Genomic DNA, 57,671 nt, shown 5'->3' on the forward strand with positions numbered 1-57,671 from the left:
ACATTTAGATTATTAAAATAAGTTCTTCCATAATCTAATCTAATTTCGTTTAAACCTCCCGAACCTTCAATATTTGTTACAAACTCGTCGCTACTTCCTTCAACATTACTTTGCAGACCAATTAGTGAATATCCTACACTTGTAGATGGTTTTAAAGTAAATGCTAAACCATATTTACCATCACTATTAAACCCAACAGAAACATTCGTAAAATTATAAGTCGATTGATAATCATCAGTATCACTACCTGAAAAACTAACAAGTTCAGCAGAACCGCCAACGTCTAAAAAAAACTCGTCTGGACGCAATGTTGCAACTGAAGATGGATTGTAAAGATTAAGCCCATAAGTTGCATCTAAAGAAATACCTGTTTTTCCGAGGCCACTATTACGGCCTGTTCCAGAATTACTTTCTACACCTAGACCAAACAATGAATAAGGAGAACTCGTTAAATTATTGGTTTGAGAATAGCCAAATAATCCTAATGTCATTGCACAAATAATTGTGTATTTTAATTTATTCATAGATCGCATAGGTTAAGACTAGTTTAGTTTTGAATTCAGACTTTTCACTGTCGTTAAATATTATTTTGTTTATAGAAGAATTGTAATCACTCGGAATTAGAATAAGAGCATCTTCCGTTTCTGGACTTTCACTTAATTTTTGATCTATAAAATCTATAACCGGTATTGTGTATAAAATTTCATTAAACTCTGAATTATCTGTTGTAAGGCTTGCACTAACCACATCTGCACTGTTAGAAATTTGACTTGCCAAATCGTTATTTTGATCTATAGTATAAAGTAATAATGCATCGCTTAATGGTTGAATATCAGAGTGCGACGTTGTATTTGGCTGAATATATAAGGTAGCTTCTAAGATAGTACCAGATTCTCCTACATCATAAATATCCTTTAATGTTGGAAATTCAATTTTAGTCACATAACCTGTACCAGACTGATTATAACTAATGCCATTACTATCTGAGGATGATAAATTATATTCTTGATCAGTTATTAATTCTAAGGGTAAGCCTGATACATCAGACTCAATATGATTGTAAAATTCATTTATAGATAAATCATAAGTGTATTCATCAGTATCTAATTCATCTGGAATTTTATAATAAAATCTCAAATATGTATCTTCACTAGATACGGAATAACCTATTATTGAACCATCGTCATTTGCTCCAGGTCTTATAGTAATTCCCTTTAGTTTTTGATAAAGAGATTCATTGTCTGTAATATTATTATCTCTAATATCATTAAATAATTCCTCGCCAAAGTCATAAGGTAACGTTACAAAAAGTGAATCTTTGCTTGGTGTAGGTATAAAGGTTCTGCTTACTAATGGTGTTGCTTCATAAGACGTTTCTGTAGTATTATAATAATATGAATCTTCACTACTCATTTTTTCAGTTAGTCTATGGATGTTTAGTGTAGAAACCTGAGTAGTATCATTATAATAATACGTATCATAGCCAAGAACTAAACCAACACTATCTAGAATTGCATCGTTATCTATATAGTAAGATGCCGTATTAAGTTGGAAGTTTGATGATGCTGTTACAACACCCATATCATCATCTATATACTTACCAATTAGTAAACTACTACTCTCAGAAGTAATTATTGAATCGAATTTCATAGTAGAAAATGCCACGGAAAAAGTATCAATAGATAATACCCTAATATGTGTATTTGTAAAATCTTCGCCAGCATTTATTCCTTCTACCTCTGTGTCTGTAGAACAAGAGGTTACAATTAATGCTAATGCAATAACCGTTGCTATTTTATTATAATATTTAATCATTCGGTTTGTATTGTTTATACAAATCAACTAATCAATAGAGGTAATAAAAAGTAAAATATACTGATAAGAATTATTTATCTACAAAGACGAGATTTTATACTATAAAAACATAGTGCCGGTTTTGTAGATTAAAATTATGGTTTAGTCTACAAAAAAAGTATGTCAGTCTATTTTATAATTATAGTACAAGTTGGGCTTAGTAAGTTAGCACTCTAAAATAGAGAATCTCTTTACTAGACAATCAAATAAGTTTAAACATAAATTAAAAATGAAAATGAAAACATTCAACCACAGAGCAGGTTTAAGATTACTTTTTTTATCTGCAATACTTACACTTTTTTACAACTGTAGCACAGATGATGACAGCGATGATACTTTAGGGAATTGGGTAAAAAAATCTAGTTTTAATGAAGAAGCTCGAAGCAGTTCATCCGCTTTTACAATAGGAAATATGGGTTATATGGGAACTGGTTATGATGGCGATGATTATTATAATGATTTTTGGAGTTATAATATGGATACAAATTCTTGGCAACAATTATCTGATTTCCCTGGAGAAGAAAGAAGCTCTGCTGTTTCATTTGTAATAAATAATGAAGGTTACATGGGAACTGGTTATAATGGAGATACTAATGAAGAGTTAGCTGATTTCTATAAATATAACCCTTCAACAAATAGTTGGACACAAATTGCGGATTTTGGAGGTTCTGCTAGATATGGAACTGTTGGTTTTGGATCAGATCAATATGGCTATGTTGGTACAGGTTACGACGGAAGTGATAAAAAAGATTTCTGGAAATACAATCCAATAAGTGATTCTTGGGAAGAAATTTATGGATTTGGTGGCGATAAAAGAAGAGACGGAATGACTTTTACTATAGGTAATGATGTTTATTTAGGAACTGGGATTAGTAATGGTGTTTACGAAACAGATTTTTGGAAATTTAATTTAGATACAGAAGTATGGACAGAACTCGAAGATATTGATGAAGATGATGATGATTATGTTTATAGATCTAATGCTGTAGCATTTACATTAGATGGTAAAGGATATGTGGCTTGTGGAGAATATGGCGGAAGTATTAGTACCGTTTATGAGTATACACCATCTTCAGAAGTTTGGGAAGAAAAAACAGATTTTGAACTTTATGCAAGAAGAGATGCCATTTCTTTTAGCAATGGAGAACGCGCTTTTGTTACACTAGGAAGAAACGGCACATTGTATTTAGATGATAACATGGAGTTTTTTCCTAACGAAGAACAAGATGACGATGATAATTAATAGTATTGTTTAGATTGATTGATAGGCTATTAACTTTAAGACACTGGTTAATAGCCAACCTAGAGTCAGGATAATGTTGGATATCCTTCAGAACTTCTGGCTCTTTTTTAATAGTAATACAATGAAAAAAAATTATACATACCTTTCTATCTTTATAGTGATTTCAATCTTTACGCTATTATTTATGTACTTTATAAATGCAGGAGATGAAAACCAAAACCTAGAAGCAAATCCTTATACTTTACAAGTCTTAGAAAAAGAAAGCTCGTGGATTTACGAAATATATAATCACGAAAACTTATTTATAAGACAAGAATACATTCCGTCAGTTAAAGGTAAACAATCCTTTAAAAGTAAGACAGATGCTGAGAAAATAGGAAAATTGGTGGTTAACAGATTGTCAAAAAATGCTTTTCCCAATATCAGTAAAAGAGATCTTAATGATAATAACATTAATTTTGAAGATATTAACTAGCATCTAAATTATTTAATAGTGTTGAAAACCATCTCACATAAAGAATTAATAGTACATATCCTGGTTTGGATATGTATTAGTATTTTCCCATTATTTTCTGCTTACATAGATTTGGGTAAAATTCCTTCGGAAATGTATCTGAGACTTTCTTTACGTCCAATTTTATTTTATGCTAATTATTTAGTTTTTGTTCCTTACCTACTACTCAACAGAAAGTTACTGCTTTACATTTTTGTTTCAATTGCATTTTTAATTCTATACAATTATGTTTCAGAAGAACTAATTACTAATACAATTACCAGAGAGTTTAGAGACTTCCCTAAACCACCAAATATGCCAGCAGGTCCTTTTGGTATAAGACATGCTATTCCTGTGGTATTTTCATTATCTATTTTTCTATTAGGTGGTATTTTTAGTTTAGTGGTTGATTTTTATAAAAGAGATAGAGAATCTAAAGAACTAGAAAACGAGCAGAAAGAAATTAAACTTCAGTTTTTAAGAAATCAACTTAATCCTCATTTTCTATTTAATTCTCTAAATAGTATTTATGCACTTGTAAGAAGTAAGTCAGATAATGCACCAGAAGCCGTAATTACTTTATCAGAATTAATGCGTTACATGCTTTACGAAGCTGGTGATGAGCAAGTTTCTTTAGAAAAGGAAATAAATTACATTAAAAACTATATTGCTTTGCAGCGTCTGCGTCTTAAAAACACTGAAGCTGTTAAACTTAACATAAAAGGTGAAACAAGACACCTAAAAGTCTATCCATTGTTATTAATTTCATTTATTGAAAATGCTTTTAAGTACGGAACTGATTATAAAGGAAACACGCAAATTGATATAAAAATTATTGTAGATAACAATAAGTTGCATTTATATGTTGAAAATATTATCGGCCTTTATAAACGTGATGATAAAAACTCTGGTGTTGGCTTAGAGAATATTAAAAACCAACTGAATCACTTATATAACAATAATCATCAATTAACAATTAATGAGAGTAAAACTCATTTTAAAGTGGAATTAACAATTAATTTGAAGGAAAATGAAATGTATAATAATTGATGACGAACCTTTAGCAATTGATGTTATTGAATCTTATTGCCAAGCTTTAAGTTCTGTAGAGGTTATTAGCACATTTACTAGTGCCATTGAAGCCTTAGATTTTATTAATAATAACAGTATTGACTTGGTGTTTTCTGATATAGAAATGCCTAACATTTCTGGTATAGAACTCATAAAATCTATAGAAGGAAAAGTCCCGTATTTTATTTTTACAACAGCTTATCCGGAATATGCTTTAGAAGGTTTTGATTTAAACGCGGTAGATTATTTGGTTAAACCTATTCCGTTTCCTCGTTTTTTAAAAGCCGTAAATAGAGTTAAAGAAATGATTAAACTTAATGACGTGAGCTCGTCCTTTAATGTATCTTCTGCAGGTGGCGAAACAACTTCTATTTTAGAGGATGATTTCATTTTTGTTAAGTCTGAATACGAAAACCTGAAAATAGACATCAAAGCCATTAATCTTATTCAAGGACTTAAAGATTATTTAAAAATTCATTCCGAAGCTTCAAAACCTATATTAACGCTAATGAGTTTTAAAGAAATTCAAGATAAATTACCAGAGAATACTTTTATAAGAGTGCATCGTTCCTTTATTGTAAATGTGAATAAAATTACATCAGTTCAAAAGAATAGAATCGTTATTAAAGACGAAAGAATTCCTATTGGAGAAAGCTACAAATCGATGGTTTATAGCCGATTAAATATTTAGTTTTTTTGAATAAAATAATATTTCAAGAAATAAAAAACAGCGCATAATAGCGCTGTTTTCTTTTATAATATTAATAGAGTAAAAAATTAAGTAAGCATTCCTCCATCTACGTTTAAAGTCTGTCCCGTAACATAGGCACTTAAGTCGCTAGCTAAAAAGACACATGCATTAGCAATATCTTCTGGTGTTCCACCTCTTTTTAATGGAATACCTGCTCTCCAACCTTTAACAGTTTCTTCATCTAATTTTGCAGTCATTTCAGTCTCAATAAAACCTGGCGCAATGACGTTGCTTCTAATATTTCTAGAACCTAATTCTAATGCAACAGACTTAGAAAAACCAATAATTCCAGCTTTAGAAGCCGCGTAATTTGTTTGGCCTGCATTACCTTTTACACCAACAACAGAACTCATATTAATAATAGAGCCTTTGCGTTGTTTCAACATGGTACGTTGTACCGCTTTAGTCATGTTAAAAACAGATTTAAGGTTAACTTCAATCACTTTGTCAAAGTCTTCCTCTCCCATTCTCATTAATAGATTATCTTTTGTAATACCTGCATTATTAATAAGGATATCAATAGTTCCAAATTCCTCTAAAACATCTGCTACTAATTTCTGAGCATCGTCATAATTTGCAGCATTACTTTGATAGCCTTTAGCTTTGATGCCTTTAGAGTTTAATTCCTTTTCTAACGCATTAGCTGCTTCAACTGAAGAACTATATGTAAATGCTACATTGGCACCATGATCAGCAAATACTTCTGCTATGCCTTTACCAATTCCTCTACTAGCTCCAGTAATTATAGCCGTTTTTCCTTCTAAAAGTTTCATACTATATATTTAGTTTATATGTGTTTAATCTAAAATGAAAAATAATACGCCTTCTAATTATATAACATACTTTTCACTTCAATTCAAATATACCAATAACTAGTTGTGCGACATAAAAAAAACCTCATATTTTTATATCAATATGAGGTTTAGTTTAAGCTTACTTATAAGCTTATTGCTTCAGCTCTTCGGATTGATTATAATTAAATAAATAATCAATATCTAATTCTTTAATTGTTCCTAATTTACTCAAGGCATCAAAATCCATGTCTTTCTTGTTACCTATAACCATTACATTATATTCTGCACCTTTTATATTCTCATTAAAGAAAGTTTTCAGGTCATCCATGGTCATGTTTTTTATAGCATTATAGATCTCTTCTCTGTTATCATTATCAATACCTCTTTTTTGCAATCTTTCATAAGTCCAAAAAATATTTGATTTTGTTATACGTTGCGCTGCAATTTTCTTTAATGTGCCTTCCTTTGCTTGATTAAATTGATCTTCGGCTTCTGGCATATCAGTCATTAATTCCATCATAGCACTAACCGCTTGTTCTAATTTATTTGCTTGTGTACCAACATACGCTGTAGTATAATCTGGTTGACCTGCTTCACTTGCCATTCGGTAGCTAGAAAACGCAGAATATGCCAATGATTTAGATTCTCTAATTTCTTGAAAGACAATTGAAGATAATCCACTTCCAAAATACGTATTAAACAATTGTGAAGCTGCCATTTTCTTAGGATCAAATTCTTCACCTTTGGCTACCAATAATATTTCACTCTGAACCATATCATAATCTACGAAATAAACATTACCACCAGTTTCTAAGTTTACATATTCAACTTTTTCTGGATAATCTAATAAAGTTTCTGGTATTTTATGATGTATGTTTAAAGCCGTTTTAGCCTCGTCTACAGCATTTCCGTAGTAGAATATACGTTGTTTGTAGGCACGCATTTCTTTTATTTTATTTACGAGTTCTGTAGGGCTTATAGCTTTTAATTCCATTTGAGAATAAATATTTCTTAGTCTAGAATTTTCGCCATATTGTCCGTAACTCATTAAACCATTCCAGAAAATATTCCCTTTTTGAGTTTTCCCATCTTCTCTACCTTTTAAGATACTTTCAACATATTTATCGTAAGTTTCTTGATTTGGTTCTGCATTGTTCCACAAATGTTCTAATAGTTTTAAACCTGCATCTAAGTTTTCTTTTAAACCAGAAATACCAACATAAGTTTTGTCATTAGAAGAAAATACATTGTAACTCACTCCTATTTTGTAGAATTCTTGTTTTAGCTGTTCTGGAGTATAAGTGTTTGTTCCTAAATAATCTAAATAACCAGCAGCAAGAGAAACCATTCTATCGTTATCTTGTCCCATATCAAAAATGATATTTAAATTAAAGATATCGTTGTTTGGGTTTTCTACATAAGATAATTTAAGTCCGTTATCTGTTGTAAGCTCTTTAATTTCAGATTTATAATCTACAAATTTCGGCTTTAAATCTGGAGAAGTCATAGCATTTATTGATGCTAAAAAATCAGATTCCACGCCTTTATTTAATTCAATTGGTGTAATGCCTGGATTTTCAACCTTAACAATTGATGTATCTTCTCCTTTAAGTTTATGTACTTCTACATAATTATTTCCATAAAATGAATTTGCAAAATCAACAACTTCTTGCTTAGTAATTTTCTTCATTTCATCTAACATCTTTAGACGACTTTCCCAATTTTGCTCTCCAATAAAAGCATCTAGATAAGCGTAAGCTGTAGCAGATCCGTTTTCATATTCTCTGATTTGAGATAAACGCATATCATTAATAACGGCATCTAATAACCAATCTTCAAATTCTCCTTTTTTAATTTTTTCAACTTGATCTAAAAGTAAATCTCTAACTTCATCTAAAGATTGATTTGCTTTTGGAGAACCATAAAGTAAATGGAAACCATAATCATTATCAAAATTTGTAAATGATGACGCTCTTTGTACCATCTGCTTTTGATTAAGATTTAAATCTATTAATCCTGCTTGAGAATTAGCTAACATGTAATCCACGAGGTTTAGAATAACTTCATGATCTGATCCTTTTCCTTTAGACCTAAAAGCAACATAAATAGATTCTGCTGTTGGACCTAAAACTTCTTTTTTAACTGGCGCAGCAATTGGTTCTAACTCAGGGAACGTTGGGTGCTCAACTTCTTTTCTCTCATAACTTCCAAAAGCATCATTCACTTTTTTAATAGTTGTATCAAAATCTAGGTCACCAACCATTATTACAGCCATGTTGTTTGGCACATAATATTTATCAAAGTAAGCGTTAATAGCTTCCATTGAAGGGTTTTTTAAATGCTCAGAAATACCTATTGTAGATTGCGTACCATAAGGATGTGTTGGAAACAAACCTTCAAGCGTTGCAAAATATTGCTTACGTCCATCGCTATCTTGTCCTCTGTTAAATTCCTCATAAACAGCTTCTAATTCTGTGTGAAATAAACGTAGAACTAATTTACTAAAACGCTCGCTTTCAATTTTTAACCATTTATCAATTTCATTAGACGGGATTTTATTTACATAAACAGTTTGCTCGTTTGATGTAAATGCATTTGTACCTTCGGCACCTAATGAAGTTGACATTTTATCATATTCATTAGCGATAGAAAGTTTTGATGCTTCTAGTGAGATTTCATCTATTTTCTTGTAAATTTCTGTTTTCTTCTCAGGGTCTTTTTCTGCTTTATGTTCTTCGTATAAATCAGAAATCTGTTTAATTAACTTAGATTCTTCCTCGTAATTTGTAGTGCCAAACTTATCCGTACCTTTAAATACCATATGTTCTAAGTAGTGTGCCAAACCTGTGTTATCTGCAGGATCATAGGTAGAACCAGCTCTAACCGCAACGAGTGTTTGAATTTTAGGTTCTTCGTCATTTTTACCTAAATAAACTTTTAGTCCGTTGTCTAAGGTGTAGAGTCTTAAACCTGTTGGGTCGTTGCTAACTGTTTCATAATTAAAACCATTACTGTCTTCATGATTTTCAATTGTGTAACCTTGTTTCTTTGAATCAGTTTCGGTTTTACAACCAAAAATGATAGAAACCAATAGCAACAGCATTAGTGTCTTAGTGATTTTCATTTTTTTGATTAATTAATTGATTAGTAATTGTGAATTGATGGCATAAAAAAATCCATCAGCTATAAATATAGCTAATGGATTAATAACGTGAAGTTTTTAAAAATATTTTAACAGAAGTTTAGCCTAAAACTTCAGCAACTTTTTTACCTATTTCAGCCGGAGAATCTACAACGTGAATTCCACATTCTCTCATGATGGCCTTTTTTGCTTGAGCAGTATCATCACTACCACCAACAATAGCACCAGCATGTCCCATTGTACGACCAGCAGGAGCAGTTTCACCAGCAATAAAACCAATAACTGGTTTTTTACTTCCACTCTTTTTATACCAATTTGCAGCATCAGCTTCTAACTGTCCTCCTATTTCACCTATCATCACAACAGCTTCAGTTTCTGGATCGTTAATTAATAACTCAACAGCTTCTTTTGTCGTTGTACCAATGATTGGATCACCACCAATACCAATAGCAGTTGTAATTCCTAAACCTTGTTTTACTACTTGGTCAGCTGCTTCATAAGTTAAAGTTCCTGATTTAGAAACAATACCTACATTTCCTGATTTAAATACAAAACCTGGCATAATACCAACTTTCGCTTCTCCTGGTGTAATTACTCCTGGGCAGTTAGGACCAATTAAACGACATTCTTTATTTTTAATATAATTTGAAGCTTTAATCATATCTGCAACAGGAATACCTTCAGTAATTGTGATGATTACTTTAATACCTGCATCTGCAGCTTCCATAATTGCATCTGCAGCAAATGCTGGTGGTACAAAGATAATTGTGGTATCAGCAGCTACTTTTTCTACAGCTTCTGCAACTGTATTAAAAACAGGTTTGTCTAAATGTGTTTTACCACCTTTCCCTGGAGTTACACCTCCTACAACGTTTGTACCATATTCAATCATTTGTTCAGCATGAAAAGTACCTTCACTACCTGTAAAACCTTGAACAATTATGTTAGAATTCTTGTTTACTAAAACACTCATTGGTTATATCTATTTTTAGTTTTATAATTACTGTAACAAAAATAAGAGATTTAAAACGCAAATGCGACCTCTTTTATAATTTTATTTCTTTATATGAAGCCATACTTGTCATATCATTTTCATTAGCTTGATGACTGATTTCGTAACCTCTAAATAATTTGCCTTCTTTCACTTCCCAAATTGCTGTAAAATGAGCAATAATAGATTCAATTTCAGGTTCTTCAATTGTAAATCCAAACAATGTATGACGTGTTGTTACAAAGTTATTGGCCTCAATAAAATGCGTGAATTCAAAACGAACGCTTTCAAAAGATTGCCTCGTGCCTTTAAAAAAAAGTTCTAATTCTTTATTGCCTAGTAAATCAAACCCTTGACTACTCGTCCAGTGTAACTCACATTCTTTATGAAAATATTTTGAAACAATATCTACATCATTAGCGATATCAGATTCATAGAATGCTTTAACAATATCCTTTGCTGACATTATAGATTTTTTATTTTTTGAAGAATTTCAGGTATTTTTTTAATATAAGCACGTTCTTTAAAAAATGCTCTTGCATCAATTGCAGGTGAACCAAAATATGTTTTGCCTTCATCTGTAGAGTGCCCTAAACCAGATTGCGCAAATAAAACCGTTCCTTTTGCAATTGTAATTCCGCTTTTAACACCAACCTGTCCCCAAATTGTGACATTGTCTTCTACAACAACACAGCCTGCAATAGCTGTATGTGAAGCTATTAAACATTTTTTTCCCAAAACGGTATCATGACCAATTTGAATATGATTATCTAATTTTGATCCTTCACCAATAGTAGTGTCTCCTGTAACGCCTCTATCTATAGTACAAAGTGCACCAATATCTACATGATCTTCAATAATGACACGTCCTCCAGACAGTAATTGGTCATAGCCTTCTGGTCTGTTTTTGTAATAAAACGCACTTGCTCCTAAAACGCTTCCTGCATGTATGGTAACATTATCACCTATAACGCTATCATCATAAATACTAACATTAGCATGTATTATGCAATTCTTTCCTATAGAAACATTGTTTCCTATAAAACAGTTAGGTTGAATAATAGTTCCTTCATCAATTTTAGCATCTTCCGCAATTGTTGAATTTGCCTTTTTAAATGGCTTAAAATGTGCTGTAATTTTATTAAAATCTCTAAAAGGATCGTCTGAAATTAAAAGCGCTTTACCTTCCGGACATTCAACATCCTTGTTAATAAGCACAATTGTGGCTGCAGATTCTAATGCTTTGTCATAATATTTTGGATGATCTACAAAAACAATATCACCTGGTTCTACCACATGAATTTCATTAATGCCTAATATTTCAAAATCTTCTGAACCTTTAAATTCGCAATTAATTAAAGTTGCTATTTGTTTCAAGGTATGTGGAAAAGGAAACTTCAATGGCTAAATGTTTTATAAATTAGATGGATACAAGAACAGATAAGACCTATTCTTTAATACGTTCTTTATAAGTACCTTTTGCAGTTTCTACTTTAATTTTATCGCCTTCATTGATAAACAAAGGAACGTTTACAATTGCACCAGACTCTACAGTTGCTGGTTTTGTAGCATTAGTGGCAGTATTACCTTTTACGCCAGGTTCTGTAGCCGTAATTTCTAATACAACAGAAGCCGGTAATTCTACCGAAAGTGGCATATTGTCTTCTGTGTTGATTTGAATGGTAACAACTTCACCTTCTTTCATTAAATCTGGTCTGTCTAAAGCCGATTCTAATAATCTAATTTGAGTGTAATCTGCTTCATTCATAAAATGGTAAAATTCACCATCATTATAGAGGTATTGAAACTTATGAGTTTCTACTCGAATATCTTCTATTTTATGACCTGCAGAAAATGTATTATCTAATACCTTACCTGTAGTTACACTCTTCATTTTAGTTCTTACAAATGCTGGTCCTTTACCAGGTTTTACATGTAAAAATTCTATAATTTTATAAATGTCATTATTGTATTTAAGACAAAGTCCGTTTCTTATATCTGAAGTAGTAGCCATTATTTTATTTATTTAATCTTTAATTATTAGTTTATTGATGATGCGTATTAATTGGATTTAAAATACCCTTTCATAATTCCACGATGAGAATTCTTAATAAATTGTAGTATTTCATCACGCTCTGGAGTTGCTTCCATTTCTGCTTCAATTAAATCTGACGCTTGTGTATTATTATAATTTTTTTGATAGAGCATTCTGTATATATTCTGAATTTCTCTAATTTTTTCTGTACTATAACCTCTTCGTCTTAATCCTACAGAATTTATTCCAACATAAGATAAAGGTTCACGAGCTGCCTTAACATAAGGAGGAACATCTTTACGTACTAATGATCCACCTGTTACAAAAGCATGATTACCTATTGAACAAAATTGATGTACAGCTGTCATACCAGCCAAAATAACATAATCACCAACAGTAATATGTCCTGCAAGTGTGCTATTATTAGAAAAAATACAATTATTACCAACTATACAATCATGAGCAATGTGACAATACGCCATAATTAAACAATTATCACCAATAACAGTTTTCATTCGGTCTGTTGTTCCTCTATTTATAGTAACACATTCTCTAATAGTAACATTATTACCAATTTCTACTGTGGTATCCTCGTCATTATATTTTAAATCTTGAGGAACTGCAGAGATTACTGCTCCCGGAAAAATATTACAATTTTTTCCTATACGAGCACCTTCCATAATGGTTACATTACTTCCAATCCAAGTACCTTCACCAATCTTAACATTGTTATGTATTGTAGTAAAAGGTTCTATAACGACATTCTTTGCGATTTTTGCACCAGGATGCACGTATGCTAACGGTTGGTTCATTTGTTTTCTTTTTATTTTAATAAGGCAATTAAAATGCAATAGCCTTTAAAATTATTTTAATACTAATTAATAAAGTAATGTTTTATTTAACTTTTGATATTTGTGCCATTAGCTCTGCTTCTGCACATAATTTACCATTTGCGTATGCATAACCTTGCATATGGCAAATTCCTCTTCTAATTGGCGTTATTAACGAACACTTAAATATTAAAGTATCACCAGGCACTACTTTTTGTTTAAACTTTACGTTATCCATTTTCATGAAAAATGTTAGATAATTTTCAGGATCAGGAACCGTGCTTAGTACTAAAATCCCACCTGTTTGTGCCATCGCTTCTACGATTAAAACACCTGGCATTACTGGTGCTCCTGGAAAATGACCTCTAAAGAACTCTTCGTTCATAGTTACATTTTTCATACCAATGACATGGTTGTCAGATAACTCATATACTTTATCTAACAATAAAAACGGTTGTCTATGAGGTAACATATCCATTATTTGATTCACATCCATCAAGGGTTGAGAATTCAAATCTACTTGTGGTACATTATTACGTCTTTCGTTTTTAATGAGCTTAGACATCTTTTTAGCAAATTGGGTATTTACAAAATGTCCGGGTTTATTTGCTATAACTTTACCCCTTATACGAGTGCCAATTAAAGCTAAATCGCCTAAAACATCTAATAGTTTATGACGAGCAGCTTCGTTAGGATGATGAAGTGTTAGATTATCTAAAATTCCGTTTGGTTTAACAGCTATATTGTCTTTATTAAATGCTACTCTTAATTTTTCCATGGTTTCTGGAGATAATTCTTTATCTACATAAACAATAGCATTGTTTAAATCACCACCTTTTATTAATCCATGTTCTAAGAGCATTTCAATTTCATGCAGAAAACTAAAGGTTCTAGCATCTGCAATTTCAGTTTTAAAATCTGAAACTTTGTTCAACGTTGCATTTTGAGTTCCTAAAACTTTGGTCCCAAAATCTACCATTGTAGTAATTTGATATGCACTAGATGGCATTAAAATAATCTCACTACCTGTTTCTTCATCTGTATAAGAGACTACTTGTGTTACTTCATAAACTTCTCTAAAAGCATCTTGTTCTGCAATACCTGCTTCTTCAATAGCTTCAACAAAAAACTTTGAAGATCCATCCATAATTGGTGGCTCTGAAGCATCTAATTCAATTATAGCATTATCAATATCTAACCCAACTAATGCCGCTAAAACATGCTCGCAAGTTTGAATTGTAACACCATTTCTTTCTAAACAAGTTCCGCGTTGTGTACTTGTTACATAATTAGCATCTGCCTGCATTTTTGGACTTCCTTCTAAATCCACACGCACAAATACAAAACCCGAGTTTTCTGCTCCAGGTTTAAATACTAATTTAACATCAGCACCAGTATGAAGACCTACACCTTGTAGTGTTACTTCTTTTTCAATGGTTTTTTGTTTTATATCTGTTTTAATTATTGCCATCTACTTTTTTTTCTAATTCATTAATAGTTTTTGCAAGCTTAGGTAAATTTTTAAAATACACGTAAGATTTATTCCAATCAGAATAGCCAAATGAAGGCGATCCTTGTAATATTTCGTTATCCTTTACATTTCTACCAATACCAGATTGAGCCTGTACTTTTACATTATTACCAATTACTAAATGGCCAGCAATACCTACTTGACCTCCAATTTGGCAATTCTCTCCGATTTTTGAAGAACCAGCAACACCTGTTTGCGCTGCAATTACGGTATTTTTTCCAACTTCAACGTTATGCGCAATCTGAATTTGATTATCTAGTTTTACACCAGCTCTTATAATTGTAGAACCCATTGTTGCTCTATCTATAGTGGTACCAGCTCCTACATCTACATAATCTTCTAAAATAACGTTACCTATTTGAGGAATTTTGGCATAACCACCATCCTTTGTAGGCGCAAAACCAAAACCATCTGCTCCTATAATAGCACCAGAATTAATAACGCAGTTACTTCCAATAATACAATCTGAATAAACTTTTCCTCCTGAAAAAACAATTGAGTTTTCTCCTAATACCACATTGTCACCAATATAAGCATTTGGGAAAATCTTCACATTATCTCCTAATTGTACATTATTACCAATATACGCAAAAGCACCAACATAAATATTATTACCTCGACTCACTGAATCAGAAATAAAACTAGGCTGTTCTATACCTGTTTTATTAAGTTTAATTTGATTATAGTACTCTAATAATTTTGAAAAACCTTCATAAGCGTCTTCCACTTTTATTAAAGTAGTAGAAATTGGTTTATCAGGTTTAAAATCTGTATTTACAATTGTAATAGAGGCTTCAGTTGTATATATATAAGGTGTGTATTTTAAATTAGATAAAAAGGTAAGTGACCCCTCAGTTCCTTCTTCTATCTTAGATAGTTTAGAAACCTCTATATTAGGATTACCAACAACAGTACCTTCTAAAATACCTGCGATTTGTTCTGCTGTAAATTTCAATTATTTATTTTTATAGTCTTGATTGATTTTCACAAAAATAGAAAAAAAGGATTACATTTTCTTTTTAGGATAGCACATATAATATTTAGTTATCGGTTTACTTAGTGCTTTTAAGTTTAATTGGTCTGATGCTTTAACGATATCCTTTATCTTTCCTGATTTAAATAGGATGTTAATTTTTTGAAACTTATTCTGATAAGCTTGATTTGTAAGCTCTCCGTGAAAAACGAAGTAATTAGCTTCTTGCTCAGTAATATTATGTTTTTGCATTAAAGCTTCTGTATGGCTTGCTAATTCCGAAGATTTAATGGCTTTATTTTTCAACTTTACCTTCAGTAAATTTCTCTCTAATATCATTTGACAAAGATTACTCAACACAAAATCTTTGTGGTTTTGCCATTCTTTTAAAGCCGCAACGATATCATAATCGTCTAGTTTTGAAAAAACTTGTAATGTTTCATTTGTAAAACTATCTGCATTTATCTCCGAAAACAGAAAATAAAACAGCGCATCACTACAGTTTAGTTTTTCGCCTTGCTGCACCAATTCTTTAGCACGTTTTAAAACACTCATTAACAATTGCTCTGCAACAACACCAGTTTTGTGCATATAAACTTGCCAATACATAAAACGTCTCGCAATTAAGAACTTTTCTACACTTAAAATACCTTTTTCCTCAACGACTAATTGATCATTAACTACATTAAGCATCGTTATTAATCGTTCACTATTTATATTCCCTTCTGCAACACCAGTGTAAAAGCTATCACGTTTTAAATAATCTGCTCTATCCATATCCAATTGACTAGAAATAAGCTCGCACATAAATTGACGTGGATATTCTCCTTTAAAAATAGAAATGGCTAACGTTAAACTTCCGTTAAACTCTGTATTAAGTTTTTCCATAAATCGCAACGAAATTTCCTCGTGAGAGACATCATTTACAATACTATGTTCCATGGCATGAGAAAATGGTCCATGACCAATATCATGTAAGAGAATTGCTACTAGCAAACCATTTTCTTCTTCACCAGAAATTATAACTCCTTTAAAACGAAGCACATTGATAGCTTTTTGCATTAAATGCATGCAGCCCAAAGCATGGTGAAAACGTGTATGATGAGCACCTGGATATACCAAATATGATAAACCCATTTGACTGATTCTTCTTAATCGTTGAAAATATTTATGCTGAATAATATCAAAGATTAACGAATTAGGAATAGTAATAAATCCGTAAATTGGGTCGTTAAAGATTTTAAGCTTATTTTTTGTAGGCAAAATTATAGTTTTTATTGCTAGTCGTTTGTTGCTAGATTTTTGCTTTGTCGTTCTGAATATATATCAGAATCACATATTTAAAAATTGATAATTACATTGTTAGATCCTGAAACGAGTTCAGGCTGACAAAAACATGTATTCAGCAAGCAAATAATTAAATCATTATTAATAATAAACAAATATACCATAACATGATAAATATTCTCTGGGTTGACGATGAAATCGATTTATTAAAGCCACATATTATTTTTTTAGAACAGAAAGGTTACGTAGTGACTAAATGCCAAAGTGGAACTGAAGCTTTAGAAATAATAAATGATACTAATTTCGATATTGTCTTTTTAGATGAGAATATGCCAGGACTTACTGGATTAGAAACTTTAAACGAAATTAAAGAAAGACGTGCCAATTTACCAATTGTAATGATTACCAAAAGCGAGGAGGAATATATTATGGAAGAAGCTATTGGAAATAAAATAGCTGATTATTTAATAAAACCTGTTAACCCTAATCAAATTTTATTGAGTTTAAAAAAGAATTTAGACCACTCGCGTTTAGTTTCTGAAAAGACAACATCTAATTACCAGCAAGAATTTAGAAAGATTGCTATGGATTTGTCAATGGTTAATTCTTATGAAGAATGGGTGGATTTATATCAAAAACTGATTTACTGGGAATTACAACTGGAAGGAATTGAAGATGTTGGAATGACTGATATTTTAGAATCTCAAAAAACAGAGGCGAACAATCAGTTTGGAAAATTTATCGAAAAAAATTACGAAGATTGGTTTCTGCCCAATACTGATGCACCTGTAATGTCTCATACCTTATTTAAAGATAAAGTAGTCCCAGAACTCAGTGATAAACAACCAACAGTTTTGGTAGTAATTGATAATTTACGTTACGATCAATGGAAAGCATTTGAACCAATAGTTAATAATTATTACAAAAAAGCATCAGAATTAGCATTTTATAGCATTCTGCCGACAGCTACACAATATGCAAGAAATGCCATTTTTTCAGGCTTAATGCCTGCGGATATGGAAAGCTTATTTCCTCAATATTGGAAAAACGATACTGATGAAGGTGGTAAAAACATGCACGAAGGCGATTTTCTAAGAGAACAATTAAAACGTCTCGGTCTTGGGAATTTAAAGCATACATATCATAAAATCACAAATCTAAAAGCTGGAAAAAAATTAGTTGAAAATTTTAGATCCTTAAAAGATAATGATCTTAATGTAATTGTATACAATTTTGTAGATATGCTGTCGCATTCTAAAACAGAAATGGAAGTTGTTAAAGAATTGGCATCAAATGATAAAGCTTATCGATCACTTACGGTTAGTTGGTTTAAAAATTCGCCTTTATTAGAAATGATTCAGCTATCTCAGCAGCTAGGTTTTAAATTAATCTTAACTACAGATCACGGAACAATAAATGTAAAAGCACCTTCAAAAGTTATTGGTGATAGAGATACCAGTTTAAACCTACGTTACAAAACGGGTAGAAGTTTAACCTACCAAGATAAGGATGTATTAGCCGTTAAAAATCCAAAATCCGTTCACTTGCCTTCATTAACTATGAGTAGCTCATTTATATTTGCAAAAGGAGATATGTTTTTAGCTTATCCTAATAACTTTAATCATTACGTAAGTTATTACAGGAACACTTATCAACATGGAGGTGTTTCTTTAGAAGAGATGGTTATTCCTTTTGTTGTTATGGAGCCTAAATAGAAAAATTATTCTTTAAATGATTAAGTAAATTAAAGACATTGTCTTGAATAATTCTTTAAAACACTGAAAGAATAATCCTTAAAATGCAAAATTAATCGATGAAATACGCTTTTTTTTAGGTTATCCAAAATATTTTTCTTACCCTTGTATCGTTAAATTATTTTAAAATTTAGTGGAAACAATAAAGTTCACATATTATTTAAAGGATATCGACGCAATTGCTGCTAGTATATTAGAGCATTTAGATTCTAAGATAATACTATTTAGTGGTAGTATGGGAGCTGGTAAAACAACATTTATTAATGCACTGCTTAAAGCGATGCAAAGTGATGATGTTGCCACGAGCCCAACCTTCTCTATTGTAAATGAATACACTATACCTGACGATAAAATTTACCATTTTGACTTTTACAGAATAAATTCTATTGAAGAAGCATACAATTTTGGAATAGAAGATTATTTAAGTAGTGATTCATGGTTATTTATGGAATGGCCAGAGCGCATTGAAGAATTAATACCTGATAACTCTCAAACCGTTACTATCACTGACATTGAAAATAATAAAAGATCCCTCAAATTAACAATAAACGACAAACATTTAACCCATAAGTTAGCTATGAAAACAGTAAATCTATAATTTTACTTATAGAATAATTCCTACAGAAACCTACTAGTATTACGGTAAAACCGTAACTAATACCCCATAATCTATCGGATTTTAACTACTTTAAATTTGTAAGCACTTGATAATGCTTTTATTTTTGAAGTATTAATTAATTAAATCCCTTTTATTATGAAAACTAAAAAAAACCTAGTACTAGCAATTGCTATTTTCGGTGGAATGTTATTTACTGTACAAGCTACAAACATTATTGATTTAGATGGACAGACTACAACAAAAATCGAAAAAAAGAAAAGAAAACTCGTTAAATGGGGTTAATAATAATTTAAGTAGAACAGCAATACTAGGTACTATTATTGCTACTTTTATTAGTTCTACTCCATTATTATATTTATTACACGAAAGTGTTCCAGATACAGCTGTTTGGGACACTTTTTTGGGTACATACGAAAGCGGTTTTTGGGAATCTGCTCAATATGCCATGTGGGTTTACACAGGTAAAGTAGTTCCTCTTATTTTAATGTTTATTTGGTTTTTTACTTGTAAACATTGGTGGTATCACGCTCTACTTGTACCGATTGTTATGTATTCGTTTCAAATAATTACTAGCTATCACGCCGAACTCGAAAATACAGATGAAAATCAAATTTTAATATTGTTACCCGTTTTAGTCATTGTAGTGCCTTCAATATATTTAATTAGAGCCAAAATGTTTAACAAAATAAACATGTCTAATAAAACACTAGAAGAAATGGAAGCCGAGTTTATGATAAAACCTAAAGGCGTTTGGAGCAAGGTTAAACAATATTTTTAAAATTCACTTTCAATTAATATTCAAAAATTATAAATAATTTAAGGTTAGATTAATTTTAGTAATATTTATAACGTTTCGTTATATTGCATTACTATATAAATTAACTGACTCAATGAGTATATCTTTATCTCCCTTTACTAAAGCCCAATTATTACCTCAAGAGGAAACCTTAGAAATATTAAAGCAAAAAGGTGAGCTTTTTATAGGCATTCCCAAAGAAGCACATTTTCAAGAGCGCAGAGTTTGCTTAACTCCAGATGCGGTCTCAGCTTTAACAGCAAACGGCCATCGTGTTTTATTAGAATCTGGTGCTGGTGAAGGTGCTAATTTTAAAGATAAAAATTATAGCGAAGCAGGCGCAGAAGTTACAAAGGATACAGAAAAAGTGTACTCCTGCCCTATCATCCTCAAAGTTGAACCTCCTTCATTAGATGAAATTAAATTAATTAACCCTCAAACCTTATTAATTTCTGCACTTCAAATTAAAACTCAAGAAAAGTCTTATTTTGAAGCTCTTGCAAAAAAAAGAATCACAGCTTTAGCTTTTGAATATATAAAGGATGATGATGGCGCATATCCAGCAGTGAGTTCTTTGAGTGAAATTGCCGGAACGGCATCTATATTAATTGCATCTGAATTATTATCTAACGTAAATGGAGGAAATGGTTTAATGATGGGTAATATTAATGGCGTTCCTCCTACCGAAGTGGTCATATTAGGTGCTGGTACTGTTGGCGAATTCGCAGCGCGTTCAGCTATTGGTTTAGGAGCCAATATTAAAGTTTTTGATAGTTCTATTACAAGATTGCGACGACTTCAAAATAATTTAGGTCGCACTATCTATACATCAACAATGCAACCTAAAAACCTCATAAAAGCACTTAAACGTTGCGATGTAGCCATTGGCGCTGTTAGAGGAGTTAATAGAGCACCTATTGTAATAACCGAAAGTATGCTAAACCACATGAAAAATGGCTCCGTTGTTATAGATGTCAGTATAGATATGGGAGGATGTTTCGAAACTAGTGAAGTTACCACTCACGATAAGCCTACTTTTGAGCATAATGGCGTAATACATTATTGTGTACCAAATATTCCTGCAAGATATTCAAGAACTGCTTCAGTTTCAATAAGTAATATCTTTACGCCATACCTATTAGAAATTGGAGAATATGGAGGCATAGAAAATGCCTTAAGATTTGATAGAGGTTTAAAAAATGGGTTGTACTTTTACCACGGCATTTTAACTAATAAATCAGTAGCAGAATGGTTTGGTTTAGATTACAACGATGCTAATTTATTAATCTTTTAAAATTTAGTTGACTTCTTCTAGTCTACTGACAGAACATTTTATTTATCTATGAAATTTATAAATCGATTAGGCTATTATCTAGGCGGATTTGCAATAGGATTAATTCTATTAATGTTTTTTTTAAACGGTAAAGATGCATCTTGCGATTATAGTCCAAATGCTAGAACGGTAAAAAATATCAGTTCAAAATCTATTAACTACACTTCTGATGCTTCAAAATTTATAAATGATAATAAAATCGACTCAACCACAGTTGTTGATTTAATAAAATTTGGGAGTGTTAATTTTTCTAAAAGCAAGACAAAATTAGATTCTTGTAAAGTCTATTTTATAGATAATGCCTACAAAGAGCGCGAAATGGAGTTGAAAATTAAAAATTGTGACTCAATAGCGACAATCCTCGATATTAAGTATACAAACATCTAATTTGTTGAAATTGATTACCATAAAATTTAGAGGTATCACACAAAATTTTAATATTTGACATCCCTCTTTAAAATTGTAAAATTATTTTATCATGAAAGTATTAGTAACAGGAGCAGCAGGTTTTATAGGATTTTATGTATCAAAAATACTTTTATCTAAAGGTCATCAAGTGGTTGGTTTAGATAATGTTAACGATTATTATGATGTTAATTTAAAATATGATAGACTTAAAGAGTTAGGTATAGACAAAACTGAGGCTGAAGAATTTAATAGTATTTGTAAAAGTAATTCTACCAATTTTACATTTGTTAGAATGAATCTTGAAGATCGTATTAAACTTCCTAAGCTATTTGAGAGCGAAGAATTTGAAATCGTTTGTAATTTAGCAGCCCAAGCAGGTGTAAGATATAGTTTAGAAAACCCAGAAACGTATGTAGATTCTAACTTGGTTGGATTCTTAAATATTTTAGAATGCTGTAGAAACAATGCTATTAAACACTTAGTATATGCAAGTAGTTCTAGTGTTTATGGAATGAACAAAAAAATTCCATTTTCCACTGACGACAACGTAGATCACCCAATTAGCCTCTATGCTGCTACTAAAAAAAGTAATGAATTAATGGCACATACCTACAGTCATTTGTTTAAAATACCAACTACTGGTTTAAGGTTTTTTACAGTTTACGGACCTTGGGGAAGACCTGACATGGCGATGTTTTTATTTACAGATGCAATTGTTAATGATAAGCCTATAAAAGTATTTAACCATGGAAACATGGAAAGAGATTTTACTTTTATTGATGATATAGTTGAAGGCGTTGTGAGAATAATAGAAAAATCTACAACCGAAAGAATTGCTTCAAAAGAATTATATAAAGTCTATAATATTGGAAATAATGATTCTGTAAAACTTTTAGATTTTATAAAAGAAATTGAAATTAACTTAAATAAAGTTGCAACCAAAAACATGATGGAAATGCAACCTGGTGATGTAGAAAGAACTTGGGCAGATGTAGATGAATTAATAAAAGATTATGATTACAGACCTAACACATCTATAAAACATGGTGTTAAGTCTTTCATTGATTGGTTTAAAAATTATTATAAATAGGATTTTATTATTATTAAAAGGTCACGAAATCTATGTTTAGGTGGATACTTATCGTAAAAAAGTGTTCTTTATATATTATATTGCGCAAATAAAATAATTTCAATCAAATTTGTTGTCTTTTACGACAATTAACTCAAGTCTAAATAAACTTTAAATAATGAAAATAACAAATATTTGTTGTATCGGAGCTGGTTATGTAGGAGGTCCTACAATGGCAGTCATTGCAAAAAAGAATCCAAATATAAAAGTTACTATTGTTGATATCAATGCTGAGCGTATCGCAGCTTGGAATGATAAAGATGTTTCTAAACTGCCTATTTATGAGCCTGGTTTAGCAGAAATCGTTGAAGAAACAAGAGGTAAAAATTTATTCTTTACAACGGAAATAGATAAAACTATAAAAGAATCTGAAATGATTTTCATTTCTGTAAACACACCTACCAAAACTTATGGTAAAGGAAAAGGTATGGCTGCAGATTTAAAGTATGTTGAATTATGTGCAAGAAATATTGCGGAAGTTGCGACTACCGATAAAATTGTTGTAGAAAAATCTACATTACCTGTAAGAACAGCGCAAGCAATAAAGAGTATATTACATAATACTGGTAAAGACGTTAAGTTTAGTATTTTATCTAATCCTGAATTCTTAGCCGAAGGAACAGCCGTTCAAGATTTACTTAATCCTGATCGCGTATTAATTGGAGGAGAGTCAGAAGAAGCCATTGAAAGTTTAGCCAATGTTTATGGAAGTTGGGTTTCTCAAGATCGTATTTTAAGAACAAATGTTTGGTCTTCAGAATTATCTAAATTAACAGCGAATGCATTTTTAGCACAACGTATTTCTTCAATTAATGCTATTTCTGAATTATGTGAACATACAGAGGCTAATGTTAACGAAGTTGCTAAAGCAATTGGGATGGATTCTCGAATTGGACCTAAATTCTTAAATGCTTCTATTGGATTTGGAGGATCTTGTTTTCAAAAAGATATTTTAAATTTAGTCTACATTGCAAGAAGCTATAACTTACAAGCTGTTGCTGATTATTGGGAGCAGGTAATTATATTAAATGATCATCAAAAACGTCGTTTTTCTGATAACTTGATTAGTACTTTATATAATACAGTTTCTGGTAAAAAGATTGCAATGTTAGGTTGGGCTTTTAAAAAGGACACTAATGACACTAGAGAATCAGCAGCCATTTATGTAGCAGATCATTTGTTAAGCGAACAAGCTAATATAGCTGTTTATGATCCAAAGGTAAACGGAGAAAAGGTTCAAGTGGATCTGAATTATTTAAACACTAGATCTGAAGCTGAAAATAACGATTTGGTTAAATCTTACAATGATCCATACGAAGTAACAAAGGATGCTCATGCAGTTGCTATTATGACTGAATGGGATGAGTTTAAAACATATGATTGGCAAAAAATTTATAGCCAAATGAAAAAGCCTGCATTTATTTTTGATGGTAGAAACATATTAGATCCCGTTGAAATGAAAAAGATTGGCTTTGAATATTCTTCTATAGGAAAGTAATCCTAAAACATAGTAATATTACTTACATTCTTAACTTTTTTAAGACATTAATTAGAAAAATAAAAATTACGCTAAATGTTAAAAAAAGATTTAAGTCATATGAATTTGTTAAGAGCAGTTGGTATAACATTAGTTGTTCTTAGACATTCCTTTTCTCCTTTTCGAAATAGTTGGGATGTAAGTAAATATTATGAATACAATATTATTGCAGATTTCATTGGTAGATATACATCTACTATTTCTATGCCTCTATTTGTATTTATTTCAGGTTATATTTATTTCTTTTTACGAAATAATTACAACAAGTATTCCAGTTTTAAAATTTTATTTGAAAAAAAATCTAGGAGATTAATTGTACCTTATTTAATTCTTGCTCCATTTTACATTTGGGTATTTTTAGATTATAATTCGGTATTATCATTCTTGTCACATCTATGGGTTGGAGCCGGACACCTGTGGTTTCTTTTAATGATGTTCGTAATGTTTCTGTTATATTATAAATTTGAAACGTACTTATGTAAGCATTATGTTTTTAGCATCATTCTCGGTGTTTTCTTATATCTTATTGTACTACCGCTTAATTATTTTCATTTACAGCCTTTAGGTCTAGTGGCTAGGTATTTTATCTTTTTTCAATTAGGCAATCTATTCAACAAAAATTCAACAGTTATATTAAGTTTTTTGAAGGGAAAAGTGTTATGTATATTTTTAACACATTTGGTGTTATTTGTAATTTACTTTTGTTCAATAAAATTCTTTGACAATAAGTATATTCAATTTTCCATAAATCAAGTACTACTAGTTTTAAGTATTTTGTCTTTATTTTTTATATATGGGTTTTTAAATGTGATCATAACAAAACATGATAACTTAGTACAAAAAATTAAACCAACAATTTCATTTATAAATCACAATAGTTACTATTTATACCTCATTCACGAACCATTATTAAAAATATTTTTCACATTCCTCTTTGTGCAAAATCTACCAATTATACTAGCTATTTCATTGGCATTTGTGAGTTCTATGACAATTTCATTAATCTTAGGAAGTTTGTTGATGAAACTTAAAATAGGAAGAGAGCTAATCGGTGGTTCCTAAAATTTTGTATTATTCCTACTAAATTAATTTAACGGTAAAATAATAAGGCATTGATATAGCAAACTAACTTATTATGCAATCTCTGAATTATAAGTTCTATTGAGATTCAGTCAATTTTAATTTTCAACACTCAAATTACTACCAATAGATTTTATTAGTTAATAAAAAATCTTTAGACATAGATCAAATAAGTTTCAGGTCAATTGTAATTATTATTTAATAGTAAAATAATCTATTCTACGAGTAACTTTTTTGTTACGTTATTTCGTTCATCTACGAACTTTACAAAGTATACTCCAGCTTGGAATGATCTAATATCAATAGTCGTTGTTGTTGAAGGATTCATTTCTTCATTAAAAATTTGAGCCGTATGAACTAATTTACCGGTAATATCAAAGAATTGAATATTAGACACTTCTAATCCACCTGAAAGTTTCACATTAACTTCGTTAAAAGCTGGATTAGGATAAACAACCAATTCTACATTTTCACTATCGATTGGATTATCTGATTCCGTAGTACAAGTTAAATCTACTTCAACTCTAACCGTTGCTTCATCAAAATCTAATGCATTAAATACCGTAACTATATAATCTGTAGTTTCTGATGGAGATACTTCAATAGATTGAGTTGTCTCTCCCGTATTCCAAACGTAGTCATCTCCACCTGTTGCTGTTAAGGTTACAACATCGTTAACACAAATAAACATATCATCACCAGCATCTGCTATTACCGGGTTAAGTACATTAACTGTTACTTGTTTTTCATCGTAACAATCACCTACATAACCTCGTACTTCATATGTAGTTGTAATAGTAGGACTTACTGCAATGTTTGGCTGTGTGGCACCATTATTCCACTCATAACTATTAGCTCCTGAAGCTGAAAGGGTAATAAAATCACCATTTAAAATATCGACATTGTCACCGTTAGAAATAACAACTTCTGGACTAGGATCTACGTAGACAGTAACCGAATCTGAATCTTGTTGTTCCCCTTGAGTAACAATAACATTATACGTTGTTGTGGATATAGGAGAAACGATGATTGATTGCGATGTTTCACCAGTACTCCATGAATAACTATCTCCTTGGTTAGCTGTTAATACTACTTCATAGCTTAAGTTATCACATATGTATTCATCAGTACCCGCAGAAGCAATAAATAACGGTTCAACTGTTACTGTAATTTCTTGTGGCTGACTATCACATGAGTTTGAAGATCCAACTACAGTGTAGGTTGTGGTTTGGGTCGGGTTAACGGTAAGAGAACTTGTTGTATCTCCAGTGTTCCATAGATAAGTTACAGCTCCACTTACACTCAAAGTCGCACTCTCTCCTTCAATTATATATATATTTTCGCTTACACTAATTTCTGGTATATCATTAACCGTAATTACAACACTATCCGTATCAGAGTTTCCAAATTCATCATAAACAGTAACCGTATAACTTGTTGTTTCATTTGGTGTAACCGTAATTGATGCATCAGTGTTGCCAGTATTCCATAAGTAGCTTATTCCGCCAGAAGCATTCAAGGTTACACTTTCACCAATACATATTGAAACATCATTACCTGCATCAGCAATTATTTCGGGTATAACGATTACAGTAACTACCGCTTGACTTTGACAGCCTTCTGCTGTATAACCTATAGCAAAATAAGTCGTTGTTTGCGTAGGACTGACAGTAATTGTCTCTGTCGATTCACCAGTACTCCAAATGTATGTTTCCGCACCAGTTACAAATAGAGTTGTGCTGTCACCTTCAATAATTTCTACATCTTCAGATATAGTTAAAGTAGGTAACTCGTTTACAGTTACAGTAACACTGTCCGTATCCGAATTTCCAAAATTATCTGAAACAGTTACAGTATAAACTGTCGTTTCTGTTGGCGAAAATGATTGAGAAGCACCAGTTGCTCCTGTATTCCATACATAGTTATCTCCTCCAGTTGCTGTAATTACAACACTTTCTCCAATACAAATTGATACATCATTACCAGCATTAGCATCAATCTGAGGTATAACAGTAACGGTAACTTGTAATTCTTCACTTGCACAACTATTAGATGAATAACCTGTTACAGAATACGTAGTTGTTTGTCCAGGGCTAACTTCTATTACGTTAGAAGTTTGACCAGTACTCCAAACATACTGATCTGCTCCATTTACAACTAAAGTAGTACTTTCACCAGTATAAATAGATACATCTTCACTAAGTGTTACTGTAGTCATATCGGGTACGGTAACAATAACACTATCTGTGTCCATATTTCCATATTCATCAGAAACAACTACAGAATATGATGTTGTTTGTGTTGGATTAACCGTAATTGAAGCACTAGTTTCTCCTGTGCTCCATAAGTAATATAAACTTCCTGAGGCAGTAAGAGTTACACTTTCACCATTACAAATTGCAACATTAGACCCTGCATCTGCAATAACAATTGACGCAACAACAACTATAACTTCCTCGGTAATTTGACATCCGTTTTCTGAGTAACCAGTTACACTATATGTGGTTGATTCTATAGGAGATACTGAAATCATATCCGAGGTTTCTCCTGTACTCCATAAATATGAATCCGCTCCACTAACAACGATATCAGCACTTTCACCTTCAAGAATTGTAATTTCATCAATTAAATTAATTGTAGGTAAATCATTAACGATTACGGTAACACTATCAGTATCAGAATTACCATAATTATCACTTACCTCAACAGTATAGGTTGTTGTCACTTCTGGGTTTAATATTATGGAAGCATTATTTTGTCCTGTATTCCAAGAGTAATTAGTTCCTCCAGTTGCATTTAAAGTCACAAATTCTCCATAACAAATTTCTACATCCATTCCTGCATCAGCTATTACTTCAGGAATTACTGTCACAACAATTTGTTCCGTAATTTCACATCCTTCTATGGAATAACCCGTTACTGAATACGTAGTAGTTACAGCGGGTGTTACAATTATTTCATTTGTATTTTCCCCTGTATTCCATAAGTATGTATCTGCACCATTGGCAACCAAGGTTGTACTTTCTCCTTCGTTAATAAGTACATCATCACCAACATTTATACTTGGTAGTTCATTTACAGTTACTGTGATGTCATCTGAATCTGAATTTCCGTAATCATCTGTAGCTGTAACAGTATATGTAGTATCTTCAATTGGGTTAACTGTAATTGATGCACCAATTTCCCCATTACTCCATTGATAAGTAGTTCCACCTGAAGCCGTAAGTGTCACGGTTTCTCCTGCACATATTGATAAATCAAAACCAGCATCTGCAACTATCTGAGGTATTACCGTTATTGTAACTTCGGATGTAGCTTCACATCCATTTAATAGATAACCAGTAACAGAATAAGTAGTTGTTTCTGTTGGTGTTACCGTAATAGACGTAGTGTTGTCACCAGTATTCCATAAATACGAATCTCCTCCAGAAACTTCAAGAGTAGTAGATTCGCCGATAATAATAACTAAATCTTCAGTTAATACAATTTCCGGAGTTGGTAAAACAGTTACTTCTACATCATCTGAATGAGAACATGTGCCATTAGAAACTTCTACTGTATAAATTGTGTTTTCATTTGGGTTTACAGTAATCGATTCTGTAGTTTCTCCTGTATTCCATAAAAATATATTTCCTTCAATCCCAGTAGCTGTTAGTGTTACAGATTCACCATTACATATTATTTGATCTTCACCAGCATCAGCCGTTGGTATAGGGTTTACAATGATAGTTACATCGTCAGTATCAGAATTTCCATAGTCATCTGTAACGGTTACAGTGTAAGTAGTATCTTCAGTAGGTGTAAATGTTGGAAACGCACCTTCATCTCCTGTATTCCATACATAACCAGTTCCTCCAGAAGCATTTAATGTGATGCTATCTCCTATACATATTGAAGTGTCTTCTCCTGCGTTAGCTTCAAGTAACTCTACAACATTAACTGTAATTTCTGAAAAATTTTCACATCCATATTCTGAAGTCCCTACAACAGAATACGTTGTAGTAACATCTGGAGTTACGGTAATTTCTGGAGTTATTTCTGTAGTATTCCATAAATATTCAACACCACCACTTGCTGTAAGGGTTGCTGAATTACCAATCATTATAAATATATCATCACCAATAGTAATATTTGGTAACTCTATAACATAGATAGTAACACTATCTGTACTTGTGTAACCATAGTCATCTTCTGCAGTAACCGTATATGTCGTTGTTAATGTAGGATTAACGATAATTTCAGAACCTTCTTCTCCATTATCCCAAGTATATGTAGAACCACCTGCAGCATTTAATGTAACAGATTCTCCACTACAAACCGTTACGTCTTCACCTGCATATGCTACAACTTCTGGTATTACCGTTACTGTTACGTTAACAGAGCTCGTACAGCCATTAACTCCAACAGAACTCACACTGTAAACTTCTGTAGAAATTGGACTAACTGTAATAGAATCCGTAATTTCCCCTGTGCTCCATTGATAATTATCACTACCACTCACTGTTAATAAAGTAGATTCACCTTCAACAATTACTATATCTTCTGAAATTATTAAATCAGGTGCTTCGTTTACAAAAATTGTTACGTCGTCTGTACTTGTACAATTATTAGAACTAACTTCTACTGAATATGTAGTTTCTACAGTAGGACTAACTTCTATAGATTCTGTTGTTTCTCCATTACTCCACAAATAAGAAGTTCCTCCTGAAGCTGTTAAGAAAATAGTAGAACCTTCACATATCGTCTGATCTTCTCCAGCATTTGCAACTGGTAATTCATTAACGTTTACTGTAACGCTTGCATCAACAGAATTACCTTGATCATCTGAAATTGTAACTAAATAAGTTGTTGTTTCTGTTGGTGTTACATCGATTGATGGCGTTATCTCTCCATTATCCCATAAATAATTTAATCCACCAGATGCGGTTAACGTAGTTGTTTCACCAATACAAATATCAAAATCTTCTCCTGCAGTAGCCGAAGAGAGTGAATCAAAAAAAAACGTTAATGCAAAATTATCAACAGCAACAACACTGCCTGTTCCACCATTCCCACTGTAATAGGTTATTACAAAATCATAAGTTCCTTCTTCAACTAAATATGGTTCAAAATTTAAACCAACGTGTCCGTTTGGTAATCCTGCATAAATAGGATCACTTTCTATCCAGTTACCACTTGATGGTCCTGTCCACGTAACACCAACACTTTCTACTGCAGAGGTATCATCACCACCTTCTGGTATACATCTAAAGTTGATATATTCACTTTCATTTTCTAAATTAATATCAGTATCTCCAATAATATCATGTATAATTACATCTGTATCTGCATTGTATAAGGGATATGTTCCAAAAAAATCATCAACAACAGTGATTGATGAGCTATCTGAAAATCCGCCATCATTAGCAGTAAACGTAATAGTTACTTCTCCAACCATTAATGCTGTAACGTTTCCATCTTCATCAACTGTAGCAATAGTGTCGTCACTACTACTCCATATTCCAGAAATATCAGATGTGTTAGATGGAAAAAATTCTGTTGTTAATTGCAAGTTATTTCCTAATTCAATATTCGAAGTTTCAGGTGTTACTATAACAGATTCTAATGGAATTACAACATTTGTAACTGTTATAATTGCATCATCAGTAAAATCGCCATCACTTGTAGTAAAAGTTATAGTTACCTCTCCTTCAGAAACTGGTGATACTATTCCACTTTGACTAACAGTTGCAATAGATTCATCACTACTACTCCATGTTCCATTTTGATTAGTAGCGTCTGAAGGCAAAAAAGTTGCAGATAAGCTTGCTGTATCAGGTATATTAATCGTTGCTGTCTCTGGTGTTACTTCTACACCTGTGACATCAATAATTTCGACACCATTGAGATCTATTTCATTCAAATATTCCTCTACACCAACATATCCACTTGGCCAAACTAGGCTAGAAATATCATCATCTGCAGCATATCCTCTAGATGCTTTCCAAACATCTGGCATCCCATCATTATTTGTATCAAAACTCGCTGGTCTTGTATTTTCTGGAACGACAGGGTAAGGAATTAATGCTTTCGCATCATAATAACTACCAGCATATGTATCATTTTGAATCATTAAGATATCTTGAGCATCTTTATCATCATTGTAAGGGTAAATAGTTCCGTTTGCATTCAGTGTTTTGTCTGCACCAACATCCAACAGTATATCTTCATAAAGTTGATGTGCCGTTTTTATTGGATAACTATGACCCACGATTGGGAAGGCAACTGAAGTAAAATATTGGCTTGGCACTTGAGTGTTTTCCGTTAAATGAGATCCTGCAAAAACAGTCCACATATCACTATCATCTGTTTGAGGAGTTTCTCGTTGGCCAGTAACTATACTACCTGCTGAATATATGAGCGGATTATCCGAGGCTTGCGTTTGAACTTTTTGTAACCATGTACCAATATAGCCATCTCCAAACCATCCTGGTTTTCTAATTCCGTTTACTGATGTTTTGTAGTAGTTATTTATAACATTGTAAGTTCCCTCACCTGATACTCTAATTAGTCTATATTTCCAGTTATATACAAGATTATTAATTATATCATATTGTCCATCTCCTTTTGGATTTGGAAATCTATGGGATATATTACTGAATACATTATTAACAAAAGTAAAATCACCTATAAGATTATCTGTACCCAAAATACTACCCGTTTTACTATCTTGGAAAAAACAGTGCTGCATAGTCATATCTGACATAGGTCTTGAACTTGAAGCTAAACTTCCAGATTCATCTCCTCCATGACTAAAAGTACAATGGTCTATTATAATATTATTACCACCTGTAAGCCAAACTGCATCTTGATAACTATTTATACCTCCTCTGAAACGTATATAACGAATGATTACATTACTTACGTTTGTAAACATAAATTCTGTTGTAATAAGAGTAATTCCACCTGCTGGAGCTGATTGACCAGCTATTGTAATATTATCATACTCTGGCCCTGTAATTATTGGTGTATAAGCCCCTTGACTCGTTGCATCTATTTCTCCACTTACATCAAAAACAATTATTCGAGGTCCAGGTGTTTGAATCGCTTCACGTAAACCTCCTGGTGCATCCCAATCTAAAGTTGTAACATGTATAACTTGGCCACCACGTCCACCAGTGGAATATGCACCAGCACCTTTAGCGGTAGGAAACGCTAATTGCTGAGCATTTAGGCTAGAAAAAATAAAGAATAATATTAATATTGGTATATAACCGATGTAGTTCAGGGTAATTTTAGGAGCTCTCATAAATTTTTAGGGAACATTTTTAATTAACATAAGTAAATATTGCAAGCTATAAAATAAAAATGTTTTTCAAGGTTTAAACGCTAAATTATTCGACAAAGCGCAGTTAATTGTTATTTTTTTCGACCAAACGCATGTTTAAGTAGGGAAAAACATACAGAACTAAAGTGGAATTTTTTGTTTAATTATATACGATTACAAAATACTTTTGGATTATACTATATTAAACTTTAACACTTTATCGGATTTTTTTACAAAAATAAAAAGCTAAATAAGGTATTTACAATACATTAATTATAGTTATACAGAGTTATTAACAAACATGAACGATTTCTTATAAATTGTCATAAGAATGCATAATATTTCAGTATACTTTGATAGAACACCACTTTATAATTTCAATAAAGTTGGTTTATTAATATTAAAATTTGTTTTTTTGAACTTTTAATCTCTTATTTTTTAAAATAGCATGAGAAAATTACGAGTTGCTCTTATAACGTATTCATCTTACACTTTTGCATGGCAAGAAAGTTTGATACAAAACCTGATTAATTCTGATTTTTCTGAGATAGTTTTAGATCTTAATTTTGAAGATGAATTTAAAGATTTAAAATATTTATATCATAATCTTCCATTCTTTTACAAATCTTATTTAAGACTAGATAATAAGCTTTTTAATCCTGCTCCTTATGCCCTTTCAAAATCGTATAACAAGGAATCCTTAAAAAATACACCAACCTACTCTCTTTCAGGAGACAATAATCTTAATGAACTTAATGAGAGCAACATTGATATTATCCTTAATCTTACGGAGTTAGATCTTAAATACGATTTCGTTAACAAGAGTAAATATGGCATGTGGTTTCTAAATCATTGTGATCTTGAAAAAGTAAATTTAAGACCATATGGGATATGGGAGTTATTGAATAAAAATCCAGAGAACGCAGGTGTATTGAGATTTATAAAAAAGGGTATGGAGCTTCCTGTAACTATTGATAAAACTTTCGCTTGTACAGATGGTCTTAGTTATAAAAGAAACATAAATGATATTTTGTGGCAAACGATGCCGTTAGTAGAAAACAACATAAAACTTTTAGCATTTAACGAAGAACTATTTATTGAGAAAGTAAAATCAAACTCTAATATATATCCTGAAAAAGACATTAATCCATCTTTTAAAGCTCCTTCAAACTTAAAAACATTATTTTTTATATTGAATTTATATGGAAAGAAATTCTATCACTCCATAAAGAATAAATTCTATTTTAATCAATGGGCTTTAATTTTTTTAAACAATAAAAAAAAGGAAGACCCATTTAATTTAAAGAACTACAAAACAATATTACCTCCAAAGGATCGTTTTTGGGCTGATCCTTTCTTAATAAAACATAATGATAAAACTTATTTGTTTATTGAAGAGTTAATTTATAAAAATAAGCTTGGTCATTTATCTGTTATGGAAATTGATGATAATGGAAATTACACAAAACCAGAAACTATACTTGTAAAAGACTATCATCTATCTTATCCCTTTGTTTTTGAAGAAAATGGAACGTATTACATGATTCCTGAAACTAGTGGCAATAATGATATTCAACTATACAAGGCTACAGAATTCCCATTAAAGTGGGAATTTGAAAGACTCATTATGAATAATGTTGTGGCAGTAGACACTACGCTGCACAAAGAAGGCGACACCTATTGGCTTTTCACAAATATGAAAAATCACAAAGGAGGATCGAAACATGTGGAACTTAACTTATTTTCTTCAAAATCTTTATTTGCAGATCAATGGGAAGCCCATCCCTTAAATCCAATAGTGTCAGATGTAAAAAGTGCCAGACCTGCAGGTAAAATTTTTAGCAGCAATAACAAACTATACAGACCTTCTCAAAATTGTTCTCATCATTATGGTTACGGTTTAAATATTTCTGAAATAACGGAATTAAGTAAAACTAAATTTAAAGAGAAATTAATACATGCTATAGAACCTAATTGGGATAAATCAGTAAATAGTACACATTCATTCAATTCTGCAGATCAACTTTATATTAGTGATATTAAAATTAAAAGGTTTCGCCTTTAAAATCAGCAATTAAGTAAATAAAATTAACGATAAATGGTGTTTGTCCTTAAAAGTATGACGTTGATATAATAAAAAGACATTTAATGATTATTTTTTTTCATATTTGCGACTAATAATGATTAACCCAAATCTAATTCTTACTAGTATTTTAAAATGTTGTTTTGCGATAACCCTTCCATTTTATATTACTTTATATCAACCGATTAGACTAACGTTATTAACTAAATATATCTAGACTGATAAATTAATAGTCTATTATGTCAGTTTTTAAACTAAAAAATATTAAGCAAAAGATCAATACATCGATGAGTAATCCACTTATTCGAAGTATGATTATTGTTGCTGTTATTGGTTTGGTTATAAAAGTTATTGCTGTTTATAAAGAAACCATTATTGCGGGTAGTTTTGGATTAGGAGAAATAATAGATACTTTTTCAGTAGCTGTTCTAGTTCCTACATTTATTCAAAGTGTTTTTATAAATTCTATAAAAAATTTATTTATACCTAATTATATAACAGAATTAAAGAATAATGGTAATAAAGGTAGTTTTCAGGCACTTGTTATACTCATAACTATAGGAGTTTCTTTATTTTCTTGCATTATCGCTTATTTTGGAACAGATCTCTTTTTAAATTTAGTCTATTCAGAATTTCCTGAAACTTATTTACCTCTTATTAAAGATCAATTATATTTTGTTTTACCATGCTTGTTTTTCTGGGGAATTTCCTCGGTCCTTTCAGGGCTGTTAGAAGTTTCTAATCGTTTTTTAATTTCTACACTGGCTGAGTTATTTCCGCTACTCACAATGATTTTCTTTTTAATTTTCTTAAAGGATCAATTTGGCCACATGGTTTTGGCTTATGGAACTTTTGCAGGTAGTATTATCGGTTTTAGTTATTTATTATTTTTCTCCATAAGATATAATGATTTTGAATTAAAAAAACCCGTTTTAAATGATAATTCAAGGTTAATGATTAAGCAGTTACCACCAAAAATTTCCTCAAGTTTTTTAACTGCTATGAATAATTATATTGATCAATTTTTTGTTGGTCAGCTTGTCATTGGTTCACTAGCTGCAATTAATTACGGTAACAGATTACCTGCGTTTGGAGTAACCATCGTTATTATGGCTTTAGGCAGTGTACTTCTGCCCCATTTTTCTAGACTGGTAAATGAGGATTTAAAATCGGCATATCATCAACTTTTCAAAGCTTTGAAACTAGTGTTAGGAATTGGTGTTTTTCTTGTGATCGTAGGTGTCTTTATGTCCGATTGGATCGTAGAACTTTGGTTAGAAAGAGGAAAATTCACACATAAGCACACCTTAAAGGTGTCTGGAATTCAGCAAATATTACTTATTAGTGTACCTTTTAACATATGTACATTAATCATGGTTAAGTTTCTAACTAGTATAAACAAAAACCAATTCATGGCTTGGATTTCATTAGCGAATTTAATTCTGAATGTAATACTAAACTTTATTCTTATAAAATACTATGATGTTTTTGGGTTGGTTATGAGTACAACAATAGTATTGATATTAGGTAGTATATTTTATTTCAGTTATACATACAAACAATATAAATTAATTAGGTAATGAAAGTACATTTTTTAGTTAATTCACTAGTTGCTGGTGGCGCAGAACGTGTTTTAATATTGCTAGCCAATTATTTTGAAGAACAAGGGCAAGATGTAACGATTATTACATTCAATGAACCCGAAGTTTTCTCAGCAAATAAAAATGTAAAGCGTATACGATTACATGGTGGTAAAATTAAAAACCACATGGTGCGCAGTACTAAGAATTTAGCAAGTTTGTATTTTAAGAAAAAAAATAGACCAGATGTGCTTATTCCTTTCATGACTCAAACAAATCTTATAGGCATTATTATAGGTAAGTTATACGGTATTAAAGTGGTCTCTGCAGAACACAATAATCATTTAAAAGAGATTAATTCCATTGGAAACTTTACCCGAAATCAAGCTTACAAGTATACTGATGCTCTAACTGTTTTAACAGGATTTGATAAAAAATTCTATAAAAGCAAAAATGTTAATGTTCATATCATGCCCAACCCAAGCACATTTTCTGTGTTTAAAGAAACCGAAAGGAATAGAAAAAAATTAATTCTAGCTGTAGGAGATCTTAATAGGTATCACCATAAAGGTTTTGATAATTTAATACCAATTATTGCTCCTGTTTTAAAAAAACATTCTGACTGGAAATTAAAATTAGTTGGCGGTGGCGATGAAGGAATGTCCTTTATAACTAATTTGGTAGAGAAGCACAATATCGCTGATCAAGTAATATTTGAAGGCTATTCTACTGAGGTAGCTAAACTTATGAGCGAATCAGAGATTTATATCATGACATCTCGTTTTGAAGGACTACCTATGGTATTATTAGAAGCTATGTCTCAAGGCATGGCATGTATTTCTTTTGATTGTAAAACAGGTCCATCAGATATAATTACAGACTCAAAAAATGGTATTCTAATTGAGGATCAAAACTTTGATGCTATGAGTAATGGACTAGATCAGTTAATAAATAATCCTGAACAAAGAAAAGAGCTAGCAGCAAATGGAATAAATTCTTTAGATAATTTTAAAATAGATGTGATTTATAATAAGTATTTAGATATTTTTGAAAGTATTCTGTAAACATGAAAACTAAACTTATTACTCATATTTGTTTTTTAGTACCTTTTATACTAACTACTTTTAATTTACAAGTTTTTGTAACCCGTTTAGTTTCTAATGTTTTAGCCCAAATTATTGCTTATGGTAATTTAGGTCTATTGTTTCTAGGTATTGCATTGACTTTAAAAAACAAAGGTCCTTTATCTAAAACTGCTAGGCTTTGGATTATATTTTATTTGTTGTATTATCTATTTGCAACATTAGCCAGTGCCATACACTTCAATCCTGCAAACATTTTAATTAGTATAATTCCATTTGTGTATGTTTTGGCTTTTTATGTTTATTTAAGTCATACTGAAAATAGAAAAGTCTTTATTAAGGTTGCCATTATAGCATTTGTCACATCAGGAATTTTAAGTATTCATTTATTTAATATCAATTTTGATCTAGATCGTGGTGGTATTTATATTTATAAAATGGACCGTTCTGGTGGTGTATATGCCGATGCAAATAACACAGCATTAGCTGCTATAATTACCTTTGTTTTAGTCTTTAAGATGTATCAACCGCAGAAAAAGTTTTTTAAGATTTTTAAACTACTAATTCTTGCCATAACAACGTATGGTCTACTGTTAACATTTTCTAATACAGGGTTTATGGTATTTATTATTTGTTTAGTGATGCTAAATCACAAATTCTTTACAGGTGTAAGGTTGATAGCAGGTATATCTATGCTACCTTTTGTTTATTTGGCATTGGCCAATCTTAATACCTTAACTGCAGATTTAAACTTGGTTGGTCAACAGCGAGACAAAATAAACAATATCGTAAATATAGTTACTTTCAATACAGGTGAGGTTGATGACTCAGGAAGAAATGAACTTGTAATGAGCTTAATAAACGACTATGTTTTTGTAAATCCATTTATTGGAAATGGTGTAGACTTTGCTATTTCAAGACATGCACATAATACTATTGTTGGAGTTTGGGCAGATGCCGGAATTTTTACACTCGTTTTTTTCCTTTTTATGTTAGGTAGGTACTTTTTAGGCGCATTGAGAAGTCCACCAGATATCAGGTATTTTGTGTTACCTCTGTTATTTGTTATGTGTGTATTTATGTTAAGTCTTCAAAGTGTTATTAATCAACCTTATCTAATGGCACTATTTATATATCTAGGTTATTTAGTTGACTTTGGAAAAGATTACAATACAGAATAGCAATTTACATCTAAAATTTACATATTTAAATAGGATTTAATTTTGATAATAAATTTTAAAACACGACACTTAATTGTCACTTAATAAAGGATTTAAGCGGACATTATAACATATTCAATTGTTATTAATAAGACCTTTTAAGGTGCTAAAATGTCAATTCACAGAATAAATTTGATTATTCGACTTTAAAATAACATATTTACAGCTCGAAATTATGAATATTCATAATGACGACCCAAATTTAACCGAACATGCTATTTAATCTACTAGAAGTTTTATTATTTCTATTTCCTGTCTTGGCCTTATGTCTTGTTATATTTAACAATTTTGATATAAGAAACCATTATTATCCCTACACAAACAAGCCTTTTATTAAGAATCAAGCACTTAGTCCTAAAAATCAAGCTTGTTTAATCCCTCATTATTTATATTAGCGGTTTATTAAATTGATCTAAGTTTTGGTTATGCCATAATTTAAAATTTTTACTATTTAAAATGAATAAAATGAATCCGATTTTTAGCTTTAGAGAGCTTCAAAAAACAGCAAAAAACACTACTGGTAATACTACTGAAATTAAAGTTGCAGTATTAGGAAATCATACCACAAACTTTTTTGTTAAGGCTTTAGAAAATCAATTAAAAGTAGCTGGTTTTAATCCATCAATGTTTGAGTCTGATTATGACCAAATAGATATAACTTTAATAGATGGAGATTCTGACTTATATAAATTCAATCCAGAAATCATTGTAGTTTTTGAATCTGTCTTAAAACTAAAAGATAAATTTTACTCTATAAAAGATACTGAAAGTCAATCTGAATTTCATGCATCAGAACAAAATATTATTCAAAATAGGGTATCAAATATTAGAGCAAATGGATCTGATGCTAAAATAGTATATTTCTCTTATGAACTATTAGATGATGAAGTTTATGGAAATCTATTTTCAAAAATTCCACATAGCTTTTATAACAATTTATGGCAACTAAATAATTCAATGATTGAATTTTCTAGAAACGAGCCAGATTTTTACGTATTTGATATCAATAAATACTTAAAAGGTATTGAAGAATATAGAGATTGGACAGCGTTAATAAATTCAGACTTACATTATTCTATTGATACATTCGCCAAATTTAGTCATTATTTAGCGCAATTTTTTAATGCCTTTAAAGGACATTTCAAAAAATGTTTAATTCTAGACTTAGATAATACAACTTGGGGAGGAATTATTGGAGACGATGGTTTAGAAAACATTCAAGTTGGTTCTTTAGGTATAGGTAAAGCGTTTACTAAACTTCAAAAATGGGCTAAACTTTTAAAAGAAAGAGGTGTCATTTTAGCAATATGCTCTAAGAATACAGAAAGTGTTGCAAAAGAACCATTTGAAAAACACAACGAAATGGTGTTAAGGCTTGACGATATTTCAATATTTGTAGCTAATTGGAAAAACAAAGCTGATAATATTAGATATATTCAAGAGGTATTAAATATAGGTTTTGATTCCATGGTTTTTTTAGATGACAATCCTGCAGAACGAGAGATTGTTAGACAAAGTTTACCTGGAGTAACTGTGCCAGAATTACCAAAAGATCCTGCATATTACATTCCATATATAGAAAGTTTAAATTTATTTGAAACTGTATCTTATTCTGCCAACGATAAAGATAGAACATCTCAATACCAGCAAGAAGCTAAGCGAAAAAAATTAATTTCTTCGGTAACAAATATGGATGATTATCTAAAATCTTTAGAAATGGAAGGTAATATAAGTCCATTTAATAATGATGATGTTTCTAGAATAGCACAATTAACACAGCGTTCTAATCAGTTTAATCTTAGAACACAGCGTTATACTGAAAAGGATATTACAGAATTTATGAATTCTGAAAATCATCTAACTTACGCCGTTAAGCTTAAAGATAAGTTTGGTGATTACGGATTAATTTCTGTAATTATACTCGAAAAGAAAAACGACAACTCATACTTTATAGATACTTGGATAATGAGTTGTAGAGTATTAAAACGTGATGTAGAATATTTTGCACTTAATAAAATAGTAAATGATGTTAAAGACAAAGGAATTAACATCATTAATGGTGAATATTTACCTACACCGAAAAACAAGTTAGTTGAAGATTTATTGACTAAACTAACTTTTGAAAACGATACAGAAGAAAATAAATATCTTTTAAATACAACAAATTATAAATCACATAAAAATTATATAGAAAATGAGTAATTATATAGCAGAATTTGAAACCCTTTTTAGAGACGTCTTAGAAAATGATGACATTGTTTTAACAAATGAAACAACAGCTCATGACATTGAAGAATGGGATTCTATTAACCATATTTATTTGGTTGTTGAAATTGAAAAACATTTTAAAATTAAATTTAGTAGTTCTGAAATTTTACAATGGCAAAATGTCGGTGAAATGATACAATCGGTAGAAGCTCAAAAATAAAATCGCATGTTATTTAATTCATTTGAATTTTTTATCTTTTTACCTATAGTTTTTGCTTTATACTGGTTTGTATTAAACAAAAAATTGAGTATTCAGAATGTACTTTTACTAGTAGCTAGTTATGTGTTTTATGGTTGGTGGGACGTTAGGTTTCTATCACTTATAATGCTAAGTACAATTCTCGATTACTTTGTAGGTCTTAAAATACATAATACTGAAGAACCAAAGAAAAGGAAATATTGGCTATGGTTGTCAATGGGTTTTAATTTAGGACTACTTGGGTTTTTTAAGTATTTTAATTTCTTTGTAGATTCATGGATTACTGCTTTCAATTCAATTGGAGTTAAAATGGATCCGTTTTCTTTAAACATTATATTACCTGTTGGTATTTCGTTCTACACGTTTCAAACAATGTCTTACTCATTAGATATTCACAAAAGAAAGTTAGTACCAACTAAAAACTTCGTTGCGTTTGCCACATTCGTTGCATTTTTTCCGCAACTTGTCGCTGGTCCTATTGAGAGAGCCTCTAACCTACTTCCGCAATTTTTAAAACGTAGAAAGTTTGACAATAAGCTTGCCATAGACGGTCTTAGACAAATGCTTTGGGGTTTATTTAAAAAAGTAATAATCGCAGATAATTGTGCACCTTATGTAAATGACATTTTCGCTGATTATAGCGCGCAGTCTAGTGGAACATTAATATTAGGAGTTATAGTATTCGCTTTTCAAATCTATGCCGATTTTAGTGGTTATACTGATATAGCCATTGGTACGGCAAGATTATTTGGGTTCGATTTTAAACGAAATTTCAACTTTCCCTATTTTTCTCGAAACATTTCAGAGTTTTGGAAACGTTGGCATATTTCTTTATCTAGCTGGTTAAATGATTATGTGTTCACGCCATTAGCTATTAACTTTAGAAACTATAAAAAACAAGGCATCTTCGCTGCATTGTTCTTAACCTTTTTAATCTCTGGTTTATGGCATGGCGCAGGTTGGACTTTTATAATTTGGGGAGGATTACATGGTTTGTATTATATACCAGTTATTTTTTCTAAAAAACGATTTACAAGTATTTCTACTAATAAAGGCGGATCTAAAAAACAAGAGTTTGTAATTAGTGATGTACCTAAAATGATTTTAACATTTTTGATGGTATGTCTTACTTATATCTTTTTTAGAGCGGCATCTGTTGCAGATGCGCTTGGATATATAAAAATAATATTTACAGAGCTTCCTAGTTGGCCATCTGGAGTACCTTATAAAAGCATCTTATTTATAATAATATTAATGACAGCAGAATGGTTTCAAAGAGGAAAAGAACACGGACTTCAGTTTAATGAAGACACAAGAGTACCTGTATATCTTCGATGGATTATTTATATCTCTTTAGTGTTATTGATCTTAATATTTAGTGGAGAACAACAACAGTTTATATATTTTCAATTTTAATATAAAATGAAAAATTTCTTAAAAAAACTAAGCTTATTTCTAATTCTGTTTATAGTAATAAACGGAATTATTAATCACATATATGAGAAGGATTCTAATGAAGCTATTGAAAATAAAACTCATAAGAATTATTTAAAATGGAGTGATATTCATAATAATCAAAACACTTACGATTTGGTTGTTATTGGTGCTAGTAGAGCTTATACTGCATTTGACCCCAAGGTTTTAGATACAAATCTCAACTTACAATCGTATAACATGGGTACTTCTGCACAAGACATAGCAGAAAGTTACTATACATTGAAAGAAATTTTAAAATATCAAAAGCCAAAATATGTAGTCTTAGATTTATTTTTTCCAAGCTCAGATGACACACATGATTATTATCAAATATTTTCTAATGCATCCTTTTTTAAAACAAATGACATTAAATACGACCTTGTGACTAAAGGTTATGGAGCATCTGGTATTATTAATTATGCTGTGCCTGTTATTAAATTTAAAAATTATCTAAAACAAGATATTAACGGTTTATTTTCAAGTAATAACGAAATTGAAAAAAAGTCGGTTTGGTATAAAGGCTTTCTACATGATACTACAACAATTACCAATAAAGGACTAAAAAAATTAACACCGATATCAAACTATCAGAATACTACTTTTAATAAGGATCGTTTTGAACTGTTCTTCAATAAAATAAAAACATTGTCTGAAGAGAATGATATAATGTTAATTACTTTACGTACACCATATCCTCCATCAAGATTAGCATTAAATACTGTTGATGATGAAGCAGATTTTTTTACTGAATATATGCAATCGTTAAGTATTCCATTCTTTGATTTAAACACCTATAAAAAGAAAAAATATCAATACGAAGATTTTGACTTTTCAGATTATCACCACCCAAATTATCGTGGTGCTAAAAAAGCCAGTTTACAACTTTCTGAAGCAATAGAAGAAAGTAAATAAAAAAAGAAAAATCTAAATTTAACCCAACCGACAACTCATATGTTTTTTAACTCGATAGAATTTTTTGTATTTCTACCAATTGTATTTGGGCTATACTGGCTTATTGGTGGTAAAAATATAAAACTTCAAAATATTGTTGTTGCAGCTGCCAGTTACGTATTTTACGGGTGGTGGGATTGGAGATTTCTTTCGCTAATCCTTTTTAGTTCTTTAGTGGATTACTCAATAGGTATTGCGTTAGGAAAAAAAGACAAACCATCTACTAGAAAAATTTTACTATGGATTAGTATATGTGTTAATTTAGGATTCTTAGGTTTCTTTAAATATTACAATTTTTTTGTAGACAGCTTGGTGAATTCTTTCACGTTTTTTGGTTCAGATTTAAGTATCAATACACTAAATATTATATTACCTGTAGGTATAAGTTTCTACACGTTTCAAACTCTAAGTTATACTATAGATGTTTACAATAAAAAGCTAGAACCAACTAAAGATTTTGTTGGTTTTATGGCATTTGTTAGTTTTTTTCCGCAGTTAGTTGCAGGTCCTATTGAAAGAGCAACTAATTTATTACCTCAATTTTCTATAGAGCGAAAGTTTGATTATAGAAACGCGGTAGATGGTCTTAGACAAGTACTTTGGGGATTATTCAAGAAAATAGTTATTGCTGATAACTGTGCAAAATATGCTAATATTATTTTTAATAACCATACAGAATATAATGGTAGCACACTCCTACTTGGTGCCTTTTTCTTTGCATTCCAAATTTATGGTGACTTCTCAGGATATTCTGATATTGCCATTGGTATTTCAAGGTTATTTGGTTTTGAATTAAAGCGAAACTTTGCATTTCCATATTTCTCTAGAGATATAGCTGAGTTTTGGAGAAGATGGCATATCTCATTATCAACATGGTTTAGAGACTACTTATACATTCCATTAGGTGGAAGTCGAGGTGGCTTATCTATGAAAATACGTAATACATTTATAATTTTTATTGTCAGTGGTTTTTGGCATGGTGCTAATTGGACCTTTGTAATTTGGGGAGCTTTAAATGCTATATACTTTTTACCTTTATTACTTACTAATAAAAATAGAGTCAATACAAACTTAGTTGCAGAAGGGAAGTATTTTCCAAGCTTAAGAGAGTTTTGGCAAATGGGAGTTACCTTTTTTATAACCTTAATTGCTTGGGTATTTTTTAGAGCAGACAATGTTTCTCACGCTGTATCATATCTTCATCATACTTTTAATACGTCATTATTTTCTTGGGTTCAAATATTTCCGGCAACGATACTAAGTTTAGTACTCTTTTTTATAGCCGTGGAATGGCTTGGCAGATCTAATGAATATGCTATTGCTAAAGTAGATTTTCTAAAAAAACCATTACGTTGGGCATTTTATATTCTACTAATAGTATTAATGTTTGCTTTTACAGGTGAAGAACAACAATTTATATACTTTCAATTTTAAATCATGAAGAAATTCTTAAAAAATATATTAGTATTTTTTCTTCTAGCTTTAATAGTTGGAGAAATTGTCGTTAGAATGACACATACCATGTCAGATATTCCTCAACGTACTATTGATGAGCATGGAATACAAAAGTATTATCCTAATCAAGACGGTTATTGGAAAGGTGGAGACCATAAATGGGACATTAATAAATTGGGTTGGCCAGGCGAATTACCTCAAAGTTACGATAATCTAATTATGGTGATTGGAGATTCGTTTATAGAAAACTTTATGAATCCTAATGAATGTCATCAGTCTGTATTTTTAAAACAGAATTTAGAATCTTATAATTTTATGGAAGCTGGCCGTTCTGGTGTCTCTTTAATTGAGGCTATGGAAATAAGCAAAAACCTAGACTCTTTAAAGCCTGTAAAAACTTTAGTATATGTTAATGACAACGATTTTTATGAAAGCATTGTTGAAGTTAAACCTATGCAAGACATAACACAATTAAATCTTAAAAGTAATACTATTGTTTACGGAGAAATGAAAGCTCCTGTTTTTAAAAAGATATTATACAACTGGAAATTGTTATATTATTTCTATACTCGATTTCCATTAAACAGTACTTCTGACGTCAAAGAAGAACCAGCTATTAAAAAAGTTGAAAATAAATCTGGATTAAAGTCTAAAGCCGAAGTAAGCCAATTAATAGAATACATTATTGAAAACTATAATGTTAGTAACAAAACATTTGTTTTTCATCCTAAGACTAATACTGAAATAATTGAACTATGCAAACAAGCTGGTATCAATATAATTACTTTAGATTCTAGCAAAGATAATAAATCATGGACATTTGATTATGATAGACATTGGACCTGTTATGGACACGAACAAGTGGCCAAACAAATAGCAAATGCGTTATCAAAAAGTTAATATTGAATTTAAGAAATGAAGAGTCAATCTAAAATAAAAATAATGTTTATTCTGCCATCGCTAAGTGCTGGTGGAGCAGAACGTGTTATTTCCTTTGTCTCTCAAAGTATTGATAAAAACAAATTTCAGCCATTACTTGTTGTTGCCGGTTTTGAAAAAGATTCGGCTTACGATGTAAGTAATGTTGATGTCGTTTACCTTAACAAACCAAGAATTCTTACTGCATTACCGTCTATAGTTGGTACAATTAGAAAACACAAACCACAAGTTGTTGTTAGTTCTATTTCTCATGTGAATACAGCCATGTCAATGCTTTCTCCATTTTTTAGAAAAACGAAATTTATAGGTAGAGAAGCTACTGTTTTAAGTAAGAGAAGTAATGAAAAAAAAGCAAGACAATGGTCGCCTCTTCGATTATTACCTAATGGATTTAAAAATTTAGATGCCATTATATGTCAATCTGAAGATATGGCTGAGGATATGATCACTAATTTCAATATCCCAAAAAGCCATATTCACGTTATCAATAATCCTATTTCAAATTTACCTAAGGTAAAACCCACTCAACCGTTTACTGACGTCCGAAAATTTATTACTGTCGGAAGATTAACTGAAGTAAAAGGCCATTTAAGATTATTAGATATTCTTTCTAAATATAAGCAACCCTTTAAATATACCATTGTAGGTAATGGTGGTTTAAAAGATGAAATTTTTCAAAAAGCAAAAGATTTAAACATTTTTAAACACATTGAACATGTTCCTTTCACTAACCAAGTAAATGACTACATCGCGCAACACGATTTATTTTTACAAGGCTCTTTTGTAGAAGGGTTTCCTAACGCATTATTAGAAAGTTGTGTTGTTGGTACGCCTGTTATAGCATTTAAAGCACCAGGTGGCACTAAAGAAATTGTAGAGAATAACGTTAATGGTTATTTGGTAGAAACTGAAGACGAATATCTAGAGAAACTTAAGCTTACTGAGAATTGGAATCCTGAAATCGTTAGAGAATCGGTTTATAAAAAATTTAATAAAGAAGTAATTCTTCAACAATACGAAGCATTATTTACCAATATATTAAAAAAGTAACACTACAATGAAACTAGGTATATTAATATATTCATTATCTGGAGGAGGCGCAGAACGCGTGGTATCTTACTTAGTAACGTATTGTGTAAATAACGATATAGATGTTCATTTAATTTTGATGAATACAACTATAACTTATAACATTCCAGAAAACACCAAAATTCATTATTTAGAAACATCAGAAGGAAATGAAAGCGGTATAAAAAAAGCTTTAAAGATTCCGTTACTAGCTTATAAATACGCTAAACTAGTAAAGAAATTACAATTAACGCATAGCTTAAGTTTTCTGACAAGACCTTCATTTATAAACGTTATTGCTAGTAAATTAACAAGCCATAATTTTAAAGTGATTACAAACGAAAGGGCCTTCCCTAGCCTACAATATAGTTACAAAGGATTTCAATCCTCGTTTAATAAAACATTGATTAAAGCACTTTATAAAAAGTCTGATTTAGTAATATCTAATTCGTATGGAAATGCAGGTGATTTAGTAGATAATTTTGAAGTGCCTTCAGAAAAAATGAAGGTAATTCACAACCCAATAGATTTAAGTAAAATTAAAGATGCTGAACCTAATACAACATTCTTTGATTCAGAAAAATTCAATATTATAACACTCGGTCGTTTAGATATAGGTAAAAATCACGAGATGCTTATTAGAGCTGTGCACAAGTTGCAAAATCCTATATTGCGATTATATATTTTTGGCGTTGGAGATTTAAAAGAAGAATTTGAACTACTTATTGATGAGCTAGATGTAAAGGATCAAGTTTTCTTAATGGGCTTTAATACAAATCCTTATCAATACCTTAAAACTGCTGATTTATTTATATTTGGATCAAACCATGAAGGTTTTCCAAATGTATTATTAGAAGCTATGGCTTGTGGTTTACCTATTCTAACCACAAATTGCCAGTCTGGTCCTAGTGAAATTATGGAACTAGAAACGGTCTTAGATGATATAATGATTACAGATTATGGAATTTTAGTTCCAATTAAAAATACAGACTTAATGGCTAAAGGAATTAACCATTTTGTAGACAATAAAACTTATGCTGACAGCTGTAGAAAAAACAGTAAACATCGAATAAAAGATTTTGAAAAAGACAGCATTTTAAAAAAATATATAGATCTAGTAAATAGCACAACCTAGGCTAATTAGATAAAACGAATTGAAGTATGTGTGGAATAAACGGTATTATAACAAAAACCAATAGAAACAAGGAAGAAATTCTATCTGTTCTTAATGCTATGAATGATTTAATCATACATAGAGGACCAGATCAAGATGGCTTATTTTCTGAAGAAAATGATCAGTTTACTGTTGGTATGGGAATGCGAAGATTATCTATTATTGATTTATCTTCAGGTAAGCAACCAATTTTTTCAGACGATAAACAAATCGTTATTGTTTTTAATGGAGAAATTTATAACTACAAAATTATCAAAGCTAAATTGTTGGCTGAAGGTGTTACGTTTAACACATCAAGTGATACTGAAGTTATACTAAAAGCCTACGAAAAATACGGTGTTGATGCTTTTAAGGAGCTTGATGGTATGTATGGATTTAGTATTTACGATAAAAACATAAACAAACTATTTATCGCACGAGATTTCTTTGGAGAAAAACCTTTGTACTACACACATACTGATAAAGAGTTTATTTGGGCATCAGAATTAAAATCTATTATTAACACCATAGATTTTACTCCTGAAATATCAAAAAAAGGATTGAATCTATATTTTAGATTAACCTATATACCTGCACCTCACACTATTTATGATAATATTTATAAGTTAGAAGCAAATCATTATATAGAGTATGACTTGGCGTCTCACAAAACAACAATTCATAAAATTAATGCAGAGCCTAAGCCAGTTGAGTCTAATATTTCTTTTGAAGACGCAAAAGCTAAAACTAAAGATTTAGTATATAAAAGTGTCGATAGTAGATCAATTGCAGATGTAGGTTTAGGTACGTTTTTATCTGGTGGCGTAGATTCTTCAATAATTTCACTTTGTTTAGCTCAGTCCACAGATAGAAAAATAGATACATTCTCCATTGGCTTTAAAAAAGCATCTTATGATGAAACAGACAAATCTAGAGTTGTAGCAGATATGGTTAATGGTAATCATCATGAATTTATCATTGATGAGGATGACCTTAAAAATAACATACATGAGATTTTAGTTAATTTTGATGAGCCATTTTCAGACACAGCTGCATTACCAACACACTTATTATCAGAAAAAACAAGAGAACACGTTACTGTTGCCTTAACAGGAGATGGTGGTGATGAAGTATTTGGTGGATATAACAAATATTACGTTGGTAAAATGAATAAAAGGTATACTGGTTTAATGCCAAAAGGCCTTCATAAAACAGTTTCTAAATTAAGTAACAAATACCTTATTAATAAGGATGATACGCGTGGTAAGAAATTTCAAATTAATAAAATGTTGAATGCCATTAACTACGATGGCGATTTTTATTGGGATATTATTTCTTTAGCAAACACAAGTAATCAGCTTGCAGAAATTATGTCTCCAGATTTTTATGATTCTAACATTTTTAAAGAATACAAAGACGTTTTAGGAAAACAAAAGATTGAATCTTTAACTGATTTTAGATCTGTAGATAAAATTTTAAGCTTAGAAGGCGGAATGCTTGCTAAAGTAGACAGAACTAGTATGATGACTTCTTTAGAATGTAGAGCACCATTTTTAAATAAAGAATTATGGGAATTTACTAACACTTTGCCAGAAGACTACCTAATGAAAGGCTGGAATAAAAAGCATATATTAAAGGAAGCCTTTAAAGATCAATTCCCTGATGAATTTTTAGAAAAAAGTAAAAGAGGTTTTGGTTCACCTACTGGCGACTGGTTAAGACAAAGTCTTAGAAAAGAAATTGAAAGCTACATTGAGCCAGAACTATTAAAATCTCAAGGTATTTTTAATGTGGACGTGATTACTAAATTAGTTCAAGACCATTTAGATAGTAAAAAAGATAGTACGTTTAGAGTTTGGTCTTATTACTGTTTCCAGAAATGGTATAAGTTCAATTATTTAAAGCAAAAGTAAATCATAATGGAGAAAAAAAGAATATTACTTATAGCATCATTAGATGGTTCTCTCATTAGGTTTAGAGGCGATTTTATCAAAAGTTTAGTTGATACTGGTTTTGAGGTTTTTACTGCTGCACCAGATTATTCAAATGAGTTTAAAGAAAAAATTTCGAACTTAGGAGCTACACCTCTAGAATTTAAGTTACAAAGAACAGGATTAAATCCTTTTAAAGATTTTAAGTCAATATTAGAGTTAAAGTCTTTAATGAAAGACAACAAGATAGATTTAGTTTTCCCATATACTGTAAAGCCTGTAATTTATGGCTCTATGGCTGCTAATATGTGTAAAATCCCTGTGATATCATTAATCACAGGACTTGGATACACCTTTACTGGTTTATCAACAAAAGCAAGAATTTTACAACGATTTAATGAAACATTATATAAGCTATCGATAAGAAAAAATAAAGTTATTGTATTTCAGAATAAGGATGACCACCAATTGTTTGTAGATAGAAAAGTAATTTCAAAAAATCAAACTGTAGATTTCGTTAGTGGTTCTGGTGTTAATCTCGATCAATTCTCCTTTAAAGAAAAGAATGCCACAGATAAAGTCAGTTTCTTATTAGTTGCAAGATTAATAAAAGAAAAGGGTATTGCCTTATATATGGAAGCTGCTAAGATTTTAAAAGCAAAATACCCTAAGGCTGAATTTCACTTAATTGGTGTGCCCGAAACGTCCCCTTCTGCTATTAGTTTAGATGAGATTAATGATCTTCATAAGAACGAAATTATTGTTTTTCATGGACCACAAACTAACATTCCCGAACATTTAAATGCTAGAGATATTTTTGTATTACCAAGCTATTACCGAGAAGGTTTACCAAGAACAACTTTAGAAGCCTGTGCTTGTGGTAATCCAATAATCACAACCGATTCAGTAGGTTGTAGAGAATCTGTAAAAGAAGGTATTAACGGTTTTTTAATAGAGCCGCAAAGTTTAAAAGCTCTAATTGAGCCCATGGAATTCTTTATTACCAATCCTGAAAAAATTAAGGAAATGGGAATAAATAGTAGAAAATATGCTGAAGAACGCTTTGATGTGAATATCATAAACAATGATTTAATCACACTAATAAAGCGAGAGCTTAAAATGTAATTAATTATGAAACTTTATAGAAACTTTATAAAACGTTTATTAGATTTTACTGCAGCATTAATTGGTTTAATTTTAATTTCTCCAATCTTTCTAATATTAATTATAATATTAAGTATTTCAAACAATGGAAAACCATTCTTTTATCAGAGAAGAACTGGTAAACATGGCAATATTTTCACAATTATTAAGCTTAAAACAATGACTGATAAAACTGATGCAAAAGGTGAATTATTACCAGCATTAGAGCGTGTTACAAAAACAGGAGATATTTGTAGAAAATATTCTTTAGATGAAATACCACAGCTCATTAATATTCTAAAAGGAGATATGAGTTTAATAGGTCCTCGCCCACTTTTACCAGAATATTTACAACATTATAATAAAGAACAAAATAGAAGACATGAGGTAATGCCAGGTATTACAGGTTGGGCGCAAATTAATGGTAGAAATACCATTTCTTGGGAAGAAAAATTTGAATACGATGTTTATTATGTAGACAACCAGTCATTTGTTTTTGATTTAAAAATTTTATGGCAAACATTCTATAAAGTAATTAAGAAAAGTGATATAAATAGCTCTGAAACCTTAGATATGCCAATGTTTACAGGTACAAAACCAGCACAAGACAACTAATATTAATTTTAGAATAAGTTAATAATAATGAGGGAAATTACAGAAAAGAACGAGTGGAATACTATTTTAGAACAAATTGAAAATTACGATTTTTATCATACTTATGACTATCATAATATTTCTAAAAACAAGAATGAAACACCAATATTATTAACTTATACCGACGCAAAGTTTATAGTAGCCTTACCAATGTTATTAAGACCAATACCTAATACTGAGTATTTCGATCTAACTTCCGTATATGGTTACGCTGGTCCAATTTCTAACATTGACATTAATTCTTCGAATTTTGAAGGTTTTAAAACAGCATTCAACACCTATCTTGAGTCCAAAAATATAGTTTCTGTTTTTAGTAGACTTCACCCTTATTTAAAGCAAGAAAAAATAATAGAAAACTTAGGTGATACAATTAGTTTAGGTGAAGTAGTAAATATAGATATCTCATTACCAGTTGAGCAATCGCGCATGGCCTATGGAAAGTCTAATAAAAATCAAGTTAATAAATTAAGAAAACAATGCGAAGTTGTTAAAGCAGAATCTAAAGAAGAGATTTTAGAATTTGTAGATATTTATTACGAAAACATGAAACGTCTCGAAGCTAAAGAAAGTTATTTCTTTAGTAAAGAATACTTTCTTAACTTCATGGATATCAAAGATTTTGATACAGATATTTTATTAGTAAAGCATTTAGAAACAGGCGAATTCATTGCTGGCTCTATGTTTGTAAAAACTAAAAACATTGTTCAATACCATTTATCTGGTACACGTACAGAGCATTTAAGATTAAAACCTTCAAAATTATTCTTAGATGAAATGCGCTTGCAGGCCACTGAACAAGGATACAAAGTCTTTAATCTTGGTGGTGGTTTAGGCAGTGAACAAGATTCATTATTTGAATTTAAGGCTTCGTTTTCAAAAGATTTCAGAACATTTAAAGTTTGGAAATATATAGTGAACCAAAAGGTTTATGATGAATTGTCTCAAGGAAAACCAGATTCAGATTTCTTTCCTAAATATAGATCTTAAATAGTCATTAAAATTCAATTCGATTTAATTAAAGAAATTAGGAATAAAACACAAAGATTGATTAAGCTATTAGACTAATTATCTAATAGTTACATTATTTTTATTAATTCGTCAAAATTGATGCGAATTAACTGCAAAAAGCATCAATTATCACTGCTTTTTATCTGATTTATATACATTTACAAAAGGTGTTCAACATATATATCGTTTAAAGTAAACAGTTTATCGTAAATTATTATTTTTGTTTCTTTGTTTAAAGATTTAGGACTTATATTAGCACCTCAAATGCTATTAATTAAATAGGTCCCAAACACCTTTAATTATAAACTTTAGGTACAAACTTAAAGAACTAACCTATGAATGAAAAAATTTGGCTTTCATCACCACACATGAGTGGTAATGAACAAGCTTACATAAAAGATGCTTTTGATACTAATTGGGTCGCACCATTAGGTCCTAATGTAAATGGCTTTGAAAGTGATTTACAATCTTATCTTAAAGAAGATACACATGTTGCAGCATTGGCATCTGGTACTTCTGCCCTACACTTAAGTCTTATTTTATTAAATGTTGGTCAAGGAGATGAAGTTATCTGTCAAAGTAAAACCTTTTCGGCTTCAGCAAACCCTATCGTTTATCAAGGTGCAATGCCTGTATTTGTAGATAGCGAGAGAGAGACATGGAATATGTGTCCTGAACAATTAGAGATAGCGATTAAAGATAGAATTGAAAAAGGTAATAAGCCAAAAGCTATTATTGCTGTGCATTTATATGGTATGCCATACAAAGTAGATGAAATCAACAAAGTTGCTAAGGCTTATAACATTCCAGTAATTGAGGATAGTGCCGAGTCATTAGGTAGTCTCTACAAAGGTCAAAATTGTGGTACATTTGGCGATTTAGCAATACTTTCATTTAACGGAAATAAAATTATAACAACCTCTGGTGGAGGCGCGTTGGTTGCACCTACTAAAGAACTAAAAGATAAAGCTGTATTTTTAGCAACGCAAGCTAGAGATAATGCTCCACATTACTTACACTCTCATATTGGTTACAACTATAGAATGTCTAACATAGTTGCTGGTATTGGTCGTGGACAAATGACCATATTAGATAGCCATGTTTCTAAGCGTAGATCTAATCATGAATTTTACCAAAGTGAATTTAAGCACATAGATAAAATTTCATTTTTAAAAGAACCTGAAGGTTATTTTTCTAACCGTTGGTTATCCTGTATTTTATTAGATTCTAAAGATACAAGAGAAGGTTTACGGTTAGCTCTTGAAAAAGAAAATATAGAATCTAGACCGTTATGGAAACCAATGCATCAACAACCTATATTTAAAGATGCACCGAGCTACCTTAATGGAGTTTCAGATGAATTATTTGAAAAAGGACTATGTTTACCTAGTGGCTCTAATTTAACTGATATGGAGTTAGATAGAGTAAAAACGGCTATTAACTCATTTTTTGAAAAATGTTAGTAAAATACCTAAATAAAATATCGAAAAAATATGCCTCAAAGTGGATGGTACTGTTGTTTGATATAGCAATAGTAATTACAACATTCTTCTTTGCCTATCTAATACGTTATAATTTTACACTTAATTTTGACTATTATCTACTCATTGATCAAATTCCGTATGTAGCGGTTGTTGCTGCAATCAGTTTAATATCAGTCGGTATTTATAAAGGTGTTGTAAGGTTCACTGGTTTTAAAGATATTGTAAACATTATAATTGGAGCTAATATATTGGCAACTATATTAATATGCTTTACATTTTTAAGCAGAAAATTTATAGGAGAAGACAGCCTTTTCAGTATTTCGGGTTCTATTGTTTATATACATCTCTTACTTAATATTTTATTTTTAGTAGGGTCAAAACTCTTCATAAAATCAATTTATAATTATATAACCCAAGATTTTCAATCGATTTCAAAAGTTTTAATTTTTGGTGCAGGTAATTCTGGCATGTTAACTTATGATGCTATTGTGAATGACACAAAAAATGGAATTGATGTTGTTGGTTTTATTGATGATGATGAGCAAAAAATTGGAAAAAAAATAAACCTATTAAAAGTATACAGTGTTAACAGCATTGACGAAAAATTTATTAAAAAACATAATGTTGAAGATGTAATTATTTCAATTCAAAATATTGACCCAACCAGGTTACTTCAAATTACTGGAAATCTATTTTCATTAGGATTGAAGGTTAAAATTGTTCCGCCTGTTCAGAATTGGATCGATGGTGACTTAAGTGTTGGTCAGATAAAAGAAGTAAAAATTGAAGACCTACTTGGTAGAGACCCTATTAATATTAAGAACCCTGATTTAGAGGACCAATACGATAATAAAGTCATTTTAATTACAGGCGCTGCTGGTTCAATTGGAAGTGAAATAGCAAGGAAAGCAAGTTTATACAATTTTAAGAAATTAATCTTAGTTGATAATGCAGAATCTGCATTATATGATATTCAACAAGAGTTTAGGCAACAAGGTTTAGAAAATATTGAGGCCATTGTCGCCGATGTAAGAAACAAAACTAGAATTGACCAAATATTTAATCAATATAAACCTAAAGTCGTTTTTCATGCTGCTGCATATAAGCATGTCCCTTTAATGGAAAACAATCCTTTTGAGGCTGTAAGTGTAAATATTGGTGGCACTAAAAATGTTGCTGATATTGCTGTTAAACATAGTGTAGACAAATTTGTTTTAATTTCTACAGATAAAGCGGTTAATCCTACTAATGTAATGGGTGCCACAAAACGAATTGCAGAATTATATGTAACTTGCCTAAAAGGAAAAGGACATACAAAATTCATAACCACTAGGTTTGGTAATGTACTTGGATCTAATGGGTCTGTAATTCCTTTATTTAAAAAACAAATTGAAAAAGGTGGACCATTAACGGTAACACATAAGGAAATTACAAGATATTTTATGACCATACCAGAAGCATGTCAACTTGTATTAGAAGCTGCTGCAATGGGAAATGGTGGAGAAATTTTTGTATTCGATATGGGAGAACCAATTAAAATATTCAACCTAGCAACAAATATGATTATATTATCAGGCTTGAGATATCCTGAAGATATAGACATAAAAATAACTGGATTAAGGCCAGGCGAAAAAATATATGAAGAACTTTTAGCAGATGGTGAAAACACTAAGAAAACGTATCATGATAAAATAATGATTGCAAAATCTAGAAAAGTTGATATTGTTAGTGTAGAAAATCAGATAAATCAGTTAACTGCTGTTAATACGTTAACGCAACCATTAGAAATAGTATCTTCAATTAAGGAGTTAATCCCTGAGTACATATCTAATAATTCAACATATGAAGTATTAGACCAAAAAAAATAACCCAAACTATAAATAAACCTATAATTCTTATTATATGAAAACACGCATCCTAATCATATCAATTTTAGCAGTTTTTATTGCTACATCTTGTGGATCTAGAAAAAATTTCATTTATTTTCAAGACGAGCCTATAGAAGAAGGACAGTTAGTATCTGAACCTACTCAACTTATTTATAAACCGGACGATATTTTAACAATAAATGTATCTGCTAGAGATCCTGAAACCGTAAGACCTTTTAATTTGCCGGTAGTTTCTAATAATACCTCAGATGTAAGAAATGCACAAGGTACAATGCAACAGCAATCATATTTAGTTGATTATAATGGTAATATTGAATTCCCTGTTTTAGGTACTTTAAAGGTTGAGGGTTTAACACGTACTGATCTTACAGCATTATTAGTAGACAAAATAAAAGTAATGGCTACTGATCCTATTGTAAGTGTTCGTTTAGCCAATTTTACAGTTACTGTAATCGGTGAAGTTAAAAGTCCAGGTACTTTTACTATGCAAGATGAAAGAGTTACATTGCTAGAAGCACTTGGGTATGCTAACGATTTAACAATTTATGGAAGACGTAAAAATGTTAAATTAATTAGAGAAGTAGATGGCGTTAAGAAATTTGCTTTTATTGATTTAACTTCTATAAATACAGTAAATTCTCATTTGTATTATTTGCAACAAAACGATGTGATCTATGTTGAGCCAAATAATGCCAAAATAAGATCTTCATCATATAATCAAAATAATGGTGTTTTAATTTCTGCCATTGGTACGCTTACCACTATCTTAGCAGTATTTTTGATTAAATAGTAAAATTTTTAAAATCTATTATGGATTCCAAACCTACTGCTAAACCTAATGAAATTAGACAGAGTGTAGAATTATTTCTCTCTTATTGGAAGATAATTTTATTCTGTGTTGTCGTAGCAATTTTTCTTGGTTACACCTATTTACGTTATGCAACTTATGAGTATAGTGCTTCTGCTACTATAAAAATAAGGGATGAGAAACAATCTAAAAAACTACCATCTATTGGAGAAATGTCTACCGAAGGACTGTTCTCTGATGGTACTAATAAAATAAAAGACGAAATTGAAACGCTTCAATCTAGAACGTTAATTTCTAATGTTGTGAAAAATCTCAAACTTAAT

45 protein-coding genes (2 of these 45 only partly in view) are annotated in these 57,671 nt (G+C 30.8%); 32 read left to right on the forward strand and 13 right to left on the reverse strand.

From position 1 onward, the window contains the following. Together Q0891_RS06850 and Q0891_RS06855 are read right to left on the reverse strand one after the other, a co-directional pair. On the reverse strand, positions 1 to 524 hold the 5' end (the start) of the coding sequence (locus Q0891_RS06850) for a hypothetical protein (RefSeq protein WP_299100083.1). Its footprint begins 712 nt before the window's first position; the window shows 524 of its 1,236 coding nt (coding positions 1-524); the start codon lies at positions 522 to 524; its stop codon lies off the left edge, out of view. Next, the gene (locus Q0891_RS06855; protein ID WP_299100085.1) at positions 517 to 1,815 is read right to left on the reverse strand and encodes a DUF4270 family protein; all 1,299 of its coding nucleotides are present in this window, start codon (positions 1,813 to 1,815) and stop codon (positions 517 to 519) included. Before Q0891_RS06855 ends, Q0891_RS06850 begins: the two co-directional genes overlap by 8 nt. Before the next feature lie 274 nt (positions 1,816 to 2,089). On the opposite strand from Q0891_RS06855, the gene Q0891_RS06860 reads away from it, so the two are divergent. The 4 genes from Q0891_RS06860 to Q0891_RS06875 all read left to right on the forward strand — a co-directional run bounded on the left by Q0891_RS06860 (position 2,090) and on the right by Q0891_RS06875 (position 5,352). Continuing rightward, the gene (locus Q0891_RS06860) at positions 2,090 to 3,097 is read left to right on the forward strand and encodes a kelch repeat-containing protein (RefSeq protein WP_299100088.1); all 1,008 of its coding nucleotides are present in this window, start codon (positions 2,090 to 2,092) and stop codon (positions 3,095 to 3,097) included. A 121-nt stretch (positions 3,098 to 3,218) separates the two neighbouring features. Then, positions 3,219 to 3,572 (forward strand): DUF4907 domain-containing protein, encoded by a 354-nt coding sequence (locus tag Q0891_RS06865; RefSeq protein ID WP_299100090.1) that lies wholly within the window; start codon positions 3,219 to 3,221, stop codon positions 3,570 to 3,572. A gap of 21 nt (positions 3,573 to 3,593) precedes the next feature. Continuing rightward, positions 3,594 to 4,640 (forward strand): sensor histidine kinase, encoded by a 1,047-nt coding sequence (locus tag Q0891_RS06870; RefSeq protein WP_299100092.1) that lies wholly within the window; start codon positions 3,594 to 3,596, stop codon positions 4,638 to 4,640. Then, positions 4,621 to 5,352 carry a LytTR family DNA-binding domain-containing protein gene (locus tag Q0891_RS06875; RefSeq protein WP_299100094.1) on the forward strand — a complete coding sequence of 244 codons (732 nt, stop codon included), beginning with the start codon at positions 4,621 to 4,623 and terminating at the stop codon, positions 5,350 to 5,352. Before Q0891_RS06870 ends, Q0891_RS06875 begins: the two co-directional genes overlap by 20 nt. 86 nt (positions 5,353 to 5,438) lie before the next feature. Here the strand turns inward: Q0891_RS06875 and fabG are convergent, their stop codons facing one another. The 10 genes from fabG to Q0891_RS06925 all read right to left on the reverse strand — a co-directional run bounded on the left by fabG (position 5,439) and on the right by Q0891_RS06925 (position 16,971). Next, a complete protein-coding gene (fabG, locus tag Q0891_RS06880; RefSeq protein ID WP_299100096.1) occupies positions 5,439 to 6,185 on the reverse strand; it encodes a 3-oxoacyl-[acyl-carrier-protein] reductase in 747 nt (248 codons plus the stop codon). Positions 6,186 to 6,357: 172 nt separating this feature from the next. Then, a complete protein-coding gene (locus Q0891_RS06885) occupies positions 6,358 to 9,330 on the reverse strand; it encodes a pitrilysin family protein (protein WP_299100099.1) in 2,973 nt (990 codons plus the stop codon). A gap of 118 nt (positions 9,331 to 9,448) precedes the next feature. Then, entirely contained in the window at positions 9,449 to 10,321 is an 873-nt protein-coding gene (sucD, locus tag Q0891_RS06890) for a succinate--CoA ligase subunit alpha (RefSeq protein ID WP_299100101.1), read from the reverse strand. Positions 10,322 to 10,394: 73 nt separating this feature from the next. Beyond that, the gene (locus tag Q0891_RS06895; RefSeq protein ID WP_299100103.1) at positions 10,395 to 10,805 is read right to left on the reverse strand and encodes a nuclear transport factor 2 family protein; all 411 of its coding nucleotides are present in this window, start codon (positions 10,803 to 10,805) and stop codon (positions 10,395 to 10,397) included. Further along, a complete protein-coding gene (locus tag Q0891_RS06900) occupies positions 10,805 to 11,740 on the reverse strand; it encodes a UDP-3-O-(3-hydroxymyristoyl)glucosamine N-acyltransferase (protein ID WP_299100105.1) in 936 nt (311 codons plus the stop codon). Before Q0891_RS06900 ends, Q0891_RS06895 begins: the two co-directional genes overlap by 1 nt. Before the next feature lie 46 nt (positions 11,741 to 11,786). Next, on the reverse strand, positions 11,787 to 12,353 hold the full coding sequence (gene efp / locus Q0891_RS06905; RefSeq protein WP_299100107.1) for an elongation factor P: 567 nt from the start codon (positions 12,351 to 12,353) through the stop codon (positions 11,787 to 11,789). 47 nt (positions 12,354 to 12,400) lie between these two features. Further along, positions 12,401 to 13,186, reverse strand: a complete 786-nt coding sequence (gene lpxA, locus Q0891_RS06910) for an acyl-ACP--UDP-N-acetylglucosamine O-acyltransferase (RefSeq protein WP_367179558.1) — start codon at positions 13,184 to 13,186, stop codon at positions 12,401 to 12,403. Between the two features lie 82 nt (positions 13,187 to 13,268). Beyond that, complete coding sequence (locus Q0891_RS06915; protein ID WP_299100109.1) at positions 13,269 to 14,675, reverse strand: bifunctional UDP-3-O-[3-hydroxymyristoyl] N-acetylglucosamine deacetylase/3-hydroxyacyl-ACP dehydratase; 1,407 nt, start codon at positions 14,673 to 14,675, stop codon at positions 13,269 to 13,271. Further along, positions 14,662 to 15,690, reverse strand: a complete 1,029-nt coding sequence (lpxD, locus tag Q0891_RS06920; protein ID WP_299100111.1) for a UDP-3-O-(3-hydroxymyristoyl)glucosamine N-acyltransferase — start codon at positions 15,688 to 15,690, stop codon at positions 14,662 to 14,664. Before lpxD ends, Q0891_RS06915 begins: the two co-directional genes overlap by 14 nt. 51 nt (positions 15,691 to 15,741) lie before the next feature. Continuing rightward, positions 15,742 to 16,971, reverse strand: coding sequence for an HD domain-containing protein (locus Q0891_RS06925; RefSeq protein ID WP_299100113.1), 1,230 nt, complete (start codon positions 16,969 to 16,971; stop codon positions 15,742 to 15,744). Positions 16,972 to 17,162: 191 nt separating this feature from the next. Here Q0891_RS06925 and Q0891_RS06930 point away from each other — a divergent pair, with 191 nt between their 5' ends. From Q0891_RS06930 to Q0891_RS17285, 8 genes are all read left to right on the forward strand, one after another. Further along, entirely contained in the window at positions 17,163 to 18,710 is a 1,548-nt protein-coding gene (locus tag Q0891_RS06930; protein ID WP_299100115.1) for a PglZ domain-containing protein, read from the forward strand. Between the two features lie 172 nt (positions 18,711 to 18,882). Further along, positions 18,883 to 19,347 (forward strand): tRNA (adenosine(37)-N6)-threonylcarbamoyltransferase complex ATPase subunit type 1 TsaE, encoded by a 465-nt coding sequence (gene tsaE, locus Q0891_RS06935; RefSeq protein WP_367179559.1) that lies wholly within the window; start codon positions 18,883 to 18,885, stop codon positions 19,345 to 19,347. A 244-nt stretch (positions 19,348 to 19,591) separates the two neighbouring features. Further along, complete coding sequence (locus Q0891_RS06940) at positions 19,592 to 20,146, forward strand: hypothetical protein (RefSeq protein WP_299100117.1); 555 nt, start codon at positions 19,592 to 19,594, stop codon at positions 20,144 to 20,146. Positions 20,147 to 20,258: 112 nt separating this feature from the next. After that, positions 20,259 to 21,458, forward strand: coding sequence for an alanine dehydrogenase (locus Q0891_RS06945; protein ID WP_299100119.1), 1,200 nt, complete (start codon positions 20,259 to 20,261; stop codon positions 21,456 to 21,458). Positions 21,459 to 21,506: 48 nt separating this feature from the next. Beyond that, the gene (locus Q0891_RS06950; protein ID WP_299100121.1) at positions 21,507 to 21,884 is read left to right on the forward strand and encodes a hypothetical protein; all 378 of its coding nucleotides are present in this window, start codon (positions 21,507 to 21,509) and stop codon (positions 21,882 to 21,884) included. Between the two features lie 91 nt (positions 21,885 to 21,975). Next, on the forward strand, positions 21,976 to 22,995 hold the full coding sequence (locus Q0891_RS06955; RefSeq protein WP_299100123.1) for an NAD-dependent epimerase: 1,020 nt from the start codon (positions 21,976 to 21,978) through the stop codon (positions 22,993 to 22,995). A gap of 157 nt (positions 22,996 to 23,152) precedes the next feature. After that, positions 23,153 to 24,532, forward strand: coding sequence for a nucleotide sugar dehydrogenase (locus tag Q0891_RS06960; protein ID WP_299100125.1), 1,380 nt, complete (start codon positions 23,153 to 23,155; stop codon positions 24,530 to 24,532). A gap of 99 nt (positions 24,533 to 24,631) precedes the next feature. Next, entirely contained in the window at positions 24,632 to 25,633 is a 1,002-nt protein-coding gene (locus Q0891_RS17285; RefSeq protein ID WP_367179564.1) for an acyltransferase family protein, read from the forward strand. A 232-nt stretch (positions 25,634 to 25,865) separates the two neighbouring features. Here Q0891_RS17285 and Q0891_RS06965 read toward each other — a convergent pair whose 3' ends face one another. Beyond that, the gene (locus tag Q0891_RS06965) at positions 25,866 to 32,939 is read right to left on the reverse strand and encodes an Ig-like domain-containing protein (RefSeq protein WP_299100127.1); all 7,074 of its coding nucleotides are present in this window, start codon (positions 32,937 to 32,939) and stop codon (positions 25,866 to 25,868) included. Positions 32,940 to 33,405: 466 nt separating this feature from the next. On the opposite strand from Q0891_RS06965, the gene Q0891_RS06970 reads away from it, so the two are divergent. The 20 genes from Q0891_RS06970 to Q0891_RS07065 form a co-directional block, all read left to right on the forward strand. Further along, positions 33,406 to 35,022: a hypothetical protein gene (locus tag Q0891_RS06970; protein WP_299100129.1), complete on the forward strand. Its 1,617-nt coding sequence runs from the start codon at positions 33,406 to 33,408 to the stop codon at positions 35,020 to 35,022. A gap of 305 nt (positions 35,023 to 35,327) precedes the next feature. After that, positions 35,328 to 36,620: a murein biosynthesis integral membrane protein MurJ gene (murJ, locus tag Q0891_RS06975; protein WP_299100131.1), complete on the forward strand. Its 1,293-nt coding sequence runs from the start codon at positions 35,328 to 35,330 to the stop codon at positions 36,618 to 36,620. Beyond that, positions 36,620 to 37,684, forward strand: coding sequence for a glycosyltransferase family 4 protein (locus Q0891_RS06980; protein ID WP_299100134.1), 1,065 nt, complete (start codon positions 36,620 to 36,622; stop codon positions 37,682 to 37,684). The genes murJ and Q0891_RS06980 overlap by 1 nt, the downstream gene beginning before the upstream one ends. A gap of 2 nt (positions 37,685 to 37,686) precedes the next feature. Continuing rightward, entirely contained in the window at positions 37,687 to 38,883 is a 1,197-nt protein-coding gene (locus tag Q0891_RS06985) for a hypothetical protein (RefSeq protein WP_299100136.1), read from the forward strand. A gap of 504 nt (positions 38,884 to 39,387) precedes the next feature. Further along, the gene (locus tag Q0891_RS06990; protein WP_299100138.1) at positions 39,388 to 41,124 is read left to right on the forward strand and encodes an HAD family hydrolase; all 1,737 of its coding nucleotides are present in this window, start codon (positions 39,388 to 39,390) and stop codon (positions 41,122 to 41,124) included. Next, a complete protein-coding gene (locus Q0891_RS06995; protein ID WP_299100140.1) occupies positions 41,117 to 41,350 on the forward strand; it encodes an acyl carrier protein in 234 nt (77 codons plus the stop codon). The genes Q0891_RS06990 and Q0891_RS06995 overlap by 8 nt, the downstream gene beginning before the upstream one ends. 6 nt (positions 41,351 to 41,356) lie before the next feature. After that, positions 41,357 to 42,805, forward strand: a complete 1,449-nt coding sequence (locus tag Q0891_RS07000) for an MBOAT family O-acyltransferase (RefSeq protein ID WP_299100142.1) — start codon at positions 41,357 to 41,359, stop codon at positions 42,803 to 42,805. Positions 42,806 to 42,811: 6 nt separating this feature from the next. After that, the gene (locus Q0891_RS07005; protein WP_299100144.1) at positions 42,812 to 43,777 is read left to right on the forward strand and encodes a hypothetical protein; all 966 of its coding nucleotides are present in this window, start codon (positions 42,812 to 42,814) and stop codon (positions 43,775 to 43,777) included. Positions 43,778 to 43,816: 39 nt separating this feature from the next. Further along, on the forward strand, positions 43,817 to 45,250 hold the full coding sequence (locus Q0891_RS07010) for an MBOAT family O-acyltransferase (RefSeq protein WP_299100146.1): 1,434 nt from the start codon (positions 43,817 to 43,819) through the stop codon (positions 45,248 to 45,250). Positions 45,251 to 45,253: 3 nt separating this feature from the next. Continuing rightward, positions 45,254 to 46,171, forward strand: coding sequence for a hypothetical protein (locus tag Q0891_RS07015; RefSeq protein ID WP_299100148.1), 918 nt, complete (start codon positions 45,254 to 45,256; stop codon positions 46,169 to 46,171). A 15-nt stretch (positions 46,172 to 46,186) separates the two neighbouring features. Then, positions 46,187 to 47,260, forward strand: coding sequence for a glycosyltransferase (locus Q0891_RS07020; RefSeq protein ID WP_299100150.1), 1,074 nt, complete (start codon positions 46,187 to 46,189; stop codon positions 47,258 to 47,260). Between the two features lie 7 nt (positions 47,261 to 47,267). Further along, the gene (locus Q0891_RS07025) at positions 47,268 to 48,413 is read left to right on the forward strand and encodes a glycosyltransferase (protein ID WP_299100152.1); all 1,146 of its coding nucleotides are present in this window, start codon (positions 47,268 to 47,270) and stop codon (positions 48,411 to 48,413) included. A gap of 26 nt (positions 48,414 to 48,439) precedes the next feature. Continuing rightward, complete coding sequence (asnB, locus tag Q0891_RS07030; protein ID WP_299100154.1) at positions 48,440 to 50,344, forward strand: asparagine synthase (glutamine-hydrolyzing); 1,905 nt, start codon at positions 48,440 to 48,442, stop codon at positions 50,342 to 50,344. A gap of 6 nt (positions 50,345 to 50,350) precedes the next feature. Continuing rightward, positions 50,351 to 51,487 carry a glycosyltransferase family 4 protein gene (locus Q0891_RS07035; RefSeq protein ID WP_299100156.1) on the forward strand — a complete coding sequence of 379 codons (1,137 nt, stop codon included), beginning with the start codon at positions 50,351 to 50,353 and terminating at the stop codon, positions 51,485 to 51,487. A gap of 6 nt (positions 51,488 to 51,493) precedes the next feature. Continuing rightward, on the forward strand, positions 51,494 to 52,120 hold the full coding sequence (locus Q0891_RS07040) for a sugar transferase (protein ID WP_299100158.1): 627 nt from the start codon (positions 51,494 to 51,496) through the stop codon (positions 52,118 to 52,120). Positions 52,121 to 52,147: 27 nt separating this feature from the next. Beyond that, the gene (locus tag Q0891_RS07045) at positions 52,148 to 53,146 is read left to right on the forward strand and encodes a peptidoglycan bridge formation glycyltransferase FemA/FemB family protein (protein ID WP_299100160.1); all 999 of its coding nucleotides are present in this window, start codon (positions 52,148 to 52,150) and stop codon (positions 53,144 to 53,146) included. 356 nt (positions 53,147 to 53,502) lie between these two features. Continuing rightward, positions 53,503 to 54,630: an aminotransferase class I/II-fold pyridoxal phosphate-dependent enzyme gene (locus Q0891_RS07050; protein WP_299100162.1), complete on the forward strand. Its 1,128-nt coding sequence runs from the start codon at positions 53,503 to 53,505 to the stop codon at positions 54,628 to 54,630. Continuing rightward, positions 54,624 to 56,519, forward strand: coding sequence for a nucleoside-diphosphate sugar epimerase/dehydratase (locus tag Q0891_RS07055; protein ID WP_299100164.1), 1,896 nt, complete (start codon positions 54,624 to 54,626; stop codon positions 56,517 to 56,519). Before Q0891_RS07050 ends, Q0891_RS07055 begins: the two co-directional genes overlap by 7 nt. Before the next feature lie 34 nt (positions 56,520 to 56,553). Continuing rightward, positions 56,554 to 57,330, forward strand: coding sequence for a polysaccharide biosynthesis/export family protein (locus Q0891_RS07060; protein WP_299100166.1), 777 nt, complete (start codon positions 56,554 to 56,556; stop codon positions 57,328 to 57,330). A gap of 20 nt (positions 57,331 to 57,350) precedes the next feature. After that, positions 57,351 to 57,671 carry the 5' portion of a polysaccharide biosynthesis tyrosine autokinase gene (locus Q0891_RS07065; protein ID WP_299100168.1) on the forward strand. It continues 2,061 nt past the right edge of the window, so the window shows 321 of its 2,382 coding nt (coding positions 1-321); it begins with the start codon at positions 57,351 to 57,353; the stop codon falls past the right edge of the window.

Source organism: uncultured Winogradskyella sp. (assembly GCF_947498005.1).
Classification (GTDB): Bacteria; Bacteroidota; Bacteroidia; order Flavobacteriales; family Flavobacteriaceae; genus Winogradskyella.

Excerpts from the sequence above, each read along its gene's own strand:
- Q0891_RS06855 (WP_299100085.1), bottom strand. The coding sequence starts at position 1,815 with ATGATTAAATATTATAATAAAATAGCAACGGTTATTGCATTAGCATTA.
- Q0891_RS06860 (WP_299100088.1), top strand. The coding sequence starts at position 2,090 with ATGAAAACATTCAACCACAGAGCAGGTTTAAGATTACTTTTTTTATCT.
- Q0891_RS06865 (WP_299100090.1), top strand. The coding sequence starts at position 3,219 with ATGAAAAAAAATTATACATACCTTTCTATCTTTATAGTGATTTCAATC.
- Q0891_RS06875 (WP_299100094.1), top strand. The coding sequence starts at position 4,621 with ATGAAATGTATAATAATTGATGACGAACCTTTAGCAATTGATGTTATT.
- fabG (WP_299100096.1), bottom strand. The coding sequence starts at position 6,185 with ATGAAACTTTTAGAAGGAAAAACGGCTATAATTACTGGAGCTAGTAGA.
- Q0891_RS06885 (WP_299100099.1), bottom strand. The coding sequence starts at position 9,330 with ATGAAAATCACTAAGACACTAATGCTGTTGCTATTGGTTTCTATCATT.
- sucD (WP_299100101.1), bottom strand. The coding sequence starts at position 10,321 with ATGAGTGTTTTAGTAAACAAGAATTCTAACATAATTGTTCAAGGTTTT.
- Q0891_RS06895 (WP_299100103.1), bottom strand. The coding sequence starts at position 10,805 with ATGTCAGCAAAGGATATTGTTAAAGCATTCTATGAATCTGATATCGCT.
- efp (WP_299100107.1), bottom strand. The coding sequence starts at position 12,353 with ATGGCTACTACTTCAGATATAAGAAACGGACTTTGTCTTAAATACAAT.
- lpxA (WP_367179558.1), bottom strand. The coding sequence starts at position 13,186 with ATGAACCAACCGTTAGCATACGTGCATCCTGGTGCAAAAATCGCAAAG.
- Q0891_RS06915 (WP_299100109.1), bottom strand. The coding sequence starts at position 14,675 with ATGGCAATAATTAAAACAGATATAAAACAAAAAACCATTGAAAAAGAA.
- Q0891_RS06930 (WP_299100115.1), top strand. The coding sequence starts at position 17,163 with ATGATAAATATTCTCTGGGTTGACGATGAAATCGATTTATTAAAGCCA.
- Q0891_RS06940 (WP_299100117.1), top strand. The coding sequence starts at position 19,592 with ATGGACAGACTACAACAAAAATCGAAAAAAAGAAAAGAAAACTCGTTA.
- Q0891_RS06945 (WP_299100119.1), top strand. The coding sequence starts at position 20,259 with ATGAGTATATCTTTATCTCCCTTTACTAAAGCCCAATTATTACCTCAA.
- Q0891_RS06950 (WP_299100121.1), top strand. The coding sequence starts at position 21,507 with ATGAAATTTATAAATCGATTAGGCTATTATCTAGGCGGATTTGCAATA.
- Q0891_RS06955 (WP_299100123.1), top strand. The coding sequence starts at position 21,976 with ATGAAAGTATTAGTAACAGGAGCAGCAGGTTTTATAGGATTTTATGTA.
- Q0891_RS06960 (WP_299100125.1), top strand. The coding sequence starts at position 23,153 with ATGAAAATAACAAATATTTGTTGTATCGGAGCTGGTTATGTAGGAGGT.
- Q0891_RS17285 (WP_367179564.1), top strand. The coding sequence starts at position 24,632 with ATGAATTTGTTAAGAGCAGTTGGTATAACATTAGTTGTTCTTAGACAT.
- Q0891_RS06965 (WP_299100127.1), bottom strand. The coding sequence starts at position 32,939 with ATGAGAGCTCCTAAAATTACCCTGAACTACATCGGTTATATACCAATA.
- Q0891_RS06970 (WP_299100129.1), top strand. The coding sequence starts at position 33,406 with ATGAGAAAATTACGAGTTGCTCTTATAACGTATTCATCTTACACTTTT.
- murJ (WP_299100131.1), top strand. The coding sequence starts at position 35,328 with ATGAGTAATCCACTTATTCGAAGTATGATTATTGTTGCTGTTATTGGT.
- Q0891_RS06980 (WP_299100134.1), top strand. The coding sequence starts at position 36,620 with ATGAAAGTACATTTTTTAGTTAATTCACTAGTTGCTGGTGGCGCAGAA.
- Q0891_RS06985 (WP_299100136.1), top strand. The coding sequence starts at position 37,687 with ATGAAAACTAAACTTATTACTCATATTTGTTTTTTAGTACCTTTTATA.
- Q0891_RS06990 (WP_299100138.1), top strand. The coding sequence starts at position 39,388 with ATGAATCCGATTTTTAGCTTTAGAGAGCTTCAAAAAACAGCAAAAAAC.
- Q0891_RS06995 (WP_299100140.1), top strand. The coding sequence starts at position 41,117 with ATGAGTAATTATATAGCAGAATTTGAAACCCTTTTTAGAGACGTCTTA.
- Q0891_RS07000 (WP_299100142.1), top strand. The coding sequence starts at position 41,357 with ATGTTATTTAATTCATTTGAATTTTTTATCTTTTTACCTATAGTTTTT.
- Q0891_RS07005 (WP_299100144.1), top strand. The coding sequence starts at position 42,812 with ATGAAAAATTTCTTAAAAAAACTAAGCTTATTTCTAATTCTGTTTATA.
- Q0891_RS07010 (WP_299100146.1), top strand. The coding sequence starts at position 43,817 with ATGTTTTTTAACTCGATAGAATTTTTTGTATTTCTACCAATTGTATTT.
- Q0891_RS07015 (WP_299100148.1), top strand. The coding sequence starts at position 45,254 with ATGAAGAAATTCTTAAAAAATATATTAGTATTTTTTCTTCTAGCTTTA.
- Q0891_RS07020 (WP_299100150.1), top strand. The coding sequence starts at position 46,187 with ATGAAGAGTCAATCTAAAATAAAAATAATGTTTATTCTGCCATCGCTA.
- Q0891_RS07025 (WP_299100152.1), top strand. The coding sequence starts at position 47,268 with ATGAAACTAGGTATATTAATATATTCATTATCTGGAGGAGGCGCAGAA.
- asnB (WP_299100154.1), top strand. The coding sequence starts at position 48,440 with ATGTGTGGAATAAACGGTATTATAACAAAAACCAATAGAAACAAGGAA.
- Q0891_RS07035 (WP_299100156.1), top strand. The coding sequence starts at position 50,351 with ATGGAGAAAAAAAGAATATTACTTATAGCATCATTAGATGGTTCTCTC.
- Q0891_RS07040 (WP_299100158.1), top strand. The coding sequence starts at position 51,494 with ATGAAACTTTATAGAAACTTTATAAAACGTTTATTAGATTTTACTGCA.
- Q0891_RS07045 (WP_299100160.1), top strand. The coding sequence starts at position 52,148 with ATGAGGGAAATTACAGAAAAGAACGAGTGGAATACTATTTTAGAACAA.
- Q0891_RS07050 (WP_299100162.1), top strand. The coding sequence starts at position 53,503 with ATGAATGAAAAAATTTGGCTTTCATCACCACACATGAGTGGTAATGAA.
- Q0891_RS07055 (WP_299100164.1), top strand. The coding sequence starts at position 54,624 with ATGTTAGTAAAATACCTAAATAAAATATCGAAAAAATATGCCTCAAAG.
- Q0891_RS07060 (WP_299100166.1), top strand. The coding sequence starts at position 56,554 with ATGAAAACACGCATCCTAATCATATCAATTTTAGCAGTTTTTATTGCT.